The 55012-nt window shown below is 67.8% G+C and carries 66 protein-coding genes (2 of these 66 cut by a window edge); 51 read left to right on the forward strand and 15 right to left on the reverse strand.

Annotation, left to right across the window (positions count from 1 at the left end):
* Together A5758_RS10785 and A5758_RS10790 are read right to left on the reverse strand one after the other, a co-directional pair.
* Positions 1-384: the 5' portion of a DUF3060 domain-containing protein gene (locus A5758_RS10785; RefSeq protein ID WP_067211794.1), read on the reverse strand. It extends 102 nt beyond the left edge of the window; 384 of the gene's 486 nt are visible here — the first part of the coding sequence; it begins with the start codon at positions 382-384; the stop codon falls past the left edge of the window.
* Between the two features lie 61 nt (positions 385-445).
* On the reverse strand, positions 446-814 hold the full coding sequence (locus tag A5758_RS10790) for a DUF3060 domain-containing protein (protein WP_067211797.1): 369 nt from the start codon (positions 812-814) through the stop codon (positions 446-448).
* A 137-nt stretch (positions 815-951) separates the two neighbouring features.
* Here A5758_RS10790 and A5758_RS10795 point away from each other — a divergent pair, with 137 nt between their 5' ends.
* The 9 genes from A5758_RS10795 to A5758_RS10835 all read left to right on the forward strand — a co-directional run bounded on the left by A5758_RS10795 (position 952) and on the right by A5758_RS10835 (position 10041).
* Positions 952-1584, forward strand: coding sequence for a TetR/AcrR family transcriptional regulator (locus A5758_RS10795; protein ID WP_067211800.1), 633 nt, complete (start codon positions 952-954; stop codon positions 1582-1584).
* A 244-nt stretch (positions 1585-1828) separates the two neighbouring features.
* The gene (rpsL, locus tag A5758_RS10800; RefSeq protein ID WP_007167812.1) at positions 1829-2203 is read left to right on the forward strand and encodes a 30S ribosomal protein S12; all 375 of its coding nucleotides are present in this window, start codon (positions 1829-1831) and stop codon (positions 2201-2203) included.
* Entirely contained in the window at positions 2203-2673 is a 471-nt protein-coding gene (rpsG, locus tag A5758_RS10805) for a 30S ribosomal protein S7 (RefSeq protein ID WP_007167813.1), read from the forward strand. Before rpsL ends, rpsG begins: the two co-directional genes overlap by 1 nt.
* 70 nt (positions 2674-2743) lie before the next feature.
* Positions 2744-4849: an elongation factor G gene (fusA, locus tag A5758_RS10810; protein WP_082939470.1), complete on the forward strand. Its 2106-nt coding sequence runs from the start codon at positions 2744-2746 to the stop codon at positions 4847-4849.
* A 109-nt stretch (positions 4850-4958) separates the two neighbouring features.
* Positions 4959-6149 (forward strand): elongation factor Tu, encoded by a 1191-nt coding sequence (gene tuf, locus A5758_RS10815; RefSeq protein WP_067211802.1) that lies wholly within the window; start codon positions 4959-4961, stop codon positions 6147-6149.
* Between the two features lie 132 nt (positions 6150-6281).
* On the forward strand, positions 6282-7034 hold the full coding sequence (locus tag A5758_RS25185; RefSeq protein WP_082939653.1) for a PE family protein: 753 nt from the start codon (positions 6282-6284) through the stop codon (positions 7032-7034).
* An 89-nt stretch (positions 7035-7123) separates the two neighbouring features.
* Positions 7124-7963 carry an SHOCT domain-containing protein gene (locus A5758_RS10825; protein ID WP_067739753.1) on the forward strand — a complete coding sequence of 280 codons (840 nt, stop codon included), beginning with the start codon at positions 7124-7126 and terminating at the stop codon, positions 7961-7963.
* 49 nt (positions 7964-8012) lie between these two features.
* Complete coding sequence (locus A5758_RS10830; protein WP_067739755.1) at positions 8013-8840, forward strand: mycofactocin-coupled SDR family oxidoreductase; 828 nt, start codon at positions 8013-8015, stop codon at positions 8838-8840.
* Positions 8836-10041: an NAD(P)/FAD-dependent oxidoreductase gene (locus A5758_RS10835; RefSeq protein WP_156622587.1), complete on the forward strand. Its 1206-nt coding sequence runs from the start codon at positions 8836-8838 to the stop codon at positions 10039-10041. Before A5758_RS10830 ends, A5758_RS10835 begins: the two co-directional genes overlap by 5 nt.
* 45 nt (positions 10042-10086) lie before the next feature.
* Here the strand turns inward: A5758_RS10835 and A5758_RS10840 are convergent, their stop codons facing one another.
* Complete coding sequence (locus tag A5758_RS10840) at positions 10087-11130, reverse strand: DUF2332 domain-containing protein (protein ID WP_067739759.1); 1044 nt, start codon at positions 11128-11130, stop codon at positions 10087-10089.
* Positions 11127-11723, reverse strand: coding sequence for a mycofactocin system transcriptional regulator (gene mftR, locus A5758_RS10845; protein WP_197503869.1), 597 nt, complete (start codon positions 11721-11723; stop codon positions 11127-11129). Before mftR ends, A5758_RS10840 begins: the two co-directional genes overlap by 4 nt.
* A gap of 99 nt (positions 11724-11822) precedes the next feature.
* Between mftR and mftA the strand changes: the two genes are divergently transcribed.
* The 7 genes from mftA (at position 11823) to mftG (ending at position 18351) form a co-directional block, all read left to right on the forward strand.
* The gene (gene mftA, locus A5758_RS10850) at positions 11823-11912 is read left to right on the forward strand and encodes a mycofactocin precursor MftA (protein WP_040621348.1); all 90 of its coding nucleotides are present in this window, start codon (positions 11823-11825) and stop codon (positions 11910-11912) included.
* Complete coding sequence (gene mftB / locus A5758_RS10855; protein ID WP_067211819.1) at positions 11897-12190, forward strand: mycofactocin biosynthesis chaperone MftB; 294 nt, start codon at positions 11897-11899, stop codon at positions 12188-12190. The genes mftA and mftB overlap by 16 nt, the downstream gene beginning before the upstream one ends.
* A complete protein-coding gene (gene mftC, locus A5758_RS10860) occupies positions 12187-13383 on the forward strand; it encodes a mycofactocin radical SAM maturase (RefSeq protein WP_067211826.1) in 1197 nt (398 codons plus the stop codon). Before mftB ends, mftC begins: the two co-directional genes overlap by 4 nt.
* Before the next feature lie 2 nt (positions 13384-13385).
* Positions 13386-14576 (forward strand): pre-mycofactocin synthase MftD, encoded by a 1191-nt coding sequence (gene mftD, locus A5758_RS10865; protein WP_067739997.1) that lies wholly within the window; start codon positions 13386-13388, stop codon positions 14574-14576.
* A gap of 163 nt (positions 14577-14739) precedes the next feature.
* Positions 14740-15483, forward strand: a complete 744-nt coding sequence (mftE, locus tag A5758_RS10870; RefSeq protein ID WP_067739761.1) for a mycofactocin biosynthesis peptidyl-dipeptidase MftE — start codon at positions 14740-14742, stop codon at positions 15481-15483.
* Positions 15480-16892 carry a mycofactocin biosynthesis glycosyltransferase MftF gene (gene mftF, locus A5758_RS10875; RefSeq protein WP_067211832.1) on the forward strand — a complete coding sequence of 471 codons (1413 nt, stop codon included), beginning with the start codon at positions 15480-15482 and terminating at the stop codon, positions 16890-16892. The genes mftE and mftF overlap by 4 nt, the downstream gene beginning before the upstream one ends.
* A 19-nt stretch (positions 16893-16911) precedes the next feature.
* Positions 16912-18351: a mycofactocin system GMC family oxidoreductase MftG gene (gene mftG, locus A5758_RS10880; protein ID WP_067739763.1), complete on the forward strand. Its 1440-nt coding sequence runs from the start codon at positions 16912-16914 to the stop codon at positions 18349-18351.
* 656 nt (positions 18352-19007) lie between these two features.
* Here the strand turns inward: mftG and A5758_RS10885 are convergent.
* Positions 19008-20603 (reverse strand): MFS transporter, encoded by a 1596-nt coding sequence (locus A5758_RS10885; protein WP_067211843.1) that lies wholly within the window; start codon positions 20601-20603, stop codon positions 19008-19010.
* Positions 20604-20746: 143 nt separating this feature from the next.
* Here A5758_RS10885 and A5758_RS10890 point away from each other — a divergent pair, with 143 nt between their 5' ends.
* The 15 genes from A5758_RS10890 (at position 20747) to A5758_RS10960 (ending at position 31404) form a co-directional block, all read left to right on the forward strand.
* Positions 20747-21355 carry a TetR/AcrR family transcriptional regulator gene (locus tag A5758_RS10890; protein WP_082939473.1) on the forward strand — a complete coding sequence of 203 codons (609 nt, stop codon included), beginning with the start codon at positions 20747-20749 and terminating at the stop codon, positions 21353-21355.
* Positions 21356-21738: 383 nt separating this feature from the next.
* Complete coding sequence (gene rpsJ / locus A5758_RS10895; protein ID WP_003873519.1) at positions 21739-22044, forward strand: 30S ribosomal protein S10; 306 nt, start codon at positions 21739-21741, stop codon at positions 22042-22044.
* Positions 22045-22059: 15 nt separating this feature from the next.
* A complete protein-coding gene (gene rplC / locus A5758_RS10900; RefSeq protein ID WP_067211851.1) occupies positions 22060-22713 on the forward strand; it encodes a 50S ribosomal protein L3 in 654 nt (217 codons plus the stop codon).
* Positions 22713-23393, forward strand: a complete 681-nt coding sequence (rplD, locus tag A5758_RS10905; protein ID WP_067211854.1) for a 50S ribosomal protein L4 — start codon at positions 22713-22715, stop codon at positions 23391-23393. The genes rplC and rplD overlap by 1 nt, the downstream gene beginning before the upstream one ends.
* Positions 23394-23696 (forward strand): 50S ribosomal protein L23, encoded by a 303-nt coding sequence (gene rplW / locus A5758_RS10910; protein WP_067211857.1) that lies wholly within the window; start codon positions 23394-23396, stop codon positions 23694-23696.
* Between the two features lie 29 nt (positions 23697-23725).
* A complete protein-coding gene (gene rplB / locus A5758_RS10915) occupies positions 23726-24568 on the forward strand; it encodes a 50S ribosomal protein L2 (protein WP_067739765.1) in 843 nt (280 codons plus the stop codon).
* A gap of 29 nt (positions 24569-24597) precedes the next feature.
* Positions 24598-24879: a 30S ribosomal protein S19 gene (gene rpsS, locus A5758_RS10920; RefSeq protein ID WP_006245110.1), complete on the forward strand. Its 282-nt coding sequence runs from the start codon at positions 24598-24600 to the stop codon at positions 24877-24879.
* Complete coding sequence (rplV, locus tag A5758_RS10925; RefSeq protein ID WP_066951918.1) at positions 24876-25430, forward strand: 50S ribosomal protein L22; 555 nt, start codon at positions 24876-24878, stop codon at positions 25428-25430. Before rpsS ends, rplV begins: the two co-directional genes overlap by 4 nt.
* Complete coding sequence (gene rpsC / locus A5758_RS10930; RefSeq protein ID WP_067211864.1) at positions 25430-26269, forward strand: 30S ribosomal protein S3; 840 nt, start codon at positions 25430-25432, stop codon at positions 26267-26269. The genes rplV and rpsC overlap by 1 nt, the downstream gene beginning before the upstream one ends.
* A 3-nt stretch (positions 26270-26272) precedes the next feature.
* Complete coding sequence (rplP, locus tag A5758_RS10935; protein ID WP_067211869.1) at positions 26273-26689, forward strand: 50S ribosomal protein L16; 417 nt, start codon at positions 26273-26275, stop codon at positions 26687-26689.
* Positions 26689-26922 carry a 50S ribosomal protein L29 gene (gene rpmC / locus A5758_RS10940; RefSeq protein WP_066951916.1) on the forward strand — a complete coding sequence of 78 codons (234 nt, stop codon included), beginning with the start codon at positions 26689-26691 and terminating at the stop codon, positions 26920-26922. The genes rplP and rpmC overlap by 1 nt, the downstream gene beginning before the upstream one ends.
* Positions 26919-27278, forward strand: a complete 360-nt coding sequence (rpsQ, locus tag A5758_RS10945) for a 30S ribosomal protein S17 (RefSeq protein ID WP_369816424.1) — start codon at positions 26919-26921, stop codon at positions 27276-27278. Before rpmC ends, rpsQ begins: the two co-directional genes overlap by 4 nt.
* 137 nt (positions 27279-27415) lie before the next feature.
* Positions 27416-29776: an arylsulfatase gene (locus A5758_RS10950; RefSeq protein ID WP_067739767.1), complete on the forward strand. Its 2361-nt coding sequence runs from the start codon at positions 27416-27418 to the stop codon at positions 29774-29776.
* Positions 29757-30425, forward strand: coding sequence for a hypothetical protein (locus A5758_RS26040; RefSeq protein ID WP_231987276.1), 669 nt, complete (start codon positions 29757-29759; stop codon positions 30423-30425). The genes A5758_RS10950 and A5758_RS26040 overlap by 20 nt, the downstream gene beginning before the upstream one ends.
* A 43-nt stretch (positions 30426-30468) precedes the next feature.
* Positions 30469-31404, forward strand: coding sequence for a DUF4436 domain-containing protein (locus A5758_RS10960; RefSeq protein WP_067211879.1), 936 nt, complete (start codon positions 30469-30471; stop codon positions 31402-31404).
* 3 nt (positions 31405-31407) lie between these two features.
* On the opposite strand, the gene pstS is transcribed toward A5758_RS10960, so the two are convergent.
* Positions 31408-32538: a phosphate ABC transporter substrate-binding protein PstS gene (pstS, locus tag A5758_RS10965; RefSeq protein ID WP_067739769.1), complete on the reverse strand. Its 1131-nt coding sequence runs from the start codon at positions 32536-32538 to the stop codon at positions 31408-31410.
* A 105-nt stretch (positions 32539-32643) separates the two neighbouring features.
* On the opposite strand from pstS, the gene A5758_RS10970 reads away from it, so the two are divergent.
* The 14 genes from A5758_RS10970 (at position 32644) to rplO (ending at position 40251) form a co-directional block, all read left to right on the forward strand.
* A complete protein-coding gene (locus A5758_RS10970) occupies positions 32644-33558 on the forward strand; it encodes a formylglycine-generating enzyme family protein (RefSeq protein ID WP_067740000.1) in 915 nt (304 codons plus the stop codon).
* 216 nt (positions 33559-33774) lie between these two features.
* Positions 33775-34653 (forward strand): DUF4436 domain-containing protein, encoded by an 879-nt coding sequence (locus A5758_RS10975; protein WP_082939663.1) that lies wholly within the window; start codon positions 33775-33777, stop codon positions 34651-34653.
* 126 nt (positions 34654-34779) lie between these two features.
* On the forward strand, positions 34780-35070 hold the full coding sequence (locus tag A5758_RS10980; RefSeq protein WP_067739773.1) for a hypothetical protein: 291 nt from the start codon (positions 34780-34782) through the stop codon (positions 35068-35070).
* Between the two features lie 158 nt (positions 35071-35228).
* Positions 35229-35708 carry a DinB family protein gene (locus A5758_RS10985; RefSeq protein WP_231987277.1) on the forward strand — a complete coding sequence of 160 codons (480 nt, stop codon included), beginning with the start codon at positions 35229-35231 and terminating at the stop codon, positions 35706-35708.
* A gap of 200 nt (positions 35709-35908) precedes the next feature.
* Complete coding sequence (gene rplN, locus A5758_RS10990; RefSeq protein WP_003403649.1) at positions 35909-36277, forward strand: 50S ribosomal protein L14; 369 nt, start codon at positions 35909-35911, stop codon at positions 36275-36277.
* A complete protein-coding gene (rplX, locus tag A5758_RS10995; protein ID WP_066945894.1) occupies positions 36278-36595 on the forward strand; it encodes a 50S ribosomal protein L24 in 318 nt (105 codons plus the stop codon).
* Positions 36595-37158 carry a 50S ribosomal protein L5 gene (gene rplE / locus A5758_RS11000; protein ID WP_067210475.1) on the forward strand — a complete coding sequence of 188 codons (564 nt, stop codon included), beginning with the start codon at positions 36595-36597 and terminating at the stop codon, positions 37156-37158. Before rplX ends, rplE begins: the two co-directional genes overlap by 1 nt.
* A gap of 4 nt (positions 37159-37162) precedes the next feature.
* Positions 37163-37348, forward strand: coding sequence for a type Z 30S ribosomal protein S14 (locus A5758_RS11005; RefSeq protein ID WP_007167851.1), 186 nt, complete (start codon positions 37163-37165; stop codon positions 37346-37348).
* Between the two features lie 171 nt (positions 37349-37519).
* Entirely contained in the window at positions 37520-37918 is a 399-nt protein-coding gene (gene rpsH, locus A5758_RS11010; RefSeq protein WP_067210479.1) for a 30S ribosomal protein S8, read from the forward strand.
* 21 nt (positions 37919-37939) lie between these two features.
* Positions 37940-38479, forward strand: a complete 540-nt coding sequence (gene rplF / locus A5758_RS11015; protein WP_067210484.1) for a 50S ribosomal protein L6 — start codon at positions 37940-37942, stop codon at positions 38477-38479.
* Between the two features lie 41 nt (positions 38480-38520).
* On the forward strand, positions 38521-38889 hold the full coding sequence (rplR, locus tag A5758_RS11020) for a 50S ribosomal protein L18 (protein ID WP_082939445.1): 369 nt from the start codon (positions 38521-38523) through the stop codon (positions 38887-38889).
* 38 nt (positions 38890-38927) lie between these two features.
* A complete protein-coding gene (gene rpsE, locus A5758_RS11025) occupies positions 38928-39602 on the forward strand; it encodes a 30S ribosomal protein S5 (protein ID WP_066945871.1) in 675 nt (224 codons plus the stop codon).
* Positions 39599-39814, forward strand: a complete 216-nt coding sequence (gene rpmD, locus A5758_RS11030; RefSeq protein WP_067203571.1) for a 50S ribosomal protein L30 — start codon at positions 39599-39601, stop codon at positions 39812-39814. Before rpsE ends, rpmD begins: the two co-directional genes overlap by 4 nt.
* Positions 39811-40251, forward strand: a complete 441-nt coding sequence (gene rplO, locus A5758_RS11035) for a 50S ribosomal protein L15 (RefSeq protein ID WP_067739778.1) — start codon at positions 39811-39813, stop codon at positions 40249-40251. Before rpmD ends, rplO begins: the two co-directional genes overlap by 4 nt.
* Here rplO and A5758_RS11040 read toward each other — a convergent pair whose 3' ends face one another.
* Positions 40252-41178 (reverse strand): LLM class flavin-dependent oxidoreductase, encoded by a 927-nt coding sequence (locus A5758_RS11040; protein ID WP_067739780.1) that lies wholly within the window; start codon positions 41176-41178, stop codon positions 40252-40254.
* Between the two features lie 39 nt (positions 41179-41217).
* Between A5758_RS11040 and sppA the strand changes: the two genes are divergently transcribed.
* Positions 41218-42990, forward strand: a complete 1773-nt coding sequence (gene sppA / locus A5758_RS11045) for a signal peptide peptidase SppA (RefSeq protein ID WP_067739782.1) — start codon at positions 41218-41220, stop codon at positions 42988-42990.
* A 4-nt stretch (positions 42991-42994) separates the two neighbouring features.
* Here the strand turns inward: sppA and A5758_RS11050 are convergent, their stop codons facing one another.
* The 5 genes from A5758_RS11050 to A5758_RS11070 all read right to left on the reverse strand — a co-directional run bounded on the left by A5758_RS11050 (position 42995) and on the right by A5758_RS11070 (position 47628).
* A complete protein-coding gene (locus tag A5758_RS11050; protein ID WP_067739784.1) occupies positions 42995-43909 on the reverse strand; it encodes a class I SAM-dependent methyltransferase in 915 nt (304 codons plus the stop codon).
* A 22-nt stretch (positions 43910-43931) separates the two neighbouring features.
* The gene (locus A5758_RS11055; RefSeq protein WP_067739786.1) at positions 43932-44846 is read right to left on the reverse strand and encodes a class I SAM-dependent methyltransferase; all 915 of its coding nucleotides are present in this window, start codon (positions 44844-44846) and stop codon (positions 43932-43934) included.
* Positions 44847-44856: 10 nt separating this feature from the next.
* A complete protein-coding gene (locus tag A5758_RS11060) occupies positions 44857-45807 on the reverse strand; it encodes a class I SAM-dependent methyltransferase (protein ID WP_067739788.1) in 951 nt (316 codons plus the stop codon).
* A 125-nt stretch (positions 45808-45932) separates the two neighbouring features.
* Positions 45933-46967: a dihydrodipicolinate reductase gene (locus A5758_RS11065; protein ID WP_067739789.1), complete on the reverse strand. Its 1035-nt coding sequence runs from the start codon at positions 46965-46967 to the stop codon at positions 45933-45935.
* 22 nt (positions 46968-46989) lie between these two features.
* Complete coding sequence (locus tag A5758_RS11070; protein ID WP_369816419.1) at positions 46990-47628, reverse strand: class I SAM-dependent methyltransferase; 639 nt, start codon at positions 47626-47628, stop codon at positions 46990-46992.
* Positions 47629-47702: 74 nt separating this feature from the next.
* On the opposite strand from A5758_RS11070, the gene A5758_RS11075 reads away from it, so the two are divergent.
* The 3 genes from A5758_RS11075 (at position 47703) to A5758_RS11085 (ending at position 50477) form a co-directional block, all read left to right on the forward strand.
* Entirely contained in the window at positions 47703-48551 is an 849-nt protein-coding gene (locus A5758_RS11075; RefSeq protein WP_067739790.1) for an AraC family transcriptional regulator, read from the forward strand.
* A gap of 124 nt (positions 48552-48675) precedes the next feature.
* Positions 48676-49251 carry a TetR/AcrR family transcriptional regulator gene (locus A5758_RS11080; protein WP_231987278.1) on the forward strand — a complete coding sequence of 192 codons (576 nt, stop codon included), beginning with the start codon at positions 48676-48678 and terminating at the stop codon, positions 49249-49251.
* Positions 49251-50477: a cytochrome P450 gene (locus A5758_RS11085; protein ID WP_067739794.1), complete on the forward strand. Its 1227-nt coding sequence runs from the start codon at positions 49251-49253 to the stop codon at positions 50475-50477. The genes A5758_RS11080 and A5758_RS11085 overlap by 1 nt, the downstream gene beginning before the upstream one ends.
* Here A5758_RS11085 and A5758_RS11090 read toward each other — a convergent pair whose 3' ends face one another.
* Genes A5758_RS11090 through A5758_RS11100 form a run of 3 tightly spaced genes read right to left on the reverse strand, consistent with a single transcriptional unit; the run spans position 50478 to position 53034 of the window.
* On the reverse strand, positions 50478-51395 hold the full coding sequence (locus A5758_RS11090; RefSeq protein ID WP_067739797.1) for an MBL fold metallo-hydrolase: 918 nt from the start codon (positions 51393-51395) through the stop codon (positions 50478-50480). It lies immediately after the preceding gene.
* A complete protein-coding gene (locus tag A5758_RS11095) occupies positions 51395-52057 on the reverse strand; it encodes an L-fuculose-phosphate aldolase (protein WP_156622590.1) in 663 nt (220 codons plus the stop codon). Before A5758_RS11095 ends, A5758_RS11090 begins: the two co-directional genes overlap by 1 nt.
* On the reverse strand, positions 52054-53034 hold the full coding sequence (locus A5758_RS11100; protein ID WP_066945826.1) for an NAD(P)-dependent oxidoreductase: 981 nt from the start codon (positions 53032-53034) through the stop codon (positions 52054-52056). The genes A5758_RS11095 and A5758_RS11100 overlap by 4 nt, the downstream gene beginning before the upstream one ends.
* A gap of 30 nt (positions 53035-53064) precedes the next feature.
* Here A5758_RS11100 and A5758_RS11105 point away from each other — a divergent pair, with 30 nt between their 5' ends.
* Both A5758_RS11105 and A5758_RS11110 read left to right on the forward strand, forming a co-directional pair.
* Entirely contained in the window at positions 53065-54426 is a 1362-nt protein-coding gene (locus tag A5758_RS11105; RefSeq protein ID WP_067740003.1) for an FGGY-family carbohydrate kinase, read from the forward strand.
* 9 nt (positions 54427-54435) lie between these two features.
* Positions 54436-55012, forward strand: partial view of a GNAT family N-acetyltransferase gene (locus A5758_RS11110; RefSeq protein WP_067203551.1) — the 5' portion only. It continues 89 nt past the right edge of the window; only the first 577 of its 666 coding nucleotides appear in the window; the start codon lies at positions 54436-54438; its stop codon lies beyond the right edge, outside the window.

Raw genomic sequence — 55012 nt, forward strand, 5'->3', positions numbered from 1 at the left:
GGTGTCCACCTTGTCCAGCGTGATCTTGTTGTCCGTGCCGCCAACGGTCACCGTCGCGCAGCTGCCGGTGACCGTCAGGGTGTTGTTGGAACCGCCCACGTTCAGCGACTTGCCGCTGGCGCAGTCAAGCGTCGCGGTGGTGCCCATCGATCCGTAGTTGAGCGTGTTGCCGATCTCGACCGACGCGGTGGTGCTCGCCCCGCTCGACCCCGTGGTGGGGGTCGCCCCGGCGCTCGTCGTCGTCGTGCTGCTCTTCGTTGTGGTCGTGGAACCGGCGGGCGGGTTGGCCGTCGAACTGCAACCGGCGATCAACACGGCCGCGACGGCCGGCACCACGGTGAGCGCGGTCAGCCCCGAGGGGCGGGCAAAGATGTGGGCGGACATTGTCTCTCGATTCCCCTCGATTTGGATGGCCTCAGGTTTGGATGGCGGTGTGGTGTCGGGCTCAGCCGGGCACCTGCTGGAGCCGGTTGGTCATGCCCAGCTCGCGGCCGCGGTCCCAGAGGAACGGCGCGCCGTTGTGGTAGAACACCGTCTGGTCGTAGCCGTAGACGGTGATGTCGTGTGAGACGGAGTCGGCGACGACGGTGTTCGACGAGCCCATCACCGTCACCGCGTAACAGTTGCCGAGCGCGGTGACGTTATTGAAGGAGCCGTTGACCAGCAGCGTGGCGTCGTTGCAGTCCAGCGTTTGCTGGATGCCCTGTCCGATGACATGGGTGTCGCCGTTTTTCGCGTGGGCCGCGGGAGCGGGGATTGCGGCGACGGTGATGACACAGGTTGCCAGCGACCCGGCGACGGTTGTCCAGTTCACTGCGGGCCCCCTCTTTGACGGGTGGATCTGCTCGATGAGATTACGTCCATCCGGTCGTGGCTGAAACGGTTTCGCGGTCGGCGTCAACTAGAGTCATTAGTTAAGCACCACGATCATCCCAAGCGAAGGGCCCCGCCATGGCAGCTCAGCCGGAAACGCCGTCGGCGGCCGGGCGCCCGCGCGCGGGACGAACCGGCTCGCGCCCGGCAAAGCTGAGCCGCGAAGGCATCATCGACGGCGCGCTCACCTTCCTGGACCGGGAGGGCTGGGACGCCCTCACCATCAACGCGCTGGCGATGCAGCTGGGCACGAAGGGGCCGTCGCTGTACAACCACGTGGACAGCCTGGAGGACCTGCGCCGCGCGGTGCGGATTCGCGTCATCGACGACATCATCACGATGCTGAACAGGGTCGGCGAGGGCCGCGCCCGCGACGACGCGGTGCTGGTCATGGCGGGCGCCTACCGCAGCTACGCCCATCACCACCCCGGCCGGTACTCGGCGTTCACCCGGATGCCGCTGGGTGGTGACGACCCCGAGTACACGGCGGCGACCCGAGGCGCCGCCGCGCCGGTGATCTCGGTGCTGTCCTCCTACGGTCTCGACGGCGAAGAGGCGTTCCACGCGGCCCTGGAGTTCTGGTCCGCGCTGCACGGCTTCGTGCTGCTGGAAATGACCGGTGTCATGGACGACATCGACACCGACGCGCTGTTCTCGGACATGGTGCTGCGGCTGGCGGCAGGTCTGGAACGGCGCGTCGCGCACGGTTAACCGCCGCTTTGACCTGCAAGACCGGCGGCGGGTATTGTGGAGGCTCGTGCCTGGCGGCTTACGGCGCCTAACCGTAAGGAAGTGGATGCCGGGCAAATTCGCATGTCCACGATGCATCGGATCTTCTCCGGTGCGCAGCGCGTGCGACACACCCGGCCGCGGGGTAGTGCGGCCGGACATAACTGCAGTACGAAGACTTGAGAACAGCCGACAGACGCACAACACGAACACAGAAAGCCGGTAGATGCCAACGATTCAGCAGCTGGTCCGCAAGGGTCGCCGCGACAAGATCGCCAAGGTCAAGACCGCGGCCCTGAAGGGCAGCCCGCAGCGCCGTGGCGTATGCACTCGCGTGTACACCACCACCCCGAAGAAGCCGAACTCGGCGCTTCGGAAGGTTGCGCGCGTGAAGCTGACGAGCCAGGTCGAGGTCACCGCCTACATCCCGGGCGAGGGCCACAACCTGCAGGAGCACTCGATGGTGCTGGTACGTGGTGGCCGAGTCAAGGACCTGCCCGGTGTGCGGTACAAGATCATCCGCGGCTCGCTCGACACCCAGGGGGTCAAGAACCGCAAGCAGGCCCGCAGCCGTTACGGCGCGAAGAAGGAGAAGAGCTGATGCCGCGCAAAGGGCCCGCGCCGAAGCGTCCGTTGGTCAACGACCCCGTCTACGGGTCGCAACTGGTCACCCAGCTGGTGAACAAAGTTCTCCTGCAGGGGAAGAAATCGCTGGCCGAGCGCATTGTTTATGGTGCGCTCGAGAACGCCCGGGACAAGACGGGCACCGATCCCGTGATCACGCTCAAGCGCGCTCTCGACAACGTCAAGCCCGCGCTGGAGGTGCGCAGTCGCCGGGTCGGCGGTGCGACCTACCAGGTGCCGGTCGAGGTCCGTCCGGACCGGTCCACCACGCTCGCGCTGCGCTGGCTTGTCAGCTTCTCGCGGCAACGCCGGGAGAAGACGATGGTCGAGCGGCTGGCGAACGAGATCCTGGACGCCAGCAACGGCCTGGGGGCCTCCGTCAAGCGGCGTGAGGACACCCACAAGATGGCCGAGGCCAACCGCGCGTTTGCGCATTATCGCTGGTGACAGCTTCCGGCGATGATGCCGGCGGCTAAATAGACAGCAACCAAGCAATCGAAAGAGTGGGAAGACTTCTGTGGCACAGAAGGACGTGCTGACCGACCTCACCAAGGTCCGCAACATCGGCATCATGGCGCACATCGACGCCGGCAAGACGACGACGACGGAGCGCATCCTCTACTACACCGGTATCAGCTACAAGATCGGTGAGGTCCACGATGGCGCCGCCACCATGGACTGGATGGAGCAGGAGCAGGAGCGGGGAATCACCATCACCTCCGCGGCCACCACCTGCTTCTGGAACGACAACCAGATCAACATCATCGACACCCCCGGGCACGTCGACTTCACCGTCGAGGTGGAGCGCAGCCTGCGCGTGCTCGACGGTGCCGTCGCCGTCTTCGACGGCAAGGAGGGCGTCGAGCCGCAGTCCGAGCAGGTGTGGCGCCAGGCCGACAAGTACGACGTGCCGCGGATCTGCTTCGTCAACAAGATGGACAAGATCGGCGCCGACTTCTACTTCTCGGTGCGCACGATGGAAGAGCGCTTGGGCGCCAACGTCATCCCGATCCAGCTGCCCGTCGGCTCGGAAGGTGACTTCGAGGGCGTCGTCGACCTGGTCGAGATGAAGGCCAAGGTGTGGAGCGCCGAGGCCAAGCTCGGCGAGAAGTACGACGTCGTCGACATCCCGGCCGACCTGCAGGAGAAGGCCGACGAGTACCGCACCAAGCTGCTCGAGGCCGTCGCGGAAACCGATGAGGCGCTGCTGGAGAAGTACGTCGGTGGCGAAGCGCTCACCGTCGACGAGATCAAGGGTGCGCTGCGCAAGCTCACCATCAACTCCGAGGCCTACCTCGTGCTGTGCGGCAGCGCGTTCAAGAACAAGGGCGTGCAGCCCATGCTGGACGCGGTCATCGACTACCTGCCTTCGCCGCTGGACGTGCCGCCTGCCGTCGGGCACGCGCCGGGCAAGGAGGACGTTGAGATCACGCGGAAGCCGTCGACCGACGAGCCGTTCTCCGCGCTGGCGTTCAAGGTCGCGACGCACCCGTTCTTCGGCAAGCTGACCTACGTCCGGGTGTACTCGGGCAAGGTCGACTCCGGCAGCCAGGTCATCAACGCCACCAAGGGCAAGAAGGAGCGGCTGGGCAAGCTGTTCCAGATGCACTCCAACAAGGAGAACCCGGTGGAGACCGCCTCGGCGGGGCACATCTACGCGGTGATCGGCCTGAAGGACACCACCACCGGTGACACCCTGAGCGACCCGAACGACCAGATCGTGCTGGAGTCGATGACCTTCCCCGACCCGGTCATCGAGGTGGCCATCGAGCCGAAGACCAAGAGCGACCAGGAGAAGCTGAGCCTGTCGATCCAGAAGCTCGCCGAGGAGGACCCGACCTTCAAGGTCCACCAGGACTCGGAGACCGGTCAGACCGTGATCGGTGGCATGGGCGAGTTGCACCTGGACATCCTGGTCGACCGCATGCGCCGCGAGTTCAAGGTCGAGGCCAACGTCGGCAAGCCGCAGGTCGCCTACAAGGAGACCATCAAGCGGGCCGTGGACAAGGTCGAGTTCACCCACAAGAAGCAGACCGGCGGTTCCGGCCAGTTCGCGAAGGTGCTGATCAGCCTCGAGCCGTTCCACGGCGAGGATGGCGCCACCTACGAGTTCGAGAACAAGGTCACAGGTGGCCGCATCCCGCGTGAGTACATCCCTTCGGTGGACGCCGGTGCGCAGGACGCCATGCAGTACGGCGTGCTGGCCGGCTACCCGCTGGTGAACTTGAAGGTCACCCTGCTCGACGGCGCCTTCCACGAGGTGGACTCGTCGGAGATGGCGTTCAAGATCGCCGGTTCCCAGGTGCTGAAGAAGGCTGCGCAGCAAGCCCAGCCGGTGATCCTGGAACCGATCATGGCCGTCGAGGTCACCACGCCCGAGGACTACATGGGCGACGTGATCGGCGACTTGAACTCCCGCCGTGGCCAGATCCAGGCCATGGAGGAGCGGAGCGGTGCACGCGTCGTCAAGGCGCACGTGCCGCTGTCGGAGATGTTCGGCTACGTCGGCGACCTGAGGTCCAAGACCCAAGGCCGGGCGAACTACTCCATGGTGTTCGACTCGTACGCCGAAGTGCCGGCGAACGTGTCGAAGGAGATCATCGCGAAGGCGACGGGTCAGTAAATATCGCCTCGGAGTAATCTTGCCGGGTCATTGCAAAGCCTTGGGCGCGGCACAACTGAAAACACCAACACTGCTTTAACGAGCACCAACAGTCCAGGAGGACAACGAAGTGGCGAAGGCGAAGTTCGAGCGGACGAAGCCGCACGTCAACATTGGGACCATCGGTCACGTTGACCACGGCAAGACGACGCTGACCGCGGCTATCACCAAGGTTCTGCACGACAAGTACCCGGACCTGAACGAGTCCCGCGCGTTCGACCAGATCGACAACGCTCCCGAGGAGCGTCAGCGCGGTATCACGATCAACATCTCCCACGTGGAGTACCAGACCGACAAGCGGCACTATGCCCACGTCGACGCCCCGGGTCACGCCGACTACATCAAGAACATGATCACCGGTGCGGCCCAGATGGACGGCGCGATCCTGGTGGTTGCCGCCACCGACGGCCCGATGCCGCAGACCCGCGAGCACGTGCTGCTCGCGCGTCAGGTCGGGGTGCCCTACATCCTGGTCGCGCTGAACAAGGCCGACATGGTCGACGACGAGGAGCTCCTCGAGCTCGTCGAGCTGGAGGTCCGCGAGCTGCTGGCCGCCCAGGAGTTCGACGAGGAGGCCCCGGTGATCCGGGTCTCGGCGCTCAAGGCGCTCGAGGGCGACGAGAAGTGGGTCAAGTCGGTCGAGGAGCTGATGGAGGCCGTCGACGAGTCGATCCCGGACCCGGTCCGCGAGACCGACAAGCCGTTCCTAATGCCCGTCGAGGACGTCTTCACGATCACCGGTCGTGGCACCGTGGTCACCGGTCGTGTCGAGCGCGGTGTGGTCAACGTGAACGAGGAAGTCGAGATCGTCGGCATCAAGCCGACCAGCACCAAGACCACTGTCACCGGTGTGGAGATGTTCCGCAAGCTGCTCGACCAGGGTCAGGCCGGCGACAACGTCGGACTGCTGTTGCGTGGCATCAAGCGCGAGGACGTCGAGCGCGGTCAGGTCGTCGTGAAGCCCGGCACCACCACGCCGCACACCGAGTTCGAGGGCAGCGTCTACATCCTGTCCAAGGACGAGGGCGGCCGGCACACGCCGTTCTTCAACAACTACCGTCCGCAGTTCTACTTCCGCACCACCGACGTGACCGGTGTGGTGACGCTGCCGGAGGGCACCGAAATGGTGATGCCCGGTGACAACACCAACATCTCGGTCAAGCTGATCCAGCCCGTCGCCATGGACGACGGTCTGCGGTTCGCGATCCGCGAGGGTGGCCGCACCGTCGGCGCCGGCCGGGTCGTCAAGATCATCAAGTAGGTCCAGTTCGCCGTAGAGCCCGGATCGTCGATTTCGGCGGTCCGGGCTTTACGCGTTTTCCGGGCCGGATGTTGACGATTCCGCTACGATTCCGGGACAAGGGAGTCGGGGGAAGATGGCCGGGAGGTTCGGATGTCCTTCGTATTCGCGACGCCCGAGTACGTCGCCGCCGCGGCGTCGGATTTAGCCAGGATCGGCTGGACGATCACGTCGGCGAACTCGATGGCGCTGGGGCCGACGTCGAGCGTGCTTGCCCCGGGTGCCGACGAGGTGTCGACCGGTATCGCGACGCTGTTCGACGCGCATTCTCAGGTCTACCAGGCGCTCAGCGCTCAGGCCGCCGTGTTTCACAACCAGTTCGTGCAGCTGATGAACGGCGGCGCGGCGCACTATCTCGCCACCGAGGCCGCCAACACCACGCCCCTGCAGTCCGCGGCGGCCCCCGCGTCGATGGCGGCGCAGCTGCCTGCGGTGACAGCCGCGGGCGGTTCGGCGCCGGGTGTGCCGGCGGGACCCCTGATGTCGGCGGTCGGGCCGGCCTCGGCGATCGCCGGTGCGCAGGCACCGGCCAGCCCGACGGTGGCCGCGGCCACCACGGGGCCGGCCGCGGTGGCCCCGGCCACCACATCGGCGACGCCGGTGCGGATGGTGACCCCCGCCTATACCCCGGCCACCACGCAGCCCGCGGCGCCGGCCCCGGCGCCGGTCAATCCGCTCGCGTCGACGCCGGCGCAGGTGGAGACACCGCAGGCCGCCGCGGCCCCGGCGATGCCGGTATCGACCGGCACGCCGGTCAAGATGGTGTCGGCCCATTCGCCCGCCGCGCCGACGTCGGCGGAGTCTTCTGCGCGCCCCGCGCCGGCACTGATACCCAAGGTGGACTGACGCCGGGCCGGTTTGCGTTTATGGCGCGCGCGGGGACATCGCGACAGCTAACCTGACACGAAAATCCCAGCAAGGGTAAGGAGACGCTCGTGTTGGCGCGCTATCTGAAGGCACAGTTGGTGGTTTTGCTGTGCGGCGGCCTGGTCGGGCCGATTTTCCTGATCGTCTACTTCACCCTCGGCCTGGGCAGCCTGCTGCAGTGGATGTTCTACGTCGGCCTGCTCATCACGGTGGCCGACGTGCTCATCGCGCTCGCGCTGGCCAACTACGGAGCGAAGTCCTCGGCCAAGACGGCGGAGCTCGAACAGAACGGGGTGCTGGCGCTCGCCCAAATCACCGGCGTCACCGAGACGGGGACGTGGATCAACAACCAGCAGGTGGTGAAGGTGAACCTGCACATCTCCGGGCCGGGTTTTCTGCCGTTCGACAGCGAAGACCGGGTGATCGCGAGCGTGACCCGGCTCGGCAACCTGAGCGCCCGCAAGGTGGTGGTGCTGGTCAACCCCAACACCAACGAGTACCGAATCGACTGGGAGCGAAGCGCGTTGGTCAACGGTCTGGTGCCGGCGCAGTTCACCGTGGCCGAGGACAACAGGACCTACGACCTGAGCGGGCAGGCCGGCCCGTTGATGGAGATCCTGCAGATTCTCAAGGCCAACAACGTTCCGCTCAACCGGATGGTCGACATCCGGTCGAACCCGGGGCTGCGCCAGCAGGTCCAGGCGGTGGTGCGCCGCGCGGCCGAACAACAGGCGCCGGCCGCGCAGGCCGCCCAGCCAGCCGCTGCCGCGGGCCCGGCACCGGTGGTGACGCCCCCGCAGCCGTCGATCGCTCAGCGGCTTCAGGAGCTCGAGACGTTGCGCGCCAGTGGCGCGCTGACCGACCAGGAGTACAACAGCCGGCGGGCCCAGATCATCTCCGAAATCTGATCGGCGGGCGAGTTAGAACAGGTTTCAGTTTCGCTGCTAGCCTGGCTGCGTGGCGGGACAAACTGGATCACTGCAGGGGCGAGTGGCTTTCATTACCGGCGCCGCCCGCGCCCAGGGCCGTTCGCACGCGGTGCGGCTGGCCCGGGAGGGCGCCGACATCATCGCGCTCGACATCTGCGCCCCGGCGTCAAAGAGCCTGACCTACACGCCGGCCACGCCGGAGGACCTCGGCGAGACCGTCCGCCTGGTGGAAGCCGAGGGCCGCAAGGTGCTGGCCCGTGAAGCGGACATCCGGGACGACGCCGCGCTGCGCCAACTGGTGGCCGACGGCGTCGAACAATTCGGACGGCTCGACATCGTGGTGGCCAACGCGGGAGTCCTGAGCTGGGGCCGGCTTTGGGAGCTGACCGATGAGCAGTGGGACACGGTGATCGGGGTCAACCTGACCGGCACCTGGCGCACACTGCGCGCCACCGTGCCCGCCATGATCGAAGCCGGCAACGGGGGCTCGATCGTGGTGGTCAGCTCGTCGGCGGGGCTGAAAGCCACTCCAGGCAACGGGCATTACTCGGCCAGCAAGCACGGACTCACCGCGCTGACGAACACCCTCGCCATCGAGCTCGGCGAATACAACATCCGGGTCAACTCCATCCACCCCTACTCGGTTGACACCCCGATGATCGAGCCGGAGGCGATGATGGAGATATTTGCCCGCCATCCCAGCTTCGTGCACAGCTTCCCCCCGATGCCCTTGCAGCCCAACGGCTTCATGACGCCAGATGAGGTGGCCGATGTCGTGGCGTGGCTAGCTGGCGACGGCTCTGGCACGGTGACCGGAACGCAGATCCCCGTGGACAAGGGCGCCTTGAAGTATTGACCAGCGATCGTGGTATGAACTCCACGTGACCGCTAGCAAAGGAATTGTGATCGTCGGTGGTGGTCTGGCCGCTGCCCGGACCGCCGAGCAACTGCGCCGATCCGAGTACGCCGGCCGCGTCACGATCATCAGCGACGAGGTGCACGTGCCCTACGATCGCCCGCCGCTGTCAAAAGAGGTGCTGCGCAAAGAGGTCGACGACGTGGCCCTCAAACCGCGCGAGTGGTACGACGAGAACGACATCACCCTGCGGCTCGGTGCGGCGGCAACCAGCCTGGACACCGGAGCCCAGACGGTGACGCTGGCCGACGGGTCCGTGATCGGCTACGACGAACTCGTCATCGCGACCGGCTTGGTGCCGCGACGCATCCCGACGCTGCCCGATCTAGCGGGCATCCGGGTGCTGCGCACCTTCGACGAGAGCATGGCGCTGCGTGAGCATGCCTCCGCGTGCCAGCGTGCCGTCGTCGTCGGCGCCGGCTTCATCGGCTGTGAGGTGGCGGCCAGCCTACGCAGCCTCGGGGTGGGCGTCGTGTTGGTTGAGCCGCAGCCGACGCCCCTGGCGTCGGTGCTCGGCGAGCGGATCGGCGAGCTGGTCGCGCGCCTGCACCGCGCGGAGGGGGTCGACGTGCGCCTCGGTGTCGGGGTGGCCGAAGTGCGCGGCGACGAGCGGGTGGACACCGTAATGCTGACCGACGGCACCGAGCTCGCCGCGGACCTGGTGGTCGTCGGCATCGGATCCCACCCCGCCACGGGCTGGCTCGAGGGCAGCGGCATCTACGTCGACAACGGCGTGCTCTGCGACGAGGCCGGACGGACCAGCGCGCCGAACGTGTGGGCGCTCGGTGACGTCGCCTCCTGGCGCGACGCGACGGGACATCAAGCGCGCGTGGAACATTGGAGCAACGTCGCTGACCAGACCCGCGTGGTGGTGCCCGCGATGCTGGGGCAGGAAGTCTCGTCGGCCGTGGTCGTTCCGTACTTCTGGAGCGACCAGTACGACGTCAAGATCCAATGCCTCGGAGAGCCCGAAGCCACCGACACCGTCCACCTCGTCGAAGACGACGGCCGCAAGTTCCTGGCCTATTACGAGCGCGACGGGGTGCTGGTCGGGGTGGTGGGCGGCGGGATGCCCGGCAAGGTCATGAAGGTGCGCGCCAAGATCGCAGCCGGCGCGCCCATCGCGGATGTGCTGGGCTGACTCCGGCGGAAGCAGCTGCGCCCCAGCAGTTTTCGTGTCCAGAGCTCACAGCCAGCGCACCGGCGGGCCATGCGGATGGCATTCGCCGAGTATCTCGAGGTCGCCGCCCGGCCAGCGGCGCGCCCGCACCAAGAACCGGATGGGTGAGTCGGGCCGGTCACGCGCCGGCTCCAGGGTGAGGTGGACGAACGGCGATCGCTCATCCGCCTGCTCGCCCAGCGCCTGTACGCGCGCGCGGACGGTGTCCCGTTCCTCGCCGGACAGGTATTGCCAGGTGATGGAATGCCACAGCACGGTAAGCGCGCCCGCGGCCAGCGTCAGGCCGGCGACCGCGTCGGCCGCCGTCTGGCGCTCCAGCCCGGCCGGCACCCGCCGGGCGACCTCGATGGCGCCGCGCAACCGCTCTAGTCGGGCGCTCTGGTCGGGCCACACGTAGCTCAACACGGTGAGCTCCCCGTCGGCCCCGGTGACGTCGATGGGTGCGATGTCATAGCCGTGCCGCTCGACGATCCGTACCCGGCCGTGCGGCAGCGCTCCGCGCCACGCGTCCTCGATGGTCACCGGCGAATCACCCGGCCCCCACTGGCCGCCGGCGAATCGGTAACCGTAATGGTCTCCGCGCAGGTTCAGCCCCGCGCTCGATCCGATCTCGAAAAGCCTTATCGGCAGGTCGAATTCACAATTGACGCGCAACAGGCCGCCGATGAGCGCGGCGGACCGCCCGACCTCGTTGGTCTGGGGCGGTTGCCGCAACGCCGCCCGCAGGGCCTCGGAGTGGCCGGCCGCGACGTCCTTGATCTCCGGCCACGCCGACTCGGCATCCCAGCTGCCCCCGGTGCTGGGATACCACCGGCGCAATTGCGCTGCCCGGCCGTCGAGCACCAATCGGTGCAGCCCGCCGAGCAGCCGCAGGGGCACCGCAAGGCGCGACGGGTCGTCCTCGTGCCCGGACAAGATGGCGGCGAAGACGCCGCCGGCGGCAACGTCGATGGCCACCAGCTCGAAAAGCTCCCCGTACATCGGTGAGCCCGAGCCTGCGCAGAACCGCCCCTGCGCGCGCAGGGTGTGCAGCAGGTGGTCACCGGTCACCGATCCAGCCTGTCCAGTCCGGCGCCGACAACGTCAAACGCGTTGCCCAGCGCGGTCGGCAGCGGGACGGACTCGTCACCCAGCCAGTGCTCGTAGGCCGACAGCGCCACCGCGAGCATGGTCCAGGCGGCCGTCTGGGGCAGCAGGTCGGTCGTCTTGCGGTCCGACCGGCGGGCCACGAACCCGGCGATCACCTCGCGCCAGCCCGCGTACATCGTCATCGAATAGGCCTGCAGTTCGGCCGTCTGCAGGATCACCCGCATGCGCTCGCGGTGCCGTGCGGTCTCGGACTCGTCAAAGGTGTTGAAAGCCAACAGCGCATCGCGCAGTGCCTGGCCCAGCGGCACCCGCGGATCGACGTTGTCGAGCAAGTCGCGCAGGTGCGCGAGGTGGGTGTCGAAGTCGCCCCAGGGGATGGCGTTCTTGGACGCGTAGTAGCGAAACAGCGTCCGCCGCGAGATGCCGGCGGCCCGCGCGACGTCGTCGACGCTGACGTCGGCGAAACCGCGGGCGCTGAACAGTTCGATGGCGACGTCGGTGATGTGGTGCGGAGTTGTCGAGCGGCGACGGCCCACCCGTGGCTGCGGCACCATGAGACCCCGCCCTTCCGTTTCGGCACTCGATGCCATATTCTGACGAAGCTTGTGACTCGATCCCCATCGTTGTCAAGAACCGACGAAAGGCAATGACCCGTGGACCACGAAACCGAGACCGAGACCCAGCTCGTCGCCGAGACCCTGGTCGAAGAGGTGTCCATCGACGGCATGTGCGGGGTCTACTGACCCGCGTGTTCGACCCCGACCACGGCTGGCGGTTGCACCCACAGGTGGCGGTTCGACCCGAACCGTTCGGGGCGCTGCTCTATCACTTCGGCACCCGCAAGCTGTCCTTTCTCAAGAACCGCACCATTCTGACGGTGGTGCGGTCGCTGGCCGACCATCCCGATGTGCATTCCGCCTGCCGCGCGGCGGGTGTGGACGACTCGGGTGAGGCGCCGTACTTACACGCGCTGGGCGTGTTGGCCGATTCGAAGATGTTGGTACCTCAGGAGGTTCCATGACCGCCGGACTGGCCAGAGTGCCGCGGCTCATCGAGCAGTTCGAGAGCGGGCTGGATGCGCCAATCTGCCTGACGTGGGAGCTGACGTACGCCTGCAACCTGGCGTGCGTGCACTGCCTGTCGTCCTCGGGTAAACGGGATCCGCGGGAGCTGTCCACCCGGCAGTGCATGGACATCATCGACGAGCTCGAACGCATGCAGGTGTTCTACGTCAACATCGGCGGCGGGGAGCCCACCGTGCGCCCGGACTTCTGGGAGCTGGTCGATTACGCCACCGCGCACCACGTCGGGGTGAAGTTCTCCACCAACGGGGTCCGCATCACCGAAGAGGTCGCCGCCCGGTTGGCCGCCAGCGACTACGTCGATGTCCAGATCTCGCTGGACGGGGCCACCGCGGAGGTCAACGACGCGGTCCGGGGCCCGGGATCCTTCGCCATGGCCGTGCGCGCGCTCGAAAACCTGGCCAACGCGGGCTTTGCCGACGCGAAGATCTCCGTCGTGGTCACCCGGCACAACGTCGACCAGCTCGACGAATTCGCCGCGCTGGCAAGCCGTTACGGCGCCACCTTGCGGATCACGCGGCTGCGTCCCTCGGGCCGGGGCGCGGACGTCTGGGAGGACCTGCACCCCACCGCCGAGCAGCAGGTGCAGCTCTACGACTGGCTGGTGGCCAAGGGGGAGCGGGTTCTCACCGGCGACTCCTTCTTCCATCTGTCGCCGTTGGGGTCCTCCGGCGCGCTGGCCGGGCTGAACATGTGCGGTGCCGGCCGGGTGGTGTGCCTGATCGACCCGGTGGGCGACGTGTATGCCTGCCCGTTCGCCATCCACGACCGTTTCCTGGCCGGAAATGTTCTTTCGGACGGTGGGTTCGACCAGGTCTGGAAGAACGCACCGCTGTTCCGTGAGCTCCGCGAACCGCAGTCCGCGGGCGCGTGCGGCAGCTGCGGCCACTACGACGCCTGCCGGGGCGGCTGCATGGCGGCCAAGTTCTTCACCGGCCTGCCGATGGACGGGCCGGATCCCGAATGCGTCCAGGGGCACAGCGCGTCGGCGCTGGCCCGCCGGCGCGAGACGCCGCGCCCCCGGGCCGACCATTCCCACGGGCGGCGGGTTCGCCAGCCGGTGCCCTTGACGCTGTCGGTGCGGCCGCCGGACGTGCCACCAGCACGGCTGTGCAACGAAAGCCCAGTGTGATCATGGCCGGCCAGTGGTTTGAAACCGTCGCCATCGCGCAGCAGCGCGCGAAGCGGCGGCTGCCGAAATCCGTTTACTCGGCGCTGCTTGCGGGCAGCGAAAAGGGAGTCACCGTCTCCGATAACGTCGCGGCGTTTGGTGAACTCGGATTCGCCCCGCACGTCGTGGGCGCGCAGGAAAAGCGCGACCTATCGACTACCGTGATGGGACAAGATATTTCGATGCCGGTGCTGATTTCGCCAACCGGTGTCCAGGCGGTCGATCCGGACGGTGAGGTCGCGGTCGCGCGGGCTGCGGCGGCGCGGGGAACGGCGATGGGCCTGTCCTCCTTCGCCAGCAAACCGATCGAGGAGGTCATCGCCGCCAATCCCAAGATCTTCTTCCAGGTGTACTGGCTGGGCGGGCGCGACGCGATCGCCGAGCGGGTGGAACGGGCGCGCCAGGCCGGTGCGGTCGGTTTGATCGTCACCACCGACTGGTCGTTCTCCCACGGGCGCGACTGGGGTAGTCCCCAGATTCCCGAAGCGATGAACCTGCGGACCGTCCTGCGGCAGTCTCCGGAAGCGGTGTTCAAGCCACGCTGGCTGTGGAAATACGGCAAGACACTGCGCCCGCCGGATTTGCGGGTGCCCAACCAGGGTCGCCGCGGTGAATCCGGTCCGCCCTTTTTTGCGGCCTACGGCGAGTGGATGGGTACGCCGCCCCCGACGTGGGAGGACATCGCCTGGCTACGCGAGCTGTGGGGCGGCCCCTTCATGCTCAAGGGCGTGATGCGTATCGATGACGCGAAAAGGGCTGTGGATGCCGGTGTTTCGGCGATTTCGGTGTCGAACCACGGTGGTAACAATCTCGATGGCACACCGGCCTCCATCCGCGCCCTGCCCGCGGTGGCCGCCGCGGTCGGCGATGAGGTCGAGGTGCTGCTCGATGGTGGCATCCGCCGCGGCAGCGACGTCGTCAAGGCCGTGGCGCTCGGGGCGCGCGCGGTGATGATCGGCCGCGCCTACCTGTGGGGCCTCGCCGCGGCCGGCCAGGCGGGCGTGGAGAACGTGCTCGACATCCTGCGCGGGGGCATCGACTCGGCGCTGATGGGTCTGGGCCATGCCAGCGTCCAGGACCTCGGCCCGGAGGACATCCTGGTGCCGGCCGGCTTCACCCGGGCGCTGGGTGTCCCGTCCGGCGGGGACGCCTGATCGGCTAATCACCGAATCCCGGGCAGATTTACCCGGAATGCTCGGCGGCCCTAAAACGGTGGTACACGCGTGGTATCCGTGACGAACGAGCACAAATTTCGAACCCCTGATGAACCAGTCAGAAAAAAAATGTTTTCTCCGAACAACAATTGGTGCACGCCAGGTGAATTCGTCCTACCATCACCGAGTGCCCGTACTCGGCGAATTGGCAATGGCGACGTCAAGCCAGCTATCGGGCACCTCGCCGTCGATATTGATCCCGCTGGGCTCGACCGAACAGCACGGCCCGCATCTGCCGTTGGACACCGACACCCGGATCGCCACCGCGGTCGCCCGTGGGGCTCGGGCCGGTCTCGAAGCGCGCCTCGAGCGCGAGTGGTTGCTGGCGCCGGCCATCGCCTACGGCGCCAGCGGCGAGCACCAGAGTTTCGCCGGAACGATCTCCATCGGCACCGAAGCCCTGACGATGCTGCTCGTCGAGTACGGCCGGTCGGCCGCTAGCTGGGCCAACCGCCTCGTCTTCGTCAACGGCCACGGCGGCAACGTCGCCGCGCTGACCGCGGCGGTGTCGCGGCTGCGGGCCGAGGGGCGCGACGCCGGCTGGTGCCCATGCCTGGCCGACGGCGGCGATGCCCACGCCGGGCACACCGAAACATCGATGTTGCTGCACATCTCGCCCGGAGACGTGCTGACCGACCGGTGGCTCGCCGGCAACCGGGCGCCGCTGCCGGAATTACTCCCGTCGATGCGGCGCGGGGGAGTCGCGGCGGTCAGCCCCGTGGGCGTGCTGGGGGACCCGACCACCGCGACCGTCACCGAGGGCAAGCGCATCCTCGCCGAGATGGTCGACGGCTGTGTCCGGCGAGTGGCCCGGTGGTCGCCCGGGCACGACGGGATGCTTACATGACGGCGGCCCGGCTGCCGGATGGCTTCGCCGTCCAGGTCGACCGGCGGGTGCGGGTGCTCGGTGATGGCTCTGCGCTGCTCGGTGGTTCGCCGACCCGGCTGCTGAAGCTGGCGCCGGCCGCCCAGGACATGCTGTGCGACGGCCGGCTGAAGGTTCGCGACGACGTCAGTGCCCAGCTGGCCCGCACCCTGCTCGACGCCACGGTGGCGCATCCGCGGCCGGCGGGCGGGCCGTCGCACAACGACGTCACCGTGGTAATTCCGGTGCGCAACAACCTTTCCGGGGTTCGCCGCTTGGTGAGCTCACTGCGCGGCCTGCGGGTCATCGTGGTGGACGACGGTTCGTTCCCGCCGATCGAGCCGGACGATTTCATCGGCGCGCACTGCGACGTCGAAGTATTGCGGCACTCCCGCTCCCGGGGCCCGGCCGCCGCCCGCAACACCGGGCTGGCCGCCTGCAGCACCGACTACGTCGCGTTTTTGGATTCCGACGTCGCGCCGCGGCGCGGCTGGCTGGAGGCGCTGCTCGGGCATTTCTGCGATCCCACCGTCGCCCTGTCCGCGCCACGCATCGTCGGTTTGTCGCCCAGTGAAAATGTGGTGGCTCGCTACGAGGCGGTGCACTCGTCGCTCGACCTCGGCGAGCGCGAGGCGCCCGTGCTGCCCCACAGCCAGGTGTCCTACGTGCCCAGCGCGGCGATCATCTGTCGGTGCTCCGCCCTCCGCAGTGTCGGCGGGTTCGACGAGACCCTGCAATCCGGTGAGGATGTCGACCTGTGCTGGCGGCTCATCGAGTCCGGCGCCCGGCTGCGCTACGAACCCATCGCGGTGGTCGCTCACGACCACCGCACCGAACTGCGGGATTGGCTCGCGCGCAAGGCGTTCTATGGCGGATCGGCGGCCCCGCTCTCGGTTCGCCACCCGGACAAGACGGCCCCGGTGGTGATCTCCGGCTGGGCGCTGATGACCTGGATCCTGATGGCGTTCGGGACCAGCCTGTCCCAACTGGCGTCCGTCGTCGTCGCCGTCCTGACTGGTCGCAGGATCGCCAGGGCGATGCGCGGCGCCGAGACGTCCATCGCCGACGTGGCGATGATCGCGACCCGTGGCCTGTGGTCGGCGGCGCTGCAGCTGGCGTCGGCCCTGTGTCGGCACTATTGGCCGGTGGCGCTGCTTGCCGCCACGCTGTCGCGACATTTCCGACGCGTCGTGCTGGTCGCGGCGATCATGGACGGCGTGGTGGACTGGCTGCGACGCCGCGACGCCGTCGGCGACGATGCCGAACCGATCGGCCTGCTGACCTATCTCTTGCTCAAGCGGGTCGACGACCTGGCGTACGGCCTCGGGTTGTGGTGGGGTGTGGTGCGGGAGCGCAACCTGCGGGCGCTGAAACCCCAGATTCGGAGCTAGCCGCCACCTTGACCCGCCCTTGAGTAAGGCCGCCCCGCACAGCGACGTGCTGATCGTCGGTGCCGGTAGCGCTGGATCGGTTGTCGCCGAACGTCTTTCTGCCGAGCCGGGCTGTGTGGTGGCCGTCCTCGAGGCGGGGCCGGCCCTCGATGATCCGGGATTGCTCGCACAAACCGCGAACGGGTTGCAGCTGCCGATCGGGATCGGCAGCCCGCTGGTGCGCCGTTATCAGACGAGCCTGACCGATCGACCCATGCGCGCGCATCCGATCGTGCGCGGGGCGACCGTCGGCGGCTCGGGCGCAATCAATGGCGGCTACTTCTGCCGCGGATTGCCGCGCGACTTCGACCGGTTATCGCTACCCGGATGGGCCTGGTCCGACGTCCTCGAGAGCTTCCGCGCCATCGAGACCGACCTGGACTTCAGCGGGCCGGCCCATGGCGACAGCGGTCCCATCCGGGTCCGTCGTACCCACGAAATCACGGGAACCACCGAGCGTTTCATCACCGCCGCGCAGCGCGCCGGGTTCGACTGGATCGAAGATCTCAATGACTGTGGGCCGGAACTGGTTTCGGGAATGGGCGCCGTCCCGCTCAACATCGTGGACGGTGTGCGTACCGGATCCGGCGCGGGATTTCTGCTGCCGGCGCTGCGCCGGCCGAACCTGACATTGCACTCCCGGACGCGCGCCGCGCGGTTGCGCTTCGCCGGCACCGCCGCCGCGGGTGTCGACGTGATCGGCCCGCACGGCCGCTTGACGCTGACCGCAGACCGGATCGTGTTGTGTGCCGGTGCCATCCAAACGGCACAGCTGCTGATGCTCTCCGGCATCGGAGCCGAGGAGGGACTGCGCTCCGTCGGCGTACCCGTGGTGAAGCCGTTGCCGGTGGGGGCGTCGTTCAGCGATCACCCCGAGTGGGTGTTGCCCACCGATTGGACGGTGGCTCCCGGCCGGCCGGTGCTCGAAGTCGTGCTCAGCACCGCCGATGGCCTCGAGATCAGACCCTACACAGGGGGATTCGTCGCGATGACCGGGGACGGCACCGCCGGTCATGCGGACTGGCCGCACATCGGGGTTGCGCTCATGCGGCCGCGCGCGCGGGGGCGCATTACGCTGGCGTCGGCGGACCCCGAGGCGGCGCCCCGCATCGAGCACCGTTACGACAGCGAGCCCGAAGACGTCGCGGCGCTACGCCAAGGCGCCGAACTGGCCCGCGAATTGGCGCGTACCGCAACGCATGTCGGTGAGCCCGTATGGTCCACGTCGCAACATCTATGCGGCACAGCGCCGATGGGCGCCGATAACGACCCGCGGGCCGTCGTCGACCATCGCTGCCGGGTGCGCGGCATCGACAACCTTTGGGTGATCGACGGCTCGATCCTGCCCGCCATCACCAGCCGGGGGCCGCACGCCACCGTGGTCATGATCGGTCATCGGGCCGCCGAATTCGTTCGGTGATGCGGAAAGAGCGTGAGGGCGGGCCTCAAGGGTGAGGCATGAGGCCCGCCCCGCGAGCGGCGATTATTCATGCGGTCCACGTAGACGGCCACGGCAAGTGGCAGTGCGCGCGCGAGTGGTGCTTCGCGCGAAAATGCGTCGCAATATCCGTGGACTGCACGGTCGCCATTTCACTGTTCGATTGCCCGTGCTTGTCTCTTTTCGGTTACCTCCCTTCGCCGATGCGTGAAACATGTCGGCAGGCCGGAGGTGAACGCTGCCGGGCCCAGATCAGGGAGACCAGCCAGCGAGCCCGCCGCGCGAGGGTGTGCGCCGCGCGTCCGGCGCGCGTCGACTCGGTGGACACCAGGGTGCTCGTCCGGCGCCGGCAGCGCCGCGCCGTGGGAAACTCACAGCTGGGGTGCCGAGCCGGCTCGCTCCCTCGCCTCAGGCGTATCCATTCGGCCTCCACGATCGCCGCCGCCTCACGCATCACCGGGCATACCGGCTCGACCACGCTGGTAACACCCATCAACACCACATCCACCTCGCCTCGCAGCGATGATCTGTATCTGTCGATATACATCTCGTGATACCAGAACCGGCAGAGGTTTTCAAGCGTTGAACCTGCTGTCGGACAACAGTATTGGACGGAGCGGTGTTGGCCTGGCGGCGCGTCAGCGGCGGCGGCCGGACAGCATCCCGCGCACCGGCCGAAGCTGCCGGCCGTCGCGGCCCGGCGCCCAAACCGCGATCAGCAGCGCGGCGGCGGCGACGATCACGGCCATCGTGATCGTCGACGCGTGCAAGGCCGCGAGGAACGCGCCCTTACTGATGTCGGCCAGCTGGTGGCCCTGGGGCCCCATCCGGCCCGCCACCTCGACGGCTTTGGCCAGCGAATCGGTGGCCGGCCCCCGGACGGGCCCGGGAAAGTCCGCCAACTTCGGGGCGAGTTCGTGCGAATAGCGGCCGGCCAGAATCGAACCGGCCACCGCGATTCCCAACGCGCCGCCCATCTCCCGGGACGTATCGTTCACCGCGGAGGCGACGCCCTGCTTCTCGTCGGGCACCGCTCCCATGATCGCCGATGTCGTCGGCGCCGTGCAGATTCCGATGCCGGTTGCCAGTATCAGTGTGGGCCAGGCGAATTCCAGATAGGAAGAGTGCAGGTTCAACCGGTACATGCACGCGAATCCGACCGCCATCAGCAGCGTGCCGATGAAGAGCACGAGCCGCAGGCCCAGCTTGGGCACGTACCAGAACGACAGCGCCGAGAAGATGCCCAGCGGCACCATGAACGGGCCGAACGAGATTGCCGTCGCCAGGGCCGAGTAGCCCATGATCTGTTGCACGTATTGCATGCCGATGTAGAAGAACCCGAACGTGGCGCCGAACAGGATGACGATCGCGGCGACGCCGGTGGCGAAATTCGGGTCGGCGAACAACCGGACGTCCAGCAGGGGTTGCCTGCTGCGCCGCGCGAGACGCAGCTCGACGGCACCGAACGCCGCCGCGAGCACCGCGCCCGCGACGAGCCCGCCCCAGACCAGGGGGTTGCTCCATCCGCGGGTCGGCGCCTCCAGGATCGCCGCCACGGCGATCGCCACCGCGGCGCCGATCAGGACCGCGCCCAGCCCATCGATCCGCGGGGCGCCGCCGTCGCGGGACGAGGCGACGGTGCACGCTAGCGCGAAGATCACCAGCCCGGCGGCGCCGAGTGACCAGAAGATCGCGTGCCAGTCCCAAAAGCGAAGCAGCAAACCGGAACCAATCATGCCCAGCACGCCGCCGGATCCGGCCGTGCCGGCCCAGATCCCGACCGCCTTGGTGCGCTCGGCTTTCGGATAGGCCACGCTCAGCAGCGACAGCGTTGCCGGCATCACGAAGGCGGCGCCGATCCCGGCCACCGCGCGGCCGGCGATGATCTGCGCCGGACTGTGCATCATCGCCGGAGCCATCGAGCCCACCGAGAAGACCACCAAGCCGATCAGCAGGGCGCCGCGCCTGCCGTAGCGGTCGCCGATCGCGCCCGCGGGCAACAGCAGGCAGGCCAGGGCCACGGTGTATCCGTCGACGATCCAGTTCAGCTGCGACTGGGTGGCCGAGGTAGCCACCGCCAGGTCTCCCAGCGCGGTGTTCAGCGCCGTCATCGACGCGACAACCAGGGCGACCCCCATGCAGGCGACGGCCAGCGTCCAGTTTCTCGCTCGGAGACTATTGCCGATGCTGACTGCATCAGTACGCTGGTCAGGCCGGACCAGGGTTTCGACCATGATGCGCCTCCTCACGGTGGCGTTGGGAAGTTTCGAGACCGATAGTCTTGTAGGTAGACCGATAGTCTCGTTCCCAAACAGGGAGGTGGGTCACAATCACCGGCAGTACCAGCGACCCCCGCCCAGCGCGCTCGCGGGCCCGTTTGCTCGAGGCCGCCGCCACGCTGCTGAGTTCCGGTGGTCCCAGCGCGGTGACCGTCGACGCGGTCACCCGTACCGCCAACGTCGCGAGAGCCACGTTGTATCGCCATTTCCCGAGCGGAAACGATTTGCTGGCAGCGGCTTTCAACAGCCTCATCCCGCCGTCGCCCACGCCGCCGGCCGAGGGTTCGCTGCGCGACCGCCTGGTTGCGGTGGTGTTGGCGCAGGCCGAGTCGGTGGCCCAGGCGCCCGTCGTCATGACGGCGATGTCGTGGCTGGCCCTGGGCCGCGACCTGGACGAGATGCCGGAACCCCGGGACAGCCAGGCGGTGGACAGCGCGGCGATCACCACGCTGCGCGAGCGCATCGCCCAGCAGTACGCCGCCCCGTTCGACGCCATCTTCGACAGCCCGGAGGCCGACGAGCTCGGCGAGGTGGACCGCTCCCGGGCCATCGCGCTGCTCATCGGCCCCCTGGTGCTGGGGCGCCTTTCCACGCTTCCCGACTTCGATTACCGCGAGTGCGCGCTCGCGGCCGTCGACGGTTTCCTCTATGTTCAGCGCGCACACAACCGGGCCGGCGCGGCGAGCGTCGAATCGGCGGGTGCCTGAGGCCGGCGACGGCCGCTGACCAGCGGGTTGACCGCCCGGCGGGGCCGGGCCGGCGGCGTTCGGCCGGGATTTGGCCAAACCCATGATCTAGGGCATACTGTTCAGGTTGCCTTGGGCCGGGTTTGCGCCTGGTCGGGCATACGACCAGCGCCCAAACGGGCGCGTCCGGTCCCATCCTTGGAGCGCGACAAATTTTGTCGCGGTCCAGGCTGCGTGAGGGTGACACACCCGACCGCGGGGGCCGGTGGACCACGACAGGTAAACAGCGGCGCAGTATCCGGCGCGACGCTCGATCGGCCCAGGGTGACCCGGGCTCGATCAGCGCGCTGGGAGCACCAGGTCCGGACACGGATTTTTGTAAGTGGAGTGAGGGTAGGAGAAGCGTGGCGGGACAAAAGATCCGCATCAGGCTCAAGGCCTACGACCATGAGGCCATCGACGCATCGGCGCGCAAAATCGTCGAGACCGTCGTCCGCACGGGTGCCAGTGTCGTAGGTCCGGTGCCGCTGCCGACTGAGAAGAACGTGTACTGCGTCATTCGCTCTCCGCATAAGTACAAGGACTCGCGGGAGCACTTTGAGATGCGTACTCACAAGCGGTTGATCGACATCCTCGACCCGACGCCGAAGACCGTCGACGCGCTGATGCGCATCGACCTTCCGGCCAGTGTCGACGTCAACATCCAGTAGGGGCTTGGTGAACTCATGGCAAGAAAAGGCATTCTGGGTACCAAGCTGGGCATGACGCAGGTGTTCGACGAGAACAACCGGGTCGTCCCGGTGACGGTGGTCAAAGCGGGGCCCAACGTGGTCACCCGCATCCGCACACCCGAGCGCGACGGCTACAGTGCCGTCCAGCTGGCCTACGGCGAGATCAGCCCCCGCAAGGTGAACAAGCCGGTGACCGGTCAGTACAGCGCCGCGGGCGTGAACCCGCGCCGGCACCTCGCCGAGTTGCGGCTGGATGACGAGGCCGCGACCAGCGAATACGAAGTCGGCCAGGAGCTGACGGCGGAGATCTTCGCCGACGGCGCCTATGTCGACGTGACCGGTACCTCCAAGGGCAAGGGCTTCGCCGGCACCATGAAGCGCCACGGCTTCCGCGGCCAGGGCGCCAGCCACGGTGCCCAGGCGGTGCACCGCCGTCCGGGTTCCATCGGCGGCTGCGCCACCCCCGCGCGCGTCTTCAAGGGCACCCGGATGGCCGGCCGGATGGGTAACGACCGGGTGACGGTGCAGAACCTGGTGGTGCACAAGGTTGATGCCGAGAACGGCGTGCTGCTGATCAAGGGTGCGGTCCCCGGCCGCACCGGTGGACTCGTGGTGGTCCGCAGCGCGATCAAACGAGGTGAGAAGTAATGGCGACTAAAGGCCAGACACTCAAGATTGACGTCAAGACGCCGGACGGCAAGGTCGACGGTTCGGTCGAATTGCCGGCCGAATTGTTCGACGCCCCGGCCAATATCGCGTTGATGCACCAGGTGGTCACCGCGCAGCGGGCGGCGGCGCGCCAAGGCACGCACTCGACCAAGACCCGCGGCGAGGTCAGCGGCGGTGGACGTAAGCCGTACCGGCAGAAGGGAACCGGTCGTGCCCGTCAGGGTTCGACGCGGGCCCCGCAGTTCACCGGCGGTGGCGTCGTGCACGGCCCGAAGCCGCGCGACTACTCCCAGCGCACCCCCAAGAAGATGATCGTCGCGGCGTTGCGCGGCGCGTTGTCGGACCGGGCGCGCAACGGCCGCATTCATGCGGTCACCGAGCTGGTGTCGGGCCAGACGCCGTCGACCAAGAACGCCAGGGTATTCCTGGGCACGCTGACCGACCGCAAGAAGGTGCTGATCGTGATCGGCCGCAGCGACGAGGCCGGCGCCAAGAGCGTGCGCAACCTGCCCGGTGTGCACATCCTGACGCCCGACCAGCTCAACACCTATGACGTGCTGCGCTCCGACGACGTGGTGTTCAGCGTTGAGGCGCTCAACGCCTACATCAGTGCCCAGGCGGGCGCCAACACCGCTAGCACCGAGGAGGTATCGGCGTAGATGGCGACCATCACCGACCCCCGCGACATCATCCTGGCCCCGGTCATCTCGGAAAAGTCCTACGGGCTTCTGGATGACAACGTGTACACCTTTGTGGTGCACCCCGATTCGAACAAGACGCAGATCAAGATCGCCATCGAGAAGATCTTCTCCGTCAAGGTCATATCGGTGAACACCGCGAATCGACAGGGCAAGCGCAAGCGCACCAGGACCGGATACGGCAAGCGCAAGGGCACCAAGCGCGCCATCGTCACGCTGGCGCCCGGTAGCAAGCCCATCGACCTGTTCGGGGCCCCGGCCTAGCCGCGCGCGAGAGAAAGACCTGATTAGACATGGCAATTCGTAAGTACAAGCCGACGAGCCCCGGCCGCCGCGGCTCCAGCGTTTCCGACTTCGCCGAGGTCACCCGCTCGGAGCCGGAGAAGTCGTTGGTGCGCCCGCTGCACGGCCACGGTGGCCGTAACGCACACGGCCGCATCACCACCCGCCACAAGGGCGGCGGCCACAAGCGGGCCTACCGGGTGATCGACTTCCGCCGCAACGACAAGGACGGCGTCAACGCCAAGGTCGCGCACATCGAGTACGACCCGAACCGGACCGCCAACATCGCGCTGCTGCACTTCCTGGACGGCGAGAAGCGTTACATCATCGCGCCGCAAGGCCTTTCGCAGGGCGACGTGGTGGAGTCGGGCGCGAACGCCGACATCAAGCCCGGCAACAACCTGCCGCTGCGCAACATCCCCGCCGGTACCGTGATCCACGCGGTGGAACTTCGGCCGGGCGGTGGCGCCAAGCTGGCGCGGTCCGCCGGCTCGAGCATCCAGTTGCTCGGTAAAGAGGGCACTTACGCGTCGCTGCGTATGCCCAGCGGTGAAATCCGCCGCGTCGACGTGCGCTGCCGCGCCACGGTCGGCGAGGTGGGCAACGCCGAGCAGGCAAACATCAACTGGGGCAAGGCCGGCCGGATGCGGTGGAAGGGCAAGCGCCCTTCGGTCCGTGGTGTGGTCATGAACCCGGTGGACCACCCGCACGGTGGTGGTGAGGGTAAGACCTCCGGTGGTCGCCACCCGGTGAGCCCGTGGGGCAAGCCGGAGGGCCGCACCCGCCACCCGAACAAGGCCAGCAACAAACTCATCGTCCGGCGCCGGCGCACCGGCAAGAAGCACGGTCGCTGAGGAAGTTCCGGGACTAGGAGTACAAGCACATGCCACGCAGCCTGAAGAAGGGCCCGTTCGTCGACGACCACCTCCTCAAGAAGGTGGACGTCCAGAACGAGAAGAACACCAAGCAGGTCATCAAGACCTGGTCTCGGCGTTCGACGATCATCCCGGACTTCATCGGTCACACCTTTGCCGTTCACGATGGACGCAAGCATGTCCCGGTGTTCGTCACCGAGTCGATGGTCGGTCACAAGCTTGGTGAATTCGCGCCGACGCGAACCTTCAAGGGGCACATCAAGGACGACCGGAAGGCCAAACGGCGATGACCACAACTGAATTCCCGTCGGCGGTCGCCAAGGCGCGGTTCGTGCGGGTCTCACCGACAAAGGCACGCCGGGTGATCGACCTGGTGCGGGGCCGGTCGGTGGCCGACGCGCTCGACATCTTGCGCTGGGCGCCTCAGGCGGCCAGCGAGCCGGTAGCCAAGGTGATCGCCAGCGCCGCGGCGAACGCGCAGAACAACAACGGGCTGGACCCGGCCACCCTGGTGGTCGCCACGGTGTATGCCGACGAGGGCCCGACCGCCAAGCGCATTCGCCCGCGAGCTCAGGGTCGCGCGTTCCGGATCCGCAAGCGCACCAGCCACATCACGGTCGTGGTGGAGAGCCGGCCGGCCAAGGACCAACGTTCGGCGAAGTCGACGAGGGCCCGCCGCGCGGAGGCCAGCAAGGCCGCGGCGAAGGCGCCCGCGAAGAAGGCCGCCACCAAGGCGCCCGCCAAGAAGGCACCTGCGAAGAAGGCTGCGGCGAAAACCGCCGAGGCGAAGACTTCTAAGGCAACTGCTGAGACCTCGGAAGCGAAGGGAGGCTCAGACTAGTGGGCCAGAAGATCAATCCGCACGGCTTCCGGCTGGGTATCACCACCGACTGGAAGTCCCGCTGGTACGCCGACAAGCAGTACGCGGACTACGTCAAAGAAGACGTCGCGATCCGCAAGCTGCTGTCGACCGGGCTGGAGCGCGCCGGCATCGCCGACGTGGAGATCGAGCGCACCCGCGACCGGGTGCGCGTCGACATCCACACCGCGCGCCCCGGCATCGTCATCGGCCGTCGCGGCACCGAGGCCGACCGCATCCGTGCGGACCTGGAGAAGCTGACCGGCAAGCAGGTTCAGCTCAACATCCTCGAAGTCCGCAACCCCGAGTCCCAGGCGCAATTGGTGGCCCAGGGCGTCGCCGAGCAGCTGAGCAACCGGGTGGCGTTCCGCCGTGCGATGCGTAAGGCCATCCAGTCGGCGATGCGTCAGCCCAACGTCAAGGGCATCCGGGTGCAGTGCTCGGGTCGCCTGGGCGGTGCGGAGATGAGCCGCTCGGAGTTCTACCGCGAGGGGCGGGTGCCGCTGCACACGCTGCGCGCCGACATCGACTACGGCCTGTACGAGGCCAAGACCACCTTCGGCCGGATCGGTGTGAAGGTGTGGATCTACAAGGGCGACATCGTCGGCGGGAAACGCGAACCGGCCGTAGCCGCTCCGGCGGGCGCCGACCGTCCGCGCCGCGAGCGTCCGTCGGGCACGCGCCCCCGGCGCAGCGGTGCGTCGGGCACCACGGCGACCAGCACCGAGGCCGGCCGGGCCGCCGCGGGCGCCGAAGAAAGCACTGCGGCCGCAGCGGCCGAGGCCGCGCCCGCCGCAGAACCGGAGAGCACGGAGAGCTGAATCATGTTGATTCCCCGCAGGGTTAAACACCGTAAGCAGCACCACCCCCGCCAGCGCGGCATCGCCAGCGGCGGCACGGCGGTGAACTTCGGTGACTACGGCATCCAGGCCCTGGAGCACGCCTACGTCACCAACCGGCAGATCGAGTCCGCGCGTATCGCGATCAACCGCCACATCAAGCGTGGCGGGAAGGTGTGGATCAACGTCTTCCCGGACCGCCCGCTGACCAAGAAGCCCGCCGAAACCCGGATGGGTTCGGGTAAGGGCTCGCCGGAATGGTGGGTGGTCAACGTCAAGCCGGGCCGCGTGCTGTTCGAGCTGAGCTACCCCAACGAGCAGGTGGCCCGGGAGGCCCTTACCCGTGCAATCCACAAGCTGCCGATCAAGGCACGCATCGTGACCCGAGAGGATCAGTTCTGATGGCAGTGGGAATTTCGCCTGGCGAACTGCGTGAGCTCACCGACGAGGAGCTGACCGAGCGTCTGCGCGAATCCAAGGAAGAGCTGTTCAACCTGCGTTTCCAGATGGCAACGGGGCAGCTGTCCAACAACCGCCGGCTGCGCGCGGTGCGGCAGGAGATCGCGCGCGTGTACACCGTGCTGCGCGAACGAGAACTGGGCCTGGCTTCCGGGCCCGACGGTAAGGAATCCTGATGGCAGAAGCGAAGAAGGCGGCCCCGAAGGCGGCTCCTAAGGCGGCCGCAAAGGACGCACCCTCGAAAGAGAAGGGCCCCCAGCACACTCCGGCCAACCCGAAGGTGCGTGGCCGGCGTAAGGTCCGCATCGGTTACGTGGTGAGCGACAAGATGCAGAAGACCATCGTGGTCGAGCTGGAAGACCGCGTGCGTCACCCGCTGTACGGCAAGATCATCCGTACCACCAAGAAGGTGAAGGCGCACGACGAGAACAGCACCGCGGGCATCGGCGACCGCGTCTCGCTGATGGAGACGCGTCCGACGTCGGCGACCAAACGGTGGCGGCTCGTCGAAATACTCGAGAAGGCCAAGTAGCCCCCAAGGAACATCAGAACGCCCGAGACTTTAGGGTCTTGGGCGTTTTGCTTTGCGGGATGGGGGCACCGCTCGCTTGCGGGCGAGACGCCGCCGAAAAAAGATCGTAATTCTCGCAGTGGCGCTACGCTCGGCGCATGTCGACTGACTCCCGTGACTTCCAAGGCAAGATCGAGCTAGATATCCGGGACTCCGAGCCCGACTGGGGCCCATACGCCGCGCCGATCGCACCGGAGAACTCGCCGAACATCCTGTACCTGGTCTGGGACGACACCGGCATCGCGACGTGGGACTGTTTCGGCGGCCTGGTCGAGATGCCCGCCATGACCCGCATCGCCGAGCGTGGTGTGCGGCTGTCGCAATTTCACACCACCGCGCTGTGCTCGCCGACCCGGGCCTCGCTGCTGACCGGCCGCAACGCCACCACCGTCGGCATGGCCACCATCGAGGAGTTCACCGACGCGTTCCCGAATGCCAACGGCCGGATCCCGTTCGATACCGCGCTGCTCTCCGAAGTGCTCACCGAGCGCGGCTACAACACGTACTGCATCGGCAAGTGGCACCTGACGCCGCTCGAAGAGTCCAATCTGGCTTCGACGAAACGACATTGGCCGACCTCGCGCGGCTTCGAACGGTTCTACGGTTTCCTGGGCGGCGAGACCGACCAGTGGTATCCCGACCTGATGTACGACAACCATCCGGTCAACCCGCCGGGCACGCCCGAGGACGGCTATCACCTCTCGAAGGACATCGCCGACAAGACCATCGAATTCATCCGCGACGCCAAGGTGATCGCGCCGGACAAGCCGTGGTTCAGCTACGTGTGCCCGGGCGCCGGGCACGCGCCGCACCACGTCTTCTCCGAATGGGCGGACCGCTACGCCGGCCGCTTCGACATGGGCTACGAGGCCTACCGCGAGATCGTGCTGGAAAACCAGAAGTCGATGGGCATCGTGCCGCCGGACACCGAACTCTCTCCGGTCAACCCGTACCTGGACGTCAAGGGGCCGCAGGGCGAGCCCTGGCCGCTGCAGGACACGGTGCGGCCGTGGGATTCACTGAACGCCGACGAGAAGAAGCTGTTCTCCCGGATGGCCGAGGTTTTCGCTGGCTTCCTCAGCTACACCGACGCCCAAATCGGCAGGATCCTGGACTATTTGGAGGAATCCGGTCAAATGGACAACACCCTCATCGTGGTGATTTCCGACAACGGCGCCAGCGGGGAGGGCGGCCCGAACGGATCGGTCAACGAGGGCAAGTTCTTCAACGGCTACATCGACACCGTCGAAGAGAGCATGAAGCTGTTCGACCACCTCGGCGGCCCGGAGACCTACAACCATTACCCGATCGGCTGGGCGATGGCCTTCAACACCCCGTACAAGCTGTACAAGCGGTACGCGTCGCACGAGGGCGGCATCGCCGACACGGCGATCATCTCGTGGCCCAATGGTGTTGCCGCACACGGGGAGATCCGCGACAACTACGTCAACGTCTGCGACATCACGCCCACGGTCTACGACCTGCTGGGCATGACGCCCCCCGACACCGTCCGGGGCATCGCGCAGAAGCCACTGGATGGCGTGAGTTTCAAAGCGGCCCTTGCTGATCCGGCCGCCGAGACCGCGAAGCAGACCCAGTTCTACTCCATGCTGGGCACCCGCGGGATTTGGCATCAGGGCTGGTTCGCCAACACCGTCCATGCGGCCACGCCGGCCGGCTGGTCGCACTTCGACGACGATCGCTGGGAGCTGTTCCACATCGATGCCGACCGCAGCCAGTGCCACGACCTGGCCGCCGAGCACCCGGACAAGCTCGAAGAACTCAAGGCGCTGTGGTACTCCGAAGCCGCCAAGTACAACGGGTTGCCGCTCTCGGACCTGAACATCCTCGAGACGATGACGCGGTTCCGCCCGTATCTCGGCGGTGACCGGTCCAGCTACGTCTACTACCCCGACTGCGCGGACGTGAGCAGCGGCGCCGCCGCCGAAATCCGCGGCAGGTCGTTCGCGGTGCTGGCCGAGGTGAGCGTGGATACCACCGGCACGGAAGGGGTGCTGTTCAAGCAGGGCGGCGCCCACGGCGGGCACGTGCTGTTCATCCAGGATGGGCGCCTGCATTACGTCTACAACTTCCTGGGCGAACGGCAGCAGACGGTCTCCTCATCGGGCGCGGTGCCGCTCGGCAGGCACCTGCTCGGCGTGAACTATTCGCGGACCGGAACCGTGCCGAACAGCCACACGCCGCTCGGCGACGTCACGTTGTTCATCGACGACGAGGTGGTCGGCACGCTCGCGGACGTGCAGACCCAGCCCGGAACGTTCGGGATCGCGGGTGCCGGGATCACCGTCGGCCGCAACGGCGGCTCGGGAGTGTGCAGCCGCTACAAAGCGCCGTTCTCATTCACCGGGGGCACCATCGCGCAGGTCACCGTCGACCTGTCCGGCCGGCCCTATGTAGACGTGGAAGCTGAAATTGCGCTTGCGTTTTCGCGCGACTGAAGCCCTGGCGCTGTGCTTGTTGGCGCTCGCTGCGGTGGGATGTGAGAAGACCACCGGCGGAACGGCCATCGGTGGCACCGCCGCGTCGACGTCGGCCACCACGCGAGTTTCCGACCCGGCCGAGCCGGTGCCCGGCATCGAAACCACGCTGCCCGACCACATTCCGCCCAATGCCTTGGTTTGCTTCCCGCCGCCCGCCAGCGGCTCCATGACCAAGGCATCGGTGGCGGACCCGGTGGCGCCCGTGCTCACGGTCCCGTTGCCCGACGGCTGGAATGCGGCCCCCGGCACGGGCGACGTGGCGTTGACGTCGACCGGCCCCGACCGCATGTCGGTGCGCGTGACCATCGCCCGCACCGACCTCGGCCCCGGTGGCGCGTTCCTGCGTTACGCCACCGACTTGGGCACGGCGAACCCGGGGGCCAAGGTCACCGTCACGGCGGCCCAATTCTGCGGTTACAGCAGCCAGCTGCTCAGCGGGACCAACGGAGGGGCCGGAGCAAACGAGTTCGCCGACCGCATCACCCACATCTGGACCAACACCGAGGCGTACCTGGTCGCCGTCCATCTGGAGGGGCCCGGCAAAGCGCCCGGTTTCGAAGCGGCAAAATCGACGGTAATGCAGCAATTCGCCGTCATTATCCCCTGAAATTTGCCGTTGTCCCTGTTAGCATCTGGCCCGTGATGCCTCAATGACCGCCGGGACTCCGGCGCCTCCCGCGCCGCCGGCGCCCGCCAACCACCGGGGTCGGCAAATCGCCATCGCTTTTGGAATCGTCGCCTCCATCATTGTCATCTACGCTCTTTCGCTGATCGCTGTGCACCTGCTGGCAAAGTCGGCGCCCGCGCTCCCCTCGGTGGATTTGAGCAAGGTGGAGGCTGAAGACAGCGTCGTTCAGGTACGGCTGGAGAAGCTGGATACCGTCGCGAACCGCTTGACGGTGAATGTGACCGTCTACCCCAAGGATTCGTTGTACGACAAGAACTTCGGGGTGCTGACCACCGACGCCGCGGTGCGCCTGTATCCCGACAACGACCTCGGCGACCTGCAATACCCGGTCGGAAAATCGCCGGCCCAGGTCAGCACGACCATCGTCGCGCACGGCGATCCCGCCAACTGGCCGTTCGACACGTACAAGACCGAGGTCATCGCCGCCGACGTGTTCACCGGTACCGGCGCCAGCCGCGAAAAGGCGCCTGCCCGCGTCGAGGCGACCGGAAAGTTGGACGGCTGGGACGCCACCGTCACCCGCGTCCACGACCCCGAGGACGCCAACCCCGATGTGCAGGACGATCTGATCATCACGCTGCAACGGTCCAAGGGCGCGCTCATCTTCGACGTCGGCATCTGCCTGGTCCTCATCGCCCTGCCGGTGCTGGCATTGTGGGTGGCCATCCCGATGGCGTTGGGCCGGACCACCTTCCTGCCGCCGTTGGGAACCTGGTTCGCGGCGCTGCTGTTCGCCGTCGTCCCGCTGCGCAACTTCCTGCCAGGATCTCCACCGCCGGGTTCCTGGATCGACCAGGCCGTCGTGCTGTGGGTATTGATAGGGCTGGTTTCGGCGATGTCCCTGTTCATCGTCGCCTGGTGGCGATCCCGTGAGAAAAAGCCGCCGAAGAGGGCCTGACGCCTACTCCGGATTCGGTGCCTCCACCGAGCTGATCGCGTCGACGGCGCTCGAGACCCTGGCCTGGAAGTTGGGCGACAGCGGGATGTATCCGCTCTTCGCCAGCTCCACCTGGCCGGGTCCGATCGCCGCCTGCAGGAACGCCTTGACGGCCTTGGCGACGTCCAGCGTCGGGTACTTCGAGCAGACGATCTCGTAGGTGGCCAAGACGATCGGGTAGACGTCGGGCTGGGCGGGGTTGTAGAACGACGAGATGTCGAGCACCAGGTCGTTGCCGCTACCGACGATCTTGGCGCCGGTGATGGTCTTGCCGACGGTGTCGGTGCCGATCCGCACCGGCCGCAACGACCTGCGGCTCGCCGGGGTTTTGATCTCGGCGGCGTAAAGCCCTTGCTGCAGCGCGAAAGACAGCTCGTTGTAACTGATTGCGCCCTCGGTCGATTTCACCAGTGCCGCGGTGCCGTTGTTGCCGGTGGCGCCGGTGCCGACGCCGCCGTTGAACGCCTTGCCGGTGCCCTTGCTCCAGGCCCCGCCGGACGCGGCCTGCAGGTAGGACTGGAAGTTGTCGGTGGTCCCGGACGCGTCGCTGCGGTAGATGACACGAATCTCTTCGGCCGGCATCGATGCGTTGAGCGCGGTGAGCGCCGGGTCATCCCAGCGCGTGATGGTGCCGTCGAAGATCTTGGCTATCGTCGACGCGTCGAGCACCAAGGAGTCCACCGAGCCGAGGTTGTAGGTGATGGCCAGCGGGCCGAACACCACCGGCAGGTTCCACGCGTCGGCGCCGCCGCAGCGTTGTTTGGCCGCGGCATATTGGTCTCCGGACAGCGGCGTGTCCGATCCGCCGAAATCCGTTTTGCCGGCCAGGAAGTCGCCGATTCCGGCGCCCGATCCGTTCGCGGTGTAGTTGAGGGTCTGGCCGGCGCAGACCTTCCCGTAGGCGGCGACGAACTTCGTCATCGCATTGGCCTGCGCGGTCGAGCCGCTGGCCGTCAGAGCCTGCTTGCCGCCGCACTCCACCTTGGCGCCGGCGGCATACGCCAGCATCGGGTGGGAATCGGTGCTGCATGCTGAGACCGCCACTGCCGCCGCAGCGAACAGGCTGATGGCGGCCGCCGGTGGATTGCGCTTCACGTTGACACACTTACAGCCGGCGATTAACGGACAAACAAACTGCCGATGAACTGGTCATTCGTCGCGGTGAGCACCGCCCGCCTGCCGGCGTCATACCCTGAACTGGTGCTCACCGAGCTGGTCGACCTACCGGGCGGATCGTTCCGCATGGGGTGCACCAGCTTCTATCCCGAAGAGGCGCCGATCCACACCGTCACCCTGCCCGCATTCGCGGTGGAGCGACACCCGGTGACCAACGCGCAGTTCGCCGAATTCGTCGCCGCCACAGGCTTTGTGACGGTTGCCGAGCGGCCTATCGACCCGGCGCTGTACCCGGGGGCGGACCGGGCCGATCTGCGTCCGGGCGCCATGGTCTTTCGTCCCACTCCCGGCCCGGTCGACCTGCACGACTGGCGGCAATGGTGGGACTGGGTACCGGGCGCCAGCTGGCGCCATCCGTTCGGGCCGGACAGTGATCTCACCGACCGGGCCGAGCACCCGGTGGTGCAGGTGGCCTACTCCGACGCCGCCGCGTACGCGCGGTGGGCCGGCCGGCGGCTGCCGACCGAGGCCGAGTGGGAGTATGCGGCCCGCGGCGGGGGCACGGGCACGTATGCGTGGGGGGACGAACCGAACCCCGACGGTCGGCTGATGGCCAACACCTGGCAGGGCCGCTTCCCATACCGCAACGATGGCGCCCTGGGCTGGGTGGGCACATCGCCCGTGGGGACGTTCCCCCCCAACGGGTTCGGCCTGCTCGACATGATCGGCAACGTCTGGGAGTGGACCGCTACACGGTTCTCCGCGCACCACCGCCTCGACGAGCCACCGAAAGCGTGTTGCGCCCCGACAGGGCCGGCGGATCCGGCCGTCAGCCAGACGCTGAAGGGCGGTTCGCACCTGTGCGCGCCGGAATACTGCCACCGCTATCGTCCGGCCGCGCGGTCACCGCAGTCGCAGGACACCGCGACCACCCACATCGGGTTCCGGTGTGTCACACAGCAAACTCGGGCCACTCCCGGCGGCGCCGCCCACAGCTGAAACGACGAGCGGGTTACCGCCGGATGGACGGCGAGTGACGTGGCCTGCATCGGCGCGCAGGGTGTGCGGGAGGTCGCTAGCATCTGACCACGTGTGGCCCTCGACGAGCCTTGAATCATCAGTGGCTTACCAATGACCGCCGAGGCTCCCGCGGCACCGGCACCGCCGCCCCCATCGGACGCGCCGGCACCGTCCGCACCGCCGGCCCGCAAACACATGGCGAAGCGGCCGCGCATCGTGATCGGGGTGGCCGTCCTGGCGGTGGTCGTCACGGCCTACATGCTGTCCCTGTTCGGCGTCCACTGGCTGGAGAGGTCCGAGGGGCCGCTGCCTCCGCTGGACCTGGGCCAGGGCGGGGGCGACGCGACCATTGTGCAGCTGCAGGTCGAGGAATTGAAGCCGGTCGCCAAGCGCCTCGCGGTGAATGTGCTTGTCTATCCGGGGATTTCGGCCTACGACAACCGATTCGACGTGTTGGGCACCGACGTCGCCGTGCGCCTGTACCCGACGAGCGACCTGGGCGACCTGCACTACCCGAAGGGCAAGGCGCCGGCGCAACTCAGTACCACGGTCGTGGCGCACGGTGATCCGGGCAACTGGCCGTTCGACTCCTACCGGACCGAGCCGATCTCCGCCGACGCCTTCGTCGGTTCGGGCGACAACCTGAAGAAGGTGCCCGCCCGGGTCGAGGTGACCGGGGAGTTGGACGGATGGGACATCACCGTCAACCGCGTCCACGACCCCGGAGCGCTCCCGACGCAGCGCGGCACCGACAACGGGAACGTGGTCATCACCCTGAAGAGGGCCAAGGGCCCGCTGATCTTCGACCTGGGCATCTGCCTGGTCCTCATCAGCCTGCCCACCCTGGCGCTGCTGGTCGCCATTCCGATGGCGCTGGGCAGAAGGAAGTTTCTGCCGCCGTTCGCCACCTGGTACGCCGCGAACCTGTTCGCCATCGTCCCGCTGCGCAACATCCTTCCCGGCGCACCACCGCCCGGTTCGTGGATCGACCAGGCCATCGTCCAATGGGTGCTGATCGCGCTCGTCACGGCGATGAGCTTGTACATCTCTGCCTGGGTCCGGCAAGGGGACTAGCCCTCGAAGGGGGCCAAAAAAGGTCACCCAAGCGGTAGCGTCATTACTTGCTGGCTGGGCCGTCGACGCTATGTGTCACCCCAAGCACTCGGCAACGCCCCAGCGGCGATGTGACGGGAGGCAAGCATGAAGCGCGGCATCGTCGGCGGATTCGCCAGCCTGCTCCTGGCCGCGGAGCTGATCGCCTCGGCGCCGCCGGCCAGCGCCGGCTGCCAGTACGGGGGAAACGTCCTCAGTAAGTGCGACGGACCGGTCCAGACCGACGGCACCTGGCAACGTTGCGTGGCAGTTCCCCGCTTGATTCCCAACGGCGCCAGTTCCTACCTGGTGCCCGACGGGCACTGCGAGTCGATGGGGCCCGACCAGCACCCCTCGGATCCCGCCTTCGCCGACCCGCCGATGCACATCGACGGCTGAGCCGCGAGGGATGTCTTCGCAGCCCGGCGCGTGCCCCGGATTCTCTAGATGTGTCCGTAGTCGCGAACGGGCCGCCACTGCTTTAGGTGGAGGATTTGGAGATGCCCGCGTCCCTGCCCCCACTGGCGGCCGAAGATTACGCCTGCGCTGATTGTGGAATGAGTTACTCGGACACTCGGCCCGACGAGGCGGCCGGTGTCATCGCCGGCCTGCCTGACGCGGTTCGGGAGGCGATCTCCGCGATCCCGCCCGGGGCGCGGCGGTCACGGCCCAGTCCCGAAGTGTGGTCGGTCGCCGAATACCTCTGCCATCTGCGGGACGTCTACGTCTCCTTCACCATCCGGCTGCACCGCGTCCGCACCGAGCACGAGCCCGCGTGCGAGCCGATGTTCAACGATCTGCGGGCCCGCCGTTTCCGGTACAACGATTGCGACATCGACGCCACGCTCGACGAGCTCGCGGCCGCGGTGGCGGGCTTCCGCGACGAGGTCGCGCGCGTCAAAGACCAGGACTGGGACCGCACCGCGACCCGGTTGCCGGGCGAACAGCGCACCGCCCGCTGGTTCGTGCGCCAGGCGATGCACGAAGGCGTGCACCACCTCGGCGATATCCGGAGAATCGGGGGAACGGCTCCTTGAGCCCGCCCTAAAGCCGCCTCGGCCGCGAATTTGGCTCTGAGCTGGTCGTCACCTAGACTCTAGGGGTTGCCTTGGGCAGACCTCGGCCGGTGCGAATCGGCCCCGCGTGCCCTTCGGTGACAAAGACCGCGCATGTCAGGTTATTCGGTGGGCTGTGGCTTGCCTCCTGCCGTGCACACGCAACCAGGTCAGGAGATCGAGTGATTCAGCAGGAATCGCGGCTGAAGGTCGCCGACAACACCGGCGCCAAGGAGATCTTGTGCATCCGGGTGCTCGGCGGTTCGTCGCGACGCTACGCCGGCATCGGGGACGTCATCGTCGCCACCGTCAAGGACGCCATTCCCGGCGGCAACGTCAAGCGCGGGGATGTGGTCAAGGCCGTCGTGGTGCGCACCGTCAAGGAGCGCCGCCGCCCGGACGGCAGCTACATCAAGTTCGACGAGAACGCCGCGGTGATCATCAAGCCCGACAACGACCCGCGCGGCACGCGCATCTTCGGCCCCGTCGGCCGCGAGCTGCGTGAGAAGCGGTTCATGAAGATCATTTCGCTGGCCCCGGAGGTGTTGTAGATGAAAATCAAGAAGGACGACACCGTCCTGGTCATCGCCGGCAAGGACAAGGGCGCCAAAGGCAAGGTGCTCAAGGTTTACCCGGAGCGCAACCGGGTCCTGGTCCAGGGCGTCAACTCGATCAAGAAGCACACCGCGGTTTCGAGCAACCAGCGCGGAGCCCAGTCGGGTGGAATCGTCACCCAGGAGGCGCCGATCGATGCCTCCAACGTGATGGTGGTCGACTCCGACGGTAAGCCCACCCGCGTCGGCTACCGGGTCGACGAGGAGACCGGCAAGCGGGTTCGTATCTCCAAGCGCAACGGCAAGGACATCTGATGACCACCGCAGAGAAAGTTCAGCCCCGCCTGAAAGAGCGCTACCGCAGCGAGATTCGCGATTCGTTGCAGCAGCAGTTCGGCTACGGGAACGTCATGCAGATCCCGACCGTGACGAAAGTCGTTGTCAACATGGGCGTCGGCGATGCGGCGCGGGACGCGAAGCTGATCAACGGCGCGGTCAACGACCTTGCGCTGATCACCGGGCAGAAGCCCGAGATCCGCAGGGCGCGCAAGTCCATCGCACAGTTCAAGCTGCGCGAGGGCATGCCGATCGGCGCCCGCGTCACCCTGCGCGGAGACCGGATGTGGGAGTTCCTCGACCGTCTCACCTCGATCGCGTTGCCCCGTATCCGTGACTTCCGCGGGCTTTCGCCCAAGCAGTTCGACGGTGTGGGCAACTACACGTTCGGGCTGGCCGAGCAGTCGGTGTTCCACGAGATCGACGTGGACAAGATCGACCGGGCTCGCGGCATGGACATCAACGTCGTCACCTCGGCGACGACCGACGACGAAGGACGAGCGCTGTTGCGGGCCCTCGGCTTTCCCTTCAAGGAGAACTGAGCAGATGGCGAAGAAGGCACTGGTCAACAAGGCCGCACGCAAGCCGAAGTTCGCGGTGCGCGGCTACACGCGCTGCAACAGGTGCGGCCGCCCGCGCGCGGTCTTCCGCAAATTCGGCCTGTGCAGGATCTGCCTGCGCGAGATGGCGCACGCGGGCGAGCTGCCCGGCGTGCAAAAGAGCAGCTGGTAAGAGCCAGGACCCCAAGACCAACCCAGAACAGGCACGCGACAGGCCCGGACCGGGAACCACCGCGAGGAAGGTGACAGACACTGTCATGACTGCGACAACAACGATGCAGTGGGGGCACCCCCAGCAGCGCAGCGGCGAGGGGGCCGCAGCGATGAAGAGGAGTGGCGCTCGATGACGATGACGGATCCGATCGCAGACTTCTTGACACGTCTGCGCAACGCCAATTCGGCGTATCACGACGAGGTGACGTTGCCGCACTCCAAGATCAAGGCCAACATCGCCCAGATCCTCAAGAGCGAGGGTTACATCAGCGATTACCGGACCGAAGACGCTCGGGTGGGCAAGTCGCTGATCGTCCAGCTCAAGTACGGACCCACCCGGGAGCGCAGCATCGCCGGACTGCGGCGAGTGTCCAAGCCCGGTCTGCGGGTGTACGCGAAATCCACCAACCTGCCGCGCGTGCTCGGCGGCCTGGGTGTGGCGATCATCTCGACCTCCTCGGGCCTGCTGACCGATCGTCAGGCAGCCAGACAGGGCGTGGGCGGCGAAGTCCTCGCGTACGTGTGGTAGCGGGAGAGGCAGCAATAGATTATGTCGCGCATTGGTAAGCAGCCGGTTCCGATTCCCAGCGGAGTCGACGTAACGATCGAGGGCCAGAACGTCTCGGTGAAGGGGCCCAAGGGCAGCCTGAATTTGACGGTCGCCGAACCGATTACGGTGGCCCGCAACGACGACGGCGCCATTGTGATCACCCGCCCCAACGACGAGCGACGCAACCGCTCGCTGCACGGGCTGTCGCGCACCCTGGTGTCCAACCTGGTCACCGGCGTGACCGAGGGTTACACCACCAAGATGGAGATCTTCGGGGTCGGTTACCGCGTGCAGCTCAAGGGCGCCAACCTCGAGTTCGCGCTGGGCTACAGCCATCCCGTAGTCATCGAGGCGCCCGAGGGCATCACGTTCGCGGTCCAGTCTCCGACGAAGTTCTCGATCACCGGCATAGACAAGCAAAAGGTCGGCCAGATCTCGGCGAACATCCGCCGCCTGCGCCGTCCCGACCCGTACAAGGGCAAGGGCGTGCGCTATGAGGGTGAGCAGATCCGCCGCAAGGTCGGAAAGACAGGTAAGTAGTCATGGCGCAAAAACAAGCTGACACCGCCGCGCGAAAGCCGTTGGGGCAGAGCGTATCCGCAACTCGTCGGGTCTCGCGGCTGCGTAGGCACGCCCGGCTTCGCAAGAAGATCGCCGGCACTCCGGAGCGTCCGCGGCTCGTCATCAACCGGTCCTCGCGGCACATTCACGTGCAGCTGGTCAACGACGAGAACGGCACCACGGTGGCCGCCGCGTCGTCCATCGAGGACGACGTACGGGGCCTGCAGGGCGACAAGAAGGCCCGCAGCGTGCGGGTGGGCCAATTGATCGCCGAGCGCGCCAAGGCCGCCGGCATCGACACCGTGGTCTTCGACCGCGGCGGGTACACCTACGCCGGACGGATTGCGGCGCTGGCCGATGCCGCCCGCGAGAACGGATTGAGTTTCTAGATGATCGAGACCTCGAATAAGACCGGAAGGACCGCATAATGGCGGAACAGTCGGCCGGCGGGCAGGGCGCCCCAGACAGCCGTGACTCGCGCGGTGACCGCGACAGCCGCGGCCGGCGCGATGGCGGCGGGCGTGGTGGCCGCGACCGCGACGGCGACAAGAGCAACTACCTGGAGCGGGTCGTCGCCATCAACCGTGTCTCCAAGGTGGTCAAGGGTGGTAGGCGCTTCAGCTTCACCGCATTGGTCATCGTGGGAGACGGCAACGGGATGGTCGGCGTCGGCTACGGCAAGGCCAAGGAAGTTCCGGCCGCCATCGCCAAGGGCGTCGAGGAGGCACGCAAGGGCTTCTTCCGCGTGCCGCTGATCGGTGGCACCATCACGCACCCGGTGCAGGGTGAAGCCGCCGCCGGCGTGGTGCTGCTGCGCCCGGCCAGCCCGGGTACCGGTGTGATCGCTGGCGGCGCGGCGCGTGCGGTGCTGGAATGCGCTGGGGTGCGCGACATCCTGGCCAAGTCGTTGGGCAGCGACAACGCGATCAACGTGGTGCATGCCACCGTCACCGCGCTCAAGCTGCTGCAGCGTCCCGAGGAGGTGGCGGCCCGCCGCGGGCTGCCCATCGAGGACGTCGCCCCGGCCGGAATGCTCAAGGCGCGACGGGAAAGTGAAGCGCTGGCCGCCAGTGCCGCGCGTGAGGGAACGGCACCGCAATGAGCGAACTGAAGATCACCCAGGTGCGCAGCACCATCGGGGCCCGCTGGAAGCAGCGGGAGAGCCTGCGCACCCTGGGCCTGCGACGGATCCGCCATTCGGTGATCCGTGAGGACAACCCGCAGACCCGCGGCCTGATCGCGGTGGTCAACCACCTCGTCGAGGTGGAGCCGGCCGAGGCGCAAGCCGCAGGGACCGGAGGGAAGAAGAAATGACGATCAAGCTGCACGACCTGAAGCCCGCGCCCGGGTCGAAGACCGCCCGCACCCGCGTCGGTCGCGGTGAGGGCTCGAAGGGCAAGACCGCGGGCCGCGGCACCAAGGGCACCAAGGCCCGCAAGAACGTGCCGGCCACCTTCGAGGGCGGGCAGATGCCGATTCACATGCGGCTGCCCAAGCTCAAGGGCTTCCGGAACCGGTTCCGCACCGAATACGAGGTCGTCAACGTCGGCGACCTCAATCGGCTGTTCCCCCAGGGCGGTTCCATCGGTGTCGACGAGCTGGTGGCCAAGGGCGCGGTCCGCAAGAACTCTTTGGTCAAGGTCCTCGGCGACGGCAAGCTGACCGTCAAGCTCGAGGTTTCCGCGCACAAGTTCAGCGGCAGCGCCCGCGAGAAGATCACCGCCGCGGGCGGCTCGGCGACCGAGCTGTAGTCAGCCCAGCCGCGGAATGACTTCCGCGGCAAGGCGTTCCATCTGCTCCCGGTTCTCTCCGACATCGACGCCGACGGGATTGAGCAGCAGGTATTGGGCCCCGGCGTCGATCACCTCGCGCAGCCCCCGTGCCACGTCGTCGGGCGTGCCCGACACCGGAACCTCTTCGACGCCGGGCATCTTGCCGTAGATCCGCCGCAGGCCGGCCAGTACGCGCTCGCGGGCCCGCGCCGCATCGTCGTCGACCGTCAGGTAGACGCGTTTGCCGATGGTGAAATGCGCTGGGTCCCTTCGCTGTTCGTCGATTTCCCGACGCACCACGGTCACGGCCCCGGCGAAGGCCCGGGTGGTCGACGAACCGGCGCCCAGGAAGGAGTCGCCGTGGCGCACCGCCCTGGCCAGGGCCTGCGGTGCCAGGCCGCCGAACCAGATCGGCGGGTGCGGCCGTTGTACCGGCTTTGGCTGGATCGGCACGTCGTCGACGTCGCGGAACCGGCCATGGAAGGTAACCCGGGGTTCGTCGGACCAGGCGGCCTTCATCAGCTTGAGGCCCTCGGTGAAATATGAGATGTACGTTTCCCTTTCGACGCCGAACGCGGCGAACCTGCGGAAGCCACCGCCGGTTCCGACGCCGACGTCCAGCCGGCCGTGGCTGAGCCGGTCGACCGCGGTGACCGAAGAGGCCAGCTGCAGCGGATCGTGCAATGACGTCACCAGCACGGCGACCCCGAGGCGCAGCCGGTCGGTGCAGGCCGCGCAGTAGGCCAGCAGCTCCAGCGGTGCCAGCAGCGGTGCGTCCCCGATGATCTGCTCGAGAACCCAACCCCCCTCGAACCCGAGCTCCTCGGCCCGAAGCAGGTAGGCGCGCAGCCCGTCGGCGTCGAAGCGGTCGTAGTCGAGTTGGGGGATGGCAATCGAGAACCTCACCCCACCACCGTACGGCGGCGGTGTCGGTACGCTGCAAACATGTTCGCCTTCCTGCCCTCGATGCCCGGGGTCGACGACGTCCGCGCGTTGGCCGTACGAGTCGACACCGCCCGCCACCACGGCGTACCCAATGGCTGTGTCCTCGAGCTCGACCTGCGTTCGGCGCCACCGGAGGCGACGGGGTTCGACCCGCTCGCGATCTTCACCGGTGGGAGGCCGCTGGCGTTGCGCGACGCCGTCGCCGCGATCCACCGCGCGGCGGAGGACCCGCGGGTCGCCGGGCTGATCGCCCGGGTGCAACTTGCGGCGTCACCCCCGGCGGCGGTGCAGGAGCTTCGCGAGGCCATCGTTGCGTTCACCGCCGCCAAGCCGTCGCTGGCCTGGGCGGAAACCTATCCGGGCACCCTGTCCTACTACCTGGCCTCGGCGTTCGGCGAGGTCTGGATGCAGCCGTCGGGAAGCGTCGGGCTGATCGGCTTCGCGAGCAACGAAACCTTCCTGCGCGACGCGTTCGACAAGGCGGGGATCGAACCTCAATTCGTCGCGCGCGGCCAATACAAGTCGGCGGCAAACCGTTTCACCGAACACGGATTCACGACCGCCCATCGCGAGGCCGTCACTCGGATGCTGGAAAGCCTGCAGCAGCAGGCGTGGCAGGCGATCGCCGAATCGCGCAGGCTCGACCCCGGCGCGCTCGACGCGCTGGCCGACCGCGCCCCGTTGTTGCGTGACGACGCCGTGGCCGCCGGCCTGCTCGACCGGATCGGATTTCGCGACGAAGCCTACGCTCGTATAGCGGAACTGGTTGGGGTGAAAGATGTTTCGGATGACACCGCCCCGCCGCGGTTGTACTTGGCGCGCTACGCCGGTGCGGCCCGCTCCCGGCTGGCCCCACCCAAGCCATCGGTTCCCGGCCGCCGGCCCAAGCCGACCCTGGCCGTGATCACCGTCGACGGCATGATCGTCGACGGACGCGGCGGCCCGCAGTTCCTGCCGCTGGGCACCGCCACCGCCGGCGGCGACACCATCGGGGCGGCGCTACGGGAGGCCGGCGCCGACGACTCGGTGTCCGCGATCGTGCTGCGGGTGAACAGCCCCGGCGGCACGATCACCGCGTCGGAGAGCATCTGGCGCGAGGTGACCCGCGCCCGCAAGCGGGGCAAGCCGGTGGTCGCTTCCATGGGCGCGGTCGCCGCCTCCGGCGGTTACTACGTCTCGATGGGGGCCGACGCGATCGTCGCCAATCCGTCGACGGTCACCGGTTCGATCGGTGTGATCACCGGCAAGCTGGTGATCCGCGACCTGCTGGAGCGGTTGGGGGTTGGGTCGGATACCGTGCGCACCAACGCCAATGCCGACGCCTGGTCGATCGACGCACCGTTCACGCCGGAGCAGCAGGCGCATCGAGAAGCCGAGGCGGACCTGTTCTATGCCGACTTCGTGCAGCGGGTCGCCGAAGCCCGCAACCTGACCGCCGACGCGGTCGATCGTGTTGCGCAGGGACGAATCTGGACCGGCGCCGACGCGCTGGACCGCGGCCTGGTCGACGAACTCGGCGGGTTCCGCACCGCCGTGCGCCGGGCCAAGGTTCTGGCCGACCTCGACGAGGACAGCGACGTCCGCATCGTCAGTTATCCGGGCTCATCGCTGCTGGACATGGTGCGGCCCCGCGCCTCGTCGCAACCCGCCGCCGCATCGCTGCCGGACGCGCTGGCGGCCCTGCTGGGCCGCACGGTCACCGGCGTCCTGAACAACGTCGAGCAGACGCTCAGCGGCGCCAGCGCGCTGTGGCCGGGCCCGTCGCGGTTCTAGAAACCTAGCCGGTGAGATTGCCGCTGATGAAGATGATCTCGCCGAGCGGATCGTCGTTTTCCGGGGCGGGCGCGTCGATGCCCTGGCGCCGGAACAGTTCCGTGCGGGTGGTGCCTTCGACGTCCCACCGCTTGGATCGCAGATAATCCACGACGTGGTTGCGCTCGCCGGCGTAGACCAGCGACGCCATGTCGATGTCCACGCCGTGCTCGCGGAAGGAACCGGACATCTCCCGGACCTTGTCGGCATCGAAATCGACGATGCCGGGCACGAATTCGGTGGCGATCGTGCTCCCGGGCACACTGAGGGCGGTGATGTTGTCGAACAACCGGTCCTGGGCTTCCGGCGGCAGGTAGATCAGCAGGCCCTCGGCCAGCCACGCGGTAGGCGCCGTCGTATCGAACCCGGCCGCTTTCAGGGCGGCCGGCCAGTCGGCGCGCAGGTCGATCGGCACGGTGCGCCGCGTCGCGGTCGGTTCGGCACCGATCCCGGCCAACGTGCCCGTCTTGAATTCGATCACCCGGGGCTGGTCGATCTCGTACACCACCGTGCCGTCCGGCCACGGCAACCGGTAGGCGCGTGAGTCCAATCCGGACGCGAGGATCACCACCTGCCGGATTCCGCCGCCGGTGGCGTTGACGAAGTAGTCGTCGAAGTACTTGGTGCGCACCGCCATTCCGTCGACCATCGCCTGCATGCGCACCAGCGACGCGTTCTCGATCGCCTCGAGGTCCAGCTCGCCGTCCATCATCTTGGTGAAGAAGTCCACCCCGACCGCGCGCACCAGCGGTTCGGCGAACGGGTCGTGGATCAGGCCGCGGGGATCCTTCGTCGCCATGGCCCGCCCGGCGGCCACCATGGTCGCGGTCGCGCCCACACTGGACGCCAGATCCCACTCGTCGTCGTGAGCGCGTGACATAGGGGAGACCCTAGCCAACCCGCTACGCCAGCGTCGCGGCGACGTAGCTCAACTCACCGAAGGTTGCCGACATCTCGTCCTCGGGGAATTCAAAGCCGTTCTGCGCGTACAACTCCCGGGCCGGGTGTGTCTCCACATGCCAGCCGTGCGTTTTCAGGTAGTCGACGACGACGTTGCGTTCGCCCCGGTAGAAGAGGTCGGCCGCGTTGAGGTTGAAGCCGAAGCGCTGCCACCGTTCGCTGATGCGCTGCAATCGCTCGTCGGAGAAGGCGTTGGGGTCGGGCACGTGTTCGGTGGCCACCCGGCTGCCCGGCGCGCTGAGCGCGGTGATGTTGTCGAACAACCGGTCTTGGGCCTCGGGCGGCAGGTATGGCAGCAGCCCTTCCGCGCTCCACGCGGTCGGCTGCGTCACGTCGAACCCGCCGTCGCGCAACGCCGCCGGCCAGTCGTCACGCAGGTCGACGGCGATTGCGCGGCGCTCGGCTGTCGGGGCGGCGCCGAGGCCGGCCAGCGTGTCGGTCTTGAACGCGATGACCTGCGGCTGGTCGATCTCGTAGACGATGGTGCCCGCCGGCCACGGCAAGCGGTAGGCGCGGGTGTCCAGGCCAGACGCCAGGATCACCGCCTGCCGCACGCCATCTTTGGTGGCACCGGTGAAGAAGTCGTCGAAAAACCGGGTGCGAACCGTGATCTGCTCGGCCCGGGCCTTGCGGTTGAACAGCGGGTCGTCCTCGAAATCGACCTGTCCGTCGACGATGCGGATGAAGGGCTCCAGTCCGACGGCGCGGACCAGCGGTTCGGCCAGCGGATCGTCGAGTAACGCGTCGGGTCCCCGTGACGCCACCGCGCGGGATGCGGCGACCATGGTGGCCGTCGCTCCCACGCTGGACCCGGGTCCCCAGCTGTCGCCTTCGTTACGTCCCGATTCCACAGTCATGCCAAGGCTCCTATTTCTTGTCCAGCGTGCCGCTTACGTAGAGCACCTCGCCCATGCGTGTGTCGTCGTCCTCGAGCGGCGGAAGCCCGTTGGCCGAGAACAGCTCCCGGATGCTCGCGCCGTTCAGTGACCAACCGCGCTCGCCGAGGTAGGGGGCGGCCTCGTTGCGGTCCCCGAAGTAGACGAGCCCCGCCATGTCCAGGTCGAAACCGTGCGCACGCCAGCGTTCGGAGATTTGCTGCATGCGCTCCTTGAGCTTCTCCTCGTCCCCGGGCTCGGGGTTGGGCGCGCTCTCGACCGCCACTCGGCTGCCCTGGGCGCTGAGTTCGGTGATGGTGTCCAGCAGGCGGTCCTGCGCCTCCGGGGGCAGGTAGCCCAGCAGGCCCTCGGCGCTCCACGCGGTCGGCTGGGCCGGGTCGAATCCGGCGGCGCGCAATGCGGCGGGCCAGTCGTCGCGCAGGTCGACGGCCACCACGCGCCGGTCGGCGGTGGGCGCGGCGCCCAGCTCGGCCAGCGTGCGCGACTTGAACTCGATCACCTGTGGCTGGTCCACCTCGTAGACGACGGTCCCGGCGGGCCATGCCAGCCGGTAGGCACGGGCATCCAGCCCCGAAGCCAGGATCACCGCCTGCTTGATGCCCGCGCGCGTCGCGTCCAGGAAGAACTCGTCGAAGAACTTCGTGCGCACGGCCATGTTGTCGGCCATCCGGGACATCGCCCCGGTGGATCCGGTCGCGCCGTCGTGCGCGTCGTTCAGCTCGTCCGGGTTCACCTCGCCGGTCGCCAGCCGGGTGAGCAGGTCCACGCCGACGGCCCGCACCAGCGGCTCGGCGAATGGGTCGTTGATCAGCGGACGGTCGGCGCGGGTGGCCACGGCGCGGGCGGCCGCGACCATCGTTGCGGTCACCCCGACACTGGACGCCAGGTCCCAGGTGTCGCCCTCATACCTGGTGGAAGTCATGTTCGCCCCTGTTCAGAAGTAGTCAGGCTAATATTTAGCTAATTTAACAAGCCTCCACCACTGTACGCTTCCCCCGATTCGCGGCAACCCGGCGGCGGCGCCGCGAAGGTCGCGTTCGACCAGCGCTAGAGCAGGGCGCCCCGGGATCCGGTGACGGGCAGATCGATCGGCGTGATGACCCCCGGCTGCGCGTCGCACAGGAACGGTATGGCGTTGACCGCCGCGACGGCCGTGCTGTCCATCAACACGGTCATCACGTCCTCGCCGGGTCTGCCGAACCGGATCGTCGCGTCCACGCGTGGCTCGCCTTCGATCACCACGCTGAATCCCTTGGGGTCCGTCCATTGTGGGTCCAGCGCGTCGTCGCTCATGGTCCAGCAGATGGCCAGCTCGACCACCGGGCGGCCCCCGCGATAGCCGCGATAGGTGCGGCGCTGGCCCCCGGCGGTCCCCGCGGCGTAGTTCACCCACCCCAGATCCAGGTCCCGGGTCAGCACCGCGGGCTCGACGAATGCCTCCTTGGAGTCGAGCTCGGTGCCCAGCATGGCGGCGATCATGTCCAGCGTCTCGAAGTAGCCGAGCCCGTATCGTTGCGTCGCCGGGTCGAGGTGCGTCACCCGCTCACGGGGTGGCTTGCCGAATCCGAGCACCTTCCACACGTCCTGTATGGGATAGGTTGTGCAGTCCAACGTTTCGACGAGCTTGACGCTGTGCACCCGTCGGCACGCGCCGGTGAGGAACCCGGCGACGACGTTGATGAAGCCCGGCTCGAATCCCGTCCCCAGGAAGGTCGCATTGCCCCGTCGGGCTGCCTCCTCGAGGGCCGGGAGTTCGGCCGGGTGGTGGGTGCCGGTCAGGAAGTCTCCGGTCGTGACCACGTTGATGCCGCGGCGCAGCATCCTTTCCACCAGTTCGTAGTCGATGGCCCGCGGCATGTAGTTCACGCAGTCCGGCGCCAGGTCGAGCAGCGCGTCGACGTCGTCCGTCGCGGTGACGCCGGTCGGGGGCCGGTCCGCGAGATCCCCGGCGTCGCGCCCCACCTTCTCCGCCCCCAGGGCGTGCACGCCCACCACGTCGAAGTCGTCGCGGTCGAGCAGGATGCCGAGGGCTCGCTTTCCGATGTTGCCGGTGGACCACTGAACCACGCGGTAGGGCGCCATGGCATCAACCGTAACTGGCGGTCTAGGCGGGGCGGGTGGCGCGATAGTAGTTCAATCGCCCGAGAACGCGGTGCCGCTCCGAGGCGACCTGGGTGCACTCGAAACCGGCCCCGCGCAGCAGTCGCGGGATCGCGTCGCCGAGGTTGCCGGCCGCGTGGTGGTTGCGCCTGATGAGCCGCGCCAGCAGGCCGTGGTCATCGGTCATGTCGCCGCCGATGTCGACCAGGTGCAGCCGGCCGCCCGGGCGAAGGACGCGGAAAACCTCCGCCGCCGCAGCGGCTTTGGCGTCGTCGCCGATATGGTGCAGCATCAAAGACGACAGCACCCGGTCGAATTCGCCGTCGGCGTAGGGCAGCCGTTCGGCGTAGCCCTGCTCGAAGCGGATCCCCTCCGCCTTTCGCTTCGCCCGGTCAAGCGCCCGCGGGTCGGGATCGCATCCGACCACCTCCAGCTGGGGATGGGAGCGTTTCGCCCGAATCGTGAGATTGCCGGTGCCGCAGCCGATTTCCAGGATGCGGAGGCAGTTGTCGAGTTCTGCCTGCGCGAGCAGCGCGTCGTGGACCCTTTTCATGCCGAGCAGGCGTGACATCAGGTCGTAGGTGGGGAGCAACGCGTCGTGGCCGGCGGCCGGCAGGTAGTCATGTGGATGATGTTTTGTCACGCAATCCATGGTGAACCGATGCATCGGCAAAGAATTGGGTGATCCTCGGAGAAACTTGAACTATTTTCGGTGATATGGCGCAACCGGCTCGGATGGTTCGGCAGCGCGCGGGGGTGCCGGTCTACGCATACCGGACCGATCCCGACACCCCCCCGGTCACGGTGGTGCGGTCCGGCCCGGAGGATTTTGTCGACCGCGGTCGCCACATCCACGACTTCCCGGCGCTGTGGTACCTGCCCGCGCCCGGGCTTGTCTACGTGGCAGCCGCGGGGCGGGTGCTCGATCCCGCGCAGTTGGCCGATCGCGACGCCGGTATCGCTGTCTTCTTCGACCCCGCGGCCCTGGGCGAGGACGGGCGATCGCCGTGGCCGGCGTGGCGGGCGCACCCGCTGCTGTTCCCGTTCCTGCACGGGCACGCCGGCGGGATTTTGCGGCTGGAGGTGCCCGCGGCGCGACGGCCGGTCTGGGACGCGGCGATCGGGTCGATCGAAGCCGAGCTGCTCGCACGGCAGGACGGCTATCGGCAGGCCACCTTGGCACATCTGACGCTGTTGCTGATCGACCTCGCGCGGCTGGCGGGCCCGGTGGTGGCCGAGCTGCGCCGCGCGGGCGAGCCGCTGCTGGCCGAGGTGTTCGAGGTGATCGACCGCCGGCACGCCGAGGCATTGTCGCTGCGCGACGTCGCGGGCGAACTTGGCGTGACGTCCGGGCACCTGACCACCGTGGTGCGGCGCCGCACCGGGCGCACCGTCGGAGAGTGGATCACCGAACGCCGGATGGCCGAGGCCCGCGGGCTGCTGGCCGATACGGATCTGCCGGTCGCCGAGGTCGCCAGGCGGGTGGGGATCGCCGATCCCGGCTATTTCAGCCGGCTGTTCGGCCGGACCCACGGGCTCTCGCCCCGCGGGTGGCGACGCCGCTGACGAGGCGTCCCGGTCCTGTCGAGCGGTCACTGGCGGGGCCCCGAATCCCTTCGCCACCGTTGACGAGCGCGTCGAACGTTGTTCTAATCAGAACATTGTTCGAAAGGCCCGGATGGGAGAATGCGTGCAGATTTCATCAGGTGCGCCGGTGTTGCGGCACGGAGCGCTCGACCGGGCGCACTTGACCAAGCACCTGTTGCAATTGGCCAAGCGTGTCGGCGTCAACCGGGTCACGATGCGCGAGCTGGCCGCTGAGGCGGGCACGGCCGCCTCGTCGGTGTACTACCACGTCCGTGACAAGCGCGAATTGCTCGATCTGCTCATCGAATCCGTGCTCGCCCAGATCGAGGTGCCGCAGGAGGGCGACTGGGAGTCACGGTTGATCGCGCTCTACACGAATGCGTGGAAGGAGCTGGTCGAGGTGCCCGGGATCACCGTCCTGCTGCTGGAACATCCGCACACGGCGGCAGCCACCGAGATGGACCGCGCCTCTCGCGGAATCCTGCACGAATCCGGTTTGAACGCGGAACATTTCGATGCGGCACACGCCACGCTCTATGTCCACCTGTTGGGGGCAGTGCAGCTCGAGCAAATCCGTCACGCCGGTGCCGGGGCACACGGTCCAAGTGACGAAGCGTTTGCGTACGGGTTGCGGTTGATATTGGGCGGTCTGCGAAGCGAAATCGGGGGTGGTGCATGATGAGCGACACGACGATCGACCTCGCCGAGCCGGCGATCTGGTCATCGCGCTTTCCCGACGATCTGTTCGCCGAACTGCGCGCCCATACGCCGGTGTTTCATCAGCGGCTCACCGAGGAGGTGAGATCGGCCGTCGGCCGCGAATTCTGGGTGTGTACCAAGCACGCCGACGTGGCACGGGTGCATCGCGACTACGAGACGTTCACCGCGACACGCGGACCGCTGATCCAGGACGTAGCACTGTTCGACGCTTACCCGGCGATCGTGAGTCTGGACCCGCCGGATCACACCGTCCGCCGCCGGCTCATCACGCGTGCCTTCACTCCGCGCGCGGTCGCCAAGTTGGAAGACGGAATTCGCAGTCGGGCCAAAGAGATGGCCGGGGCACTGCGGGAGTCCGGAGGTGGCGAGTTCGTCGACCTGGCCGCCGGATTGCCCATATCGGTGATCGGCGACATCGTGGGGATCCCCGAATCCGACCGCCCGCATGTTTTCGGTTTGATCGATCGAGTTCTGAAGACCGCTGGTGCGCAGATGTCCCTCCCCGAGGGGGACGATCTGTTGCCCTTCGTGGAGCTGTTCGAATACGCAAGCTCGCTGACGGCGCACAAACGCGAACATCCCGTGGACGACATCTGGAGTGCGCTGTGCACCACGGAAGTCACGGAAGAATCCGGAAAGCGCTTCCTGCTGCCCTCCAACGAGTTGGAGATCTTCTTCTTCATCCTCGGGCTGGCGGGTGCCGATACGACACGAAACGCGTTGTGCGACGGGATTCGTGCTTTCGTCGACAACCCCGACCAGATGGCGATCTATCGTTGTGACCCCGGTGCGCGCGCCACGGCGGTCGAGGAGGTGATCCGCTACTCCACGCCCATCATGTTCTGGGTACGCGGAGCGACCAAGGACGTCCACCTCGGCGACGTTCTGATCCCGGCGGGTGCGCGCGTGGTGACGATGTTGCGATCGGCCAATCGCGACGAGGACGTCTTCGAGGATCCGTACAGGTTTGACATTCGCCGTAATCCCAATCCGCACCAGTCGTTTGGCGGTGGCGGCGCCCATCACTGCCTGGGGGCCATGCTGGCCCGAGCGGAAGTCCGGGCCGCCCTGGACGAGATCTTGTTGAACACCGACCTGATCGAGGTCGGCGAGCCGACCATGGTGCTTCCCGACCTGACGAACAACATGACGGTGTATGAATCGCTGCGGGTCCGCTTTAGCTAGTCAGAGGGATTCGATGTCCAGCCAGCGGTCGACGTCGAATCGGTCCTCGGCGGCGAGGATCGTCGCACCACCGCGTCCAGGGTAGTGCGCGGGAATCACGGCGGCCTTCGCCTGGACTGCCTCGGTGAAGATCCGGCGGCGGGTCACCGCGGCGGCCGGCGCGTCGAGGTCGAAGGCGCAGGGGTCGGCGGGTCTTCGGAGTTGCAGCGGGCTGTGCGTGAGATCGCCGACGAAGACGGCCGGCTGACCCGCATCCAGCCACAGCACCGAGGAGCCTGGCGTGTGCCCGGGGGCGGGCCGCAGCCGCAGCGACGGGCTGACCTGGTAATCGTCCGACCATTGGACGAGCTGTCCCGCCGCCGCGATCGGTGCGACGCTGTCCGCGAACACGAGCTGGTCGCCGCGCTGCTGCGCCGCTTCCTCCTCGCTGCGCGGCGATCGCCTCGCCGCGGGCCCATCGGGTGCGAAGTGCTGGTAGTCGGCGGCCGGCACCACGTATCGGGCGTTGGGAAACGTCGGCACCCAGGAATCGTTGTCCAGCATGGTGTTCCACCCGACATGGTCGGAGTGGACGTGGGTGTTGACCACCACGTCCACGGCGGCGCGGTCGACGCCCGCGGACCGCAGGGCGGCCAGGAATCCGGTGTTGAGGTGGTCCAGGGGTGGCATGTGCGGGCGTTGGCGGTCGTTGCCGACACCGGTGTCCACGACGACGGTCAACCCGTCGACCTCGATGACCCAGCTTTGGATCGCGATGTGCCACTGATCGATGGATGGGTCGAAGAAGTCCGGCACCAGCAGGTCGGCGTTGTCTTGCCAGCCGGACGGCGGTGTTTGCGCGAAAAGGCGTGTCGTCAGGTCGAATTGGAGTTCGAGGACCCGCGCCACGCGCGCGTGGCCGAACCGGACCGGGCGCATCAGGCGTTCGCGCGCAGGTAGCCGTATACGCCGGCGAAGTTGCGGTTGACGTCCTCGGGGATGGGCACCGGGCCGCCGAGTGCCCGTGCGCCCCAAACGATTTGGGCGGTGCGCTCCACCAGGGCGGTGATGTGCAGCACCTTGTCCGGTCGTGGCCCCACGGCCACCAGGCCGTGGTTGGCGATCAACGCGGCGCCCCGGCCGTCGAGCGCCTTGACGGCGTTGGCGCCGACGTCGGGGGTGCCGGAGGCGGCGTACTCGGTGCAGCGGACGTCCCCGCCGCAGTACACCGCGAACTCATCGATGCACGCCGGAATCGATTGGTGCGCAATGGCGAACATGGTCGCCCACACCGGGTGGCTGTGAATGACGCTGCCGATGTCGTCGAACGCGCGGTAGCAGGCCAGGTGCAGCTGCATCTCCGAGGACGGCGAGCGGCCGTCCGCGGCGTGCAGCACGGCGCCGTCCGGGTCTATGAGCACGAGGTCGTCGAGCTGCATGTCGCGGTAGTCGACCGACGACGGGGTGATGACGATGTTGCCGTCGGAACGCCGCGCGGAGATGTTGCCCGCGGTTCCCTCGACCAGGCCCCGGCGCAGCATGTCCTTGGCCGCGTCGAGCACCGCCGTTTCGGGGTGGGCCACCGATTTCACGGACGTCATGGGCCGAGCACCTCCGGGTTGACGATGTGGGCGGGCATCCCGCCGGCCAGCAGCGCTTCCAGGTCGTCGGCCACCATCTGCGCCTGCCGAGCCTCAGTGTTCCACGTGGCGCCGCCGATGTGAGGCGTCAGCACGACATTGGGCATGCCGACCAGCGGGTGGTCGGTGGGCAGCCATTCGCCGACGAAGTGGTCCAGGCCGGCGGCGGACACCTTGCCGTCGCGCAGCGCGTCGACGAGCGCGTCGGTGTCGTGCAGCTGGGCGCGGGCGGTGTTGAGGAAGACCACGCCGTCACGCATGGCGGCGAACTGCGGGGCCCCGATCATGCCGACCGTGTCGTCGGTGACGGGCGCGTGCAGGGAGACGACGTCGGCCTCGCCCAGCAGCTCGTCCAGGCCGTGCCGGGCGTCGTCGTTGTAGGGGTCGTGGGCGATGACCCGCAGGCCCAGCCCGGACAGCCGCCATGCGGTGGCGCGGCCGACGGCGCCGAGGCCCACCAGACCGGCGGTGCGCCCGGCGACCTCCCAGGCGCGGAACCGCTGATAGGGGATGCTGCCATCGCGAAAGATGTTGCCGCTGCGGACATCCGCGTCGGCGGGCAGGAGCTGGCGGGTGACGGCCAGCAGCAGCGCCACCGTCATCTCGGCGACCGCGTCGGCGTTGCGGCCCGGGGTGTTCAGCACCGGGACCCCGGCCGCGGTGGCCCCCGCGATGTCGACGTTGTTGGGGTCGCCGCGGGTCGAGGCGATCACCCGCAGGCCCAAGTCGAACACCGGCCCGCCGACCGAGTCGCTTTCCACCACAACGACATCGGCGGCCTCGGCGGTGATGCGTTCGGCCAGTTGTTCGGCACTGTAGATCCGCAGCGGGGTCTGCTCGATCCACGGGTCGTACACCACGTCGGCCAGCTGCTTCAGCTTGGCGAAGCCCGGTCCCCGCAGCGGGGCCGTCACCAACGCGCGCGGTCTTGACGTCACGAACCCCAATGCTGGCGTACGGTGACGCCCGTGTCACGTGAAGTCATCACAATTGGCATCGACGTCGGCAGCACCGCGGTCAAAGCCGTCGCCGCGGACGCCGACGGCCGGGTGACGGCGCGGGCGCGGATCCCGCACCAGCTACGGGTGCCGGCGCCCGGCCGGCTCGAGCACGACGCCGGCGAGGCGTGGCGGCGGGGGCCGGTGGCGGCGCTGAACCAGCTGAACCCCGGGCCGAACGTCCGCGCGGTGGCCGTATCGGCGATGGTGCCGTCGCTGACGGCCGTCGACGCCGCGGGCGTGCCGACGACGCCGGGACTGTTGTATGGCGACGAACGGGGCCGAACACCGGAACAATCGGTGCAGCCGCTGCCGGCCCTGGGCGAGGCCGCCGAGTTCCTGCGCTGGACGGCGGCGCAGGCGCCGGACGCGGCCGGGTACTGGCCGGCGCCGGCGGTGGCCAACCACGCCCTTGCGGGCGAGGCGGTGATCGACTTCGCCACCGCCGCGACCGCGTACCCGCTGTTCGACGGGACGGGCTGGAACCCCGAGGCGTGCGCCGAGCGCGGCGCGCGGCCCGAGCAGATGCCGCGGGTGGAGAGCATGGGGGCCGCCGTGGGGCAGGTGCACGGCAGCGGCGCCGCGCTGGGAATCGGCGCGATCGACGCGTTGTGCGAGCAGATCGTTGCCGGCGCCGACCGCGACGGCGACGTGCTGGTGCTGTGCGGCACCACCTTGATCGTGTGGACCACCATCCCCGAGGCCCGGCAGGTGCCGGGCCTGTGGACCATCCCCCATACCGCTGCGGGCAAGAGCCAGATCGGTGGGGCGAGCAATGCTGGCGGGCTGTTCCTCGGCTGGGTGGACCGCGTCGTCGCATCCGGCGACCCGGCCGCCGCGCAGCCCGGGCGGGTGCCGGTGTGGTCGCCCTACATTCGCGGGGAGCGCACCCCGTTCCATGACCCGGATCGCCGGGCCGTGCTCGACGCGCTGGACCTCACCCACGACGCGGCCGCGCTGCGCCGGGCCGCCTACGAGGCGTCGGGCTTCGTGGTCCGTCAGCTCATCGAGCTGAGCGGGGCGCCGGTGGCACGGATCGTCGCCACGGGCGGCGGCACCCGGGTCGGACCGTGGATGCAGGCCATCGCCGACGCCACCGGGCGGCCGGTGGAGGTGTCGGCGGTGCCCGAGGGGGCGGCGCTGGGCGCGGCCTTCCTCGGGCGCATGGCGGCCGGCCTGGAAACCTCGATCGCCGACGCCGCCCGCTGGGTCTCCACCGAACGGGTCGTCGAACCCGATGCCGCCTGGGCCGCCGCGGTCGAGGACCGCTACCAGCGGTTCCTGGAGCTGGGAAACCGGGGATGTAGCGCGCTCCCTCCGGCGGCGTTCTAGGCTGGTGCAATGACCGACCACGATCGCAAAGCCGCCCGTCGCGAGATTGCCGATGCCCTGCTGAAAGCTCTTGAACGGCGCCATGAAATCGCCGACGTCGTGGTGGAGTCCGAGAACAAGGCGGCCGCGGTCGAGGCGATCGTCCGACTGCTCGACACCTCCCACGTGGCCGCCGAAGCGGTGATGGGGATGTCGTTCGATCAGCTCACCATCGACTCGCGCCGCAAGATCCTGTCCGAGCTCGAGGACCTCAACAAACAGCTCAGCTTCACCCTCGGCGAGCGTCCGGCCAGCTTGGGCGAGACCCTGGAGCTGCGGCCCTTCTCGGCGGAAAACGACCGCGACATCTTCGCCGCCCGCACCGAGGACATGGGTGCCGCCGGGGACGGGTCCGGCGGCCCGGCCGGCAACCTCGACGACGAGATCGGCGCGGCGCTCGGGCGCCTCGACGACGAGGAGGCGGCGTGGTTCGTGGCCGTCGATTGCGGGGAGAAGGTCGGGATGGTGTTCGGCGAGCTGCTCGGGGGCGAGGTCAACGTGCGCATCTGGATCCACCCGGAGCACCGCAAGAAGGGTTACGGCACGG

This window comes from Mycobacterium sp. 852014-50255_SCH5639931 (assembly GCF_001665605.1).
Lineage (GTDB): Bacteria > Actinomycetota > Actinomycetes > Mycobacteriales > Mycobacteriaceae > Mycobacterium > Mycobacterium paraffinicum.

What these genes read in the sequence shown, in the direction of transcription:
- rpsE (WP_066945871.1), top strand. Translation starts at nt 38,928, where the DNA reads ATGGCGGAACAGTCGGCCGGCGGGCAGGGCGCCCCAGACAGCCGTGAC.
- A5758_RS10885 (WP_067211843.1), bottom strand. Translation starts at nt 20,603, where the DNA reads ATGGTCGAAACCCTGGTCCGGCCTGACCAGCGTACTGATGCAGTCAGC.
- A5758_RS11085 (WP_067739794.1), top strand. Translation starts at nt 49,251, where the DNA reads ATGAGCGACACGACGATCGACCTCGCCGAGCCGGCGATCTGGTCATCG.
- A5758_RS11005 (WP_007167851.1), top strand. Translation starts at nt 37,163, where the DNA reads ATGGCGAAGAAGGCACTGGTCAACAAGGCCGCACGCAAGCCGAAGTTC.
- rplO (WP_067739778.1), top strand. Translation starts at nt 39,811, where the DNA reads ATGACGATCAAGCTGCACGACCTGAAGCCCGCGCCCGGGTCGAAGACC.
- A5758_RS11065 (WP_067739789.1), bottom strand. Translation starts at nt 46,967, where the DNA reads ATGGCGCCCTACCGCGTGGTTCAGTGGTCCACCGGCAACATCGGAAAG.
- A5758_RS11050 (WP_067739784.1), bottom strand. Translation starts at nt 43,909, where the DNA reads ATGTCACGCGCTCACGACGACGAGTGGGATCTGGCGTCCAGTGTGGGC.
- rplX (WP_066945894.1), top strand. Translation starts at nt 36,278, where the DNA reads ATGAAAATCAAGAAGGACGACACCGTCCTGGTCATCGCCGGCAAGGAC.
- rpmD (WP_067203571.1), top strand. Translation starts at nt 39,599, where the DNA reads ATGAGCGAACTGAAGATCACCCAGGTGCGCAGCACCATCGGGGCCCGC.
- rplB (WP_067739765.1), top strand. Translation starts at nt 23,726, where the DNA reads ATGGCAATTCGTAAGTACAAGCCGACGAGCCCCGGCCGCCGCGGCTCC.
- mftD (WP_067739997.1), top strand. Translation starts at nt 13,386, where the DNA reads ATGGCCGGCCAGTGGTTTGAAACCGTCGCCATCGCGCAGCAGCGCGCG.
- rpsS (WP_006245110.1), top strand. Translation starts at nt 24,598, where the DNA reads ATGCCACGCAGCCTGAAGAAGGGCCCGTTCGTCGACGACCACCTCCTC.
- A5758_RS10950 (WP_067739767.1), top strand. Translation starts at nt 27,416, where the DNA reads ATGTCGACTGACTCCCGTGACTTCCAAGGCAAGATCGAGCTAGATATC.
- rplD (WP_067211854.1), top strand. Translation starts at nt 22,713, where the DNA reads ATGGCGACTAAAGGCCAGACACTCAAGATTGACGTCAAGACGCCGGAC.
- mftC (WP_067211826.1), top strand. Translation starts at nt 12,187, where the DNA reads ATGACCGCCGGACTGGCCAGAGTGCCGCGGCTCATCGAGCAGTTCGAG.
- rpmC (WP_066951916.1), top strand. Translation starts at nt 26,689, where the DNA reads ATGGCAGTGGGAATTTCGCCTGGCGAACTGCGTGAGCTCACCGACGAG.
- A5758_RS11075 (WP_067739790.1), top strand. Translation starts at nt 47,703, where the DNA reads ATGGCGCAACCGGCTCGGATGGTTCGGCAGCGCGCGGGGGTGCCGGTC.
- rplE (WP_067210475.1), top strand. Translation starts at nt 36,595, where the DNA reads ATGACCACCGCAGAGAAAGTTCAGCCCCGCCTGAAAGAGCGCTACCGC.
- A5758_RS11095 (WP_156622590.1), bottom strand. Translation starts at nt 52,057, where the DNA reads ATGACGTCCGTGAAATCGGTGGCCCACCCCGAAACGGCGGTGCTCGAC.
- rplF (WP_067210484.1), top strand. Translation starts at nt 37,940, where the DNA reads ATGTCGCGCATTGGTAAGCAGCCGGTTCCGATTCCCAGCGGAGTCGAC.
- rpsG (WP_007167813.1), top strand. Translation starts at nt 2,203, where the DNA reads ATGCCGCGCAAAGGGCCCGCGCCGAAGCGTCCGTTGGTCAACGACCCC.
- A5758_RS10980 (WP_067739773.1), top strand. Translation starts at nt 34,780, where the DNA reads ATGAAGCGCGGCATCGTCGGCGGATTCGCCAGCCTGCTCCTGGCCGCG.
- A5758_RS10975 (WP_082939663.1), top strand. Translation starts at nt 33,775, where the DNA reads ATGGCGAAGCGGCCGCGCATCGTGATCGGGGTGGCCGTCCTGGCGGTG.
- A5758_RS10985 (WP_231987277.1), top strand. Translation starts at nt 35,229, where the DNA reads ATGAGTTACTCGGACACTCGGCCCGACGAGGCGGCCGGTGTCATCGCC.
- mftR (WP_197503869.1), bottom strand. Translation starts at nt 11,723, where the DNA reads ATGGTGCCGCAGCCACGGGTGGGCCGTCGCCGCTCGACAACTCCGCAC.
- mftF (WP_067211832.1), top strand. Translation starts at nt 15,480, where the DNA reads ATGACGGCGGCCCGGCTGCCGGATGGCTTCGCCGTCCAGGTCGACCGG.
- rplW (WP_067211857.1), top strand. Translation starts at nt 23,394, where the DNA reads ATGGCGACCATCACCGACCCCCGCGACATCATCCTGGCCCCGGTCATC.
- A5758_RS10795 (WP_067211800.1), top strand. Translation starts at nt 952, where the DNA reads ATGGCAGCTCAGCCGGAAACGCCGTCGGCGGCCGGGCGCCCGCGCGCG.
- A5758_RS11060 (WP_067739788.1), bottom strand. Translation starts at nt 45,807, where the DNA reads ATGACTTCCACCAGGTATGAGGGCGACACCTGGGACCTGGCGTCCAGT.
- rplV (WP_066951918.1), top strand. Translation starts at nt 24,876, where the DNA reads ATGACCACAACTGAATTCCCGTCGGCGGTCGCCAAGGCGCGGTTCGTG.
- A5758_RS25185 (WP_082939653.1), top strand. Translation starts at nt 6,282, where the DNA reads ATGTCCTTCGTATTCGCGACGCCCGAGTACGTCGCCGCCGCGGCGTCG.
- A5758_RS11055 (WP_067739786.1), bottom strand. Translation starts at nt 44,846, where the DNA reads ATGACTGTGGAATCGGGACGTAACGAAGGCGACAGCTGGGGACCCGGG.
- rplP (WP_067211869.1), top strand. Translation starts at nt 26,273, where the DNA reads ATGTTGATTCCCCGCAGGGTTAAACACCGTAAGCAGCACCACCCCCGC.
- sppA (WP_067739782.1), top strand. Translation starts at nt 41,218, where the DNA reads ATGTTCGCCTTCCTGCCCTCGATGCCCGGGGTCGACGACGTCCGCGCG.
- rpsL (WP_007167812.1), top strand. Translation starts at nt 1,829, where the DNA reads ATGCCAACGATTCAGCAGCTGGTCCGCAAGGGTCGCCGCGACAAGATC.
- rplC (WP_067211851.1), top strand. Translation starts at nt 22,060, where the DNA reads ATGGCAAGAAAAGGCATTCTGGGTACCAAGCTGGGCATGACGCAGGTG.
- rpsH (WP_067210479.1), top strand. Translation starts at nt 37,520, where the DNA reads ATGACGATGACGGATCCGATCGCAGACTTCTTGACACGTCTGCGCAAC.
- A5758_RS11090 (WP_067739797.1), bottom strand. Translation starts at nt 51,395, where the DNA reads ATGCGCCCGGTCCGGTTCGGCCACGCGCGCGTGGCGCGGGTCCTCGAA.
- A5758_RS10960 (WP_067211879.1), top strand. Translation starts at nt 30,469, where the DNA reads ATGACCGCCGGGACTCCGGCGCCTCCCGCGCCGCCGGCGCCCGCCAAC.